Source organism: Thalassotalea marina (genome assembly GCF_014656435.1).
Classification (GTDB): Bacteria; Pseudomonadota; Gammaproteobacteria; order Enterobacterales; family Alteromonadaceae; genus Thalassotalea_C; species Thalassotalea_C marina.
In genome coordinates this window covers 230,687-281,680 of record NZ_BNCK01000008.1, presented here as the reverse complement: position 1 = coordinate 281,680, position 50,994 = coordinate 230,687, and the positions used below count along the sequence as shown (strand labels likewise).

The window sequence follows — 50,994 nt, the reverse complement described above, 5'->3', positions numbered from 1 at the left end:
ATTGAATTCTATATACGGCATGTGCCGAAAAGTTAACTTCCATCCCTATAGAATACAGGCAAAGGAGTCATTCATCCACGGGCATGCCCGTGGTGTTCTGGTTGCTACGCAACCCCTAAGATAAAAATGCCGCAAACGCGGCAAATTATGTGAGAATTATAATACTTTGTCTATTCTGACACTGCCATCAGCTAAATAGATCATACGAACCTGATCACCAGCCTTGAACAGCATTGAACGATCTTTTTGTTGAAGCACCATAAACTGTTCTCCGCTTTCAACCGTTAACATCAGTTCGATGAGCTCAATGGTCACTTCACGATAAGTTGGCTGTTTATCTCCAGCAATAGAAGCGCCAATGATTGCGCCTAAAATAGTGGCGATGTCTTGACCACTTCCTCCACCAAATTGATGACCTATAGCACCACCAATGATTGCACCACCAAATGTAGACCAACCAGATTGCCTATCTTCGATAAGCTCTCTTTCCGTAACATTTCTAACAGAATCAATTTTTCCAAAAAGTACTTTTTCCACAGGCACTGCTTTATTTCTATCATACTGAGATGAATGACTAGGAAAAACAAAAAGTACAAAGCAAATAAATACTAGGCTTAGGTGTTTCATTCTTGATCCTTAGTACGTTACCAACCAACAGATTGTTTAGTACGAGTTTTACGAATTTCAGTTTCATCTGCCCACTCAACTAGGCCACTTTTTAAGTCCATCAGCCTAATAGTAAACTTATAATAAACATCAGATTTATCTTTGTTGGACTTAACAATGCTTGAAAGGTTGCCATAAAGCATGTATTCAGCACCTACTTGCTGACCAAACTGCATCGCTTTACTTGGATCAACCATGCCGCTATCTTGCTGAAATTCAATTTGCGCTCGTGCTGCGTCAACACGTGTCATATCAACAAACCTAAACTTGCCAGAACGCAACAATCTAGTAGAAATTGAATCTGTAATCGACTCGGTATCAATATGTTCACTGGTCTTATTTTTAATGCGCTCAACAAATACAATAGGACGATTGTTGTTTGTCATCGTACCAACAACCGGAGACAGTAACAGTGAATCAGTCATTTCCGCTGCGACTTTTTGAAGATCGGTCGAGCCAAAGTTTATATCGGTTGTTTCCACTGCAGTTGCGTCACCGTACCTTACGACTGACTTTTGTGCGCAGCCTGCTGAAATGATCATTGTAAGTAGGCACGTTGCTAATATTTTTTTATTTTTCATAATAATTCCTTAATTAAAACTTATAAGCATTAGATGACATTGGACGAATGTAAACCTTAAAGGATTTTGCTCTGCTATTCGGCGCAACTGCTTGTAATGAAATTGACTGAAACCCATGTAACTCTAGTGGTTGCCAAGGCCTTTTTCCCGCTTCAACGGCGAAACCTTCTGGGTCAAACCATTGAAACTGGTATTGTAACTTTAACGACTTTTCATATTGACTAGATAACTCAGTGTTTACTTCAAGTAATCCGTTATTTAAGCGATTTTTCACATCACTAATGGTCAACAGTTCAGCCAATTCCGGATTATCAACTTTAAGGTAGGTTGCAGGGGGAATTTCATTAGTTAATGATTCCGCGCCAATTCCTGATGTGATTGGCGGTGGTGTTTGACACGCTTGCAAACTCAGTGCAACAACACTTGAAATAACAATAGCTTTAGCGATGGCGTTCATTAAATTCTCCTTATAAAACCACGTAGTGGCTTGTCATCTTATTGCCAATATTATTGACATAGACAATTAAAGTTTTATTTGCTTGCGCAGTAATTTGCATTGGTATCCTCTGATAGCCCGTATTAAATTCTAGTTGATGACTACCAGCAGGTAATGAAAATCTTGCCATGGTAATATCGTGTGGTAACGTTAACCATGAACGCGTATCAGCACGTTCTGAAGCTAAACTATATAGACCTGCTAATATATTACCGACATCACCCCCCTCTTTTTGCATTTTGCGGCGCATTTCTTCTTTTGCGACAATTCTTAACGCTTGTCTAGTGACCATTTCGGGTAATTGTTCTTTTAAACTTTGATTTGCAAGCGCTAATAAGTTAACAATTGATGCCGCTTGAAACTCTTGATTACCAACGCTGATATTGACCGAGGTTAGCATAGACGAACTTTGTTGATATGCTGGCAGTGCAAAACTGAAAAAGCGCATATCATTGTGTCGAGTGAAAATAGGTAAATTAACGGCCAACTCTTGCTTGGCGTTAACTAAACCTTGCTCAAAAAATACTACTACATCTGCCTGTTTGGCATTGCTGACTTGCTCCACAACACCAAACTTTTGTTCAAATTTTTCTTTCTCTTCGTTACGGCCTAACTGATTGGCCAGTCTGATCACATCTTTTTGCAAATAAAGGTTGTCAGGAAATATATCGATGGCGCGTTTGTAATCTATATATGCACTGTCTAGGTCGCCATTTGCTTCATAAAGCACACCAGATAAATAAAAGGTAAACGCATTTTGAAAACTATTTTTTATTTGACCAATAGTGTCGTCCATATTGGGGTACGAACTATATAACGATTGTAAATCTAGCCCTTTGGCCAATAACGATTCCTTGGCATCTAACAATTGTTTTTCGTACTGCTTTAATGCAGTTTCTTGCACTAAGTTTGCCCGCCTAACTTCAACCAAGGCACCTTCTAAATCACGTTGAAATAAATAGTTTAGTGCTTGATAGCTATGTAACATGGTTTGCTCATAGGCAGGAATACGATAACTAAGCGCCGAATCATTACTTACCACGGCAGATAAATTTTCAACACCACGACTTATCTGCAATTTTGCTTTTTGATTTTGTTGTTCAATCTCATTATATGCTTGAGCAAAAAGCTGCTGACTTTGTCGCCAATCTTCCATTAAGAAGGCTAAACGCCCCAACTCTAATAAGGACAAATTAAACGCATTGTGACCACTGTCAAATGCAGGCATTTGTAATTTGGCTTGTTCAAATTGGCCCATATTCACCTGAGTAACCACATCGTTCATTTGCACTGCATACCCCATAAAAAAGTCGTTAAATCGCATCGATGTGCAACCAACAGTTAAAAAGAGCAAAACAGCATTAACAATTATTTTTTTTAACGACATTCTATTGCGGTTCCCCTAACCTAGGGTGCATTGTAAATAAGGTAAAATTAACTAAAACTGAACATGGTATAACTGTCCATGAAATTCCTAAACATTATCGCAAAAACGTTTAGGAACAAGGCCATTAAAATAGAAAGCTTAGTCACTTATTGCAAGTAGTTAAGTGTAGTAAAATTGTAAATTTGGGCGAAAAAAAACTCCCTGTTGGGAGTTTTTAAAGAATAGCTTTATTTGTGTTCAACCGAAATAATTTCGTATTCCACAACACCAGCGGGGGTTTTGATTTCTACTTCAGAATCAACCGTTTTACCAATAAGGCCGCGAGCGATTGGCGAGCTTACTGAGATGCGATTGTTTTTAATATCAGCTTCGTCATCACCAACAATTTGATAAGTCACTTCTTCGTCTGTATCAATATTTAACAAAGTAACAGTAACACCAAAAATCACTTTACCTGTATTTGGAATTTTTGACACATCAATAATTTGTGCATTACCCAGTTTACCTTCAATATCTTGAATACGACCTTCACAAAAGCCTTGTTGCTCACGGGCAGCATGATACTCGGCATTTTCTTTCAGATCGCCATGTTCGCGGGCTTCAGCAATCGCTTCGATAATTTCTGGACGGCGAACACTTTTCAGATAATTCAATTCATCACGTAACGCATCGGCACCTTGCACCGTCATCGGATATTGATTCATTTTCACATTTTCCTAAAAGATAAAGGTGGTCGAAACCACCTTTATTTATTCACTTTTTGTTGTTTAATGACAATTAGCTTAACAGAACTGTCATCAATCGACAAAGTTTAGTTACGCTTTACATTGCGCATGCAATTCTTGGATTGAGCTAACCGTATTACGGTCGTCAGCGGCGTGGGCCTGACACGCAGCAAATGCTGCATTAAGCGTCGTTGTATAAGTAACTTTATATCTTAACGCACCGCCACGTAATACTTTTGAATCTTCAATCGCCTTGCGACCTTCAGTTGTATTAATGATGTAGCTATATTCACTGTTCTTAATTCTGTCAAGAATGTGAGGACGACCTTCGTGTACTTTGTTCACTAGTCGACAAGGAATATTAGCTTCACCCAAAACAACCGCTGTGCCATGAGTTGCATCAATGTCGTAACCTAATTCAACCATTTGTTTCGCCAATTCAACAACACGGTCTTTGTCACTGTTTCGAACTGAAATTAGCGCTCTACCTGATTTAGGGACAGAAACACCAGCACCTAGGTTAGCTTTTGCGTAGGCTTCTTCAAAAGTTTTACCTACACCCATTACTTCACCTGTTGAGCGCATTTCTGGGCCAACTAACGGATCACAACCGTGGAACTTGTTAAATGGAATGACCACTTCTTTCACTGAGAAATATGGTGGGATAGTTTCTTTAGTAATGCCAAGGTCAGCGAGTTTTTGACCCGCCATAACACGAGCACCGATTTTAGCTAAAGGAACCGAAGTTGCCTTTGATACAAAAGGAACTGTACGTGCAGCACGAGGGTTAACTTCGATTAAGTATACTTTACCGTCTTTAACCGCCATTTGCGTATTCATCAAGCCAACAACACCTAGCTCAAACGCTAAGTCTGTTACTTGTTTGCGCATTACGTCTTGTACTTCTTGGCTTAAGCTATATGCAGGTAGTGAACATGCTGAGTCACCTGAGTGAACACCTGCTTGTTCAATGTGTTGCATGATACCGCCTACAACAACGTTTTCGCCGTCACATAACACGTCAATGTCCACTTCGATTGCATCATCTAAGAAATGGTCAAGTAGCACTGGTGCTTCGTTAGAAACACTTACCGCTTCGTTCATGTATCGACGTAAATCTTCAATGTCGTAAACAATTTCCATTGCACGACCACCCAATACATAAGACGGGCGAACAACCAATGGGAAACCAATAGTTTCTGCTTTTACTAATGCTTCTTCTAACGATGTTACCGTTGCATTTTCAGGTTGTAATAAGCCAAGACGTTCAACCGCTTGTTGGAAGCGTTCACGGTCTTCTGCACGGTCAATCGCATCTGGTGACGTACCAATAATTGGCACACCAGCAGCTTCTAGTGCTCTTGCCAATTTAAGTGGAGTTTGACCACCGTATTGAACGATCACCCCTTTTGGCTTTTCAACACGTACAATTTCTAGTACATCTTCAAAAGTAATCGGTTCGAAATATAGGCGATCAGATGTGTCGTAATCAGTTGAAACCGTCTCAGGGTTACAGTTAACCATGATAGTTTCATAACCGTCTTCACGTAACGCTAATGCCGCGTGTACACAACAGTAGTCAAATTCAATACCTTGACCGATGCGGTTTGGACCACCACCTAAAATCATGATTTTGTCTTTGTCTGTTGGTGCAGCTTCACATTCTTCATCGTAACTTGAATACATGTATGCCGTATCAGAGCTAAACTCTGCCGCACAGGTATCTACACGCTTGTAAACTGGGAAAATTTCCGCGTTATGACGCTTTTTACGAATTTCAGCTTCGCTGACACCAATAATGTCTGCAAGTCTTGCATCGGCAAAACCTTTGCGCTTAAGGCGACGTAAGTATTCGTCGTTTAAGCCAGCCATGCCTACTTCGGCAACGTTCTTTTCTTCTAATACAATGTCTTCAATTTGTACTAGGAACCAACGATCAATTTTGGTTAAACGAAATACGTCATCTACTGTTAAACCCAGTCTAAATGCGTCGGCAACATACCAAATACGGTCAGCACCAGCTTCTTGAAGCTCATGCATGATTTTTGTTTTAGCACCTGGTTGTGTCACATCAACTTGTGGATCAAAACCAGTAGCACCAACTTCTAAGCCACGAAGTGCTTTTTGCATTGATTCTTGTTGGTTACGACCAATAGCCATCACCTCACCAACTGACTTCATTTGTGTGGTTAGACGATCTTCAGAGCCTGCAAACTTCTCAAAGTTAAAGCGTGGGATCTTAGTAACGACATAATCAATTGTTGGCTCAAATGAAGCCGGTGTAGCACCACCAGTAATGTCATTTGATAATTCGTCAAGGGTATAACCAACAGCTAACTTAGCTGCGATTTTCGCAATTGGGAAACCCGTTGCTTTTGAAGCAAGAGCAGAAGAACGAGATACACGTGGGTTCATTTCAATAATAACCACACGACCGTTATCTGGATTTACACCAAATTGTACGTTTGAACCACCAGTTTCAACACCGATTTCACGCAATACCGCCAAAGAAGCGTTACGCATGATTTGGTATTCTTTGTCCGTTAGCGTTTGAGCTGGTGCCACAGTAATTGAGTCACCCGTGTGTATGCCCATTGGGTCAAAGTTTTCGATTGAACAGACGATAATACAGTTGTCGTTTTTATCACGAACAACTTCCATTTCGTATTCTTTCCAACCAATTAGTGACTCATCAATTAACAATTCGTTTGTTGGTGACAAATCTAAACCACGAGTACAGATTTCAACAAATTCTTCACGGTTATAAGCGATACCGCCACCCGTGCCACCCATAGTAAATGAAGGGCGAATGATACAAGGGAAACCAATGCGCTCTGAAGTGGCTAATGCTTCATCTAATGTATGTGCAATTTCCGCTCTAGGTGTTTCAAGACCGATGTTTTTCATCGCTTTATCGAAACGGTTACGATCTTCTGCTTTATCGATAGCGTCAGCAGTTGCACCAATCATTTCAACATTAAACTCTTTGAGCACACCATGGCGTTCAAGGTCTAATGCACAGTTAAGTGCGGTTTGGCCACCCATTGTTGGTAAAACAGCGTCTGGGCGCTCTTTTTCAATAATGTTTCTTACTACTTCCCAGTGAATTGGCTCAATGTATGTTGCATCAGCCATTTCAGGGTCAGTCATGATAGTTGCCGGATTAGAGTTAACCAATATAACTCGGTAACCTTCTTCTCTAAGTGCTTTACAAGCTTGAGCACCTGAATAGTCAAACTCACAAGCCTGACCGATTACAATTGGACCAGCACCTAAGATTAAGATACTTTTTATGTCAGTACGTTTTGGCATAGTGTTTAAATCTCCTAATCCTGTTATTTACGTGCTTTGATTAAATCAATAAAGTGGTCAAACAATGGCGCTGCATCATGTGGACCTGGACTAGCTTCTGGATGGCCTTGGAAACTAAACGCTGGTTTGTCAGTACGATGGATACCCTGTAAAGAACCATCAAATAGCGACTTATGTGTCGTTTTTAAATTATCTGGCAGTGTATCTTCATCAACGGCAAAACCATGGTTTTGCGAGGTGATCATTACCACGTTACGGTCAAAATCTTTTACCGGATGGTTAGCACCATGATGACCAAATTTCATTTTGATTGTTTTTGCACCACTTGCTAAACCTAGTAATTGGTGTCCTAAACAAATACCAAAAATTGGAATATCTGTGTCTAAAAATGTTTTGATTGCTGTTATTGCATAATCACATGGTTCTGGGTCTCCAGGTCCATTTGATAGAAAAATACCGTCGGGATTTAGTGCTAACACTTCTTCCGCTGAGGTTTGAGCAGGCACAACCGTCAAGCGACAGCCACGATCAACTAACATACGCAAAATATTACGTTTGGCACCAAAATCATATGCAACTACGTGAAAATCTAACTTTTCTGGAGAAACATGACCTTCTCCTAATTGCCAACTTCCTTCGGTCCATTGATAACTTTCAGAGGTAGAAACAACTTTCGCTAAGTCCATACCTTTTAAACCAGGAAATTCTTTAGCGTTAGACAATGCAAGGGCTTCATCTAAATTATCGCCAGCGATAATACAACCATTTTGCGCACCTTTCTCACGTAAAACACGAGTTAATTTGCGCGTATCAATGTCGGCGATACCAACGATATTATTTTTGACCAAATAGTCAGAAAGTGACATTTCATTTCTGAAATTACTGGCTAGCAAAGGTAGGTCTCTTATTACCAAACCTTTAGCCCAAATTGTACCAGACTCTTCATCTTCCGAGTTTGTACCAGTATTGCCAATGTGAGGATATGTAAGGGTGATAATTTGTTCTGCATATGAGGGGTCTGTTAGTATTTCTTGGTAACCAGTCATTGAAGTATTAAAAACTACTTCACCGACGGCCGCCCCTTCTGCACCAATAGCGGTGCCCTTAAATATTGTGCCGTCTTCCAGCACTAAAATGGCAGATTTAGTCAATTTAACCTCCGAAAAGAAGAAATAAATCTTAATGTTAACCAAGCTCTACTTGGTGTAAATTAAGCGCGAAAGTTGTTCAATAATCCGTCGTAATGCCTGCAAATAGCAAATTTTAGACAAATTCCGCGCATTTTACGCTTATCTTATATAAACGTAAAGCCTAAATTTATAAAAATTAGACTTTAAAGTCGTTTTTCACGTTAAAGCCTCAAAAACAACAATTTTCTCAAAATTGTCATTATTTATTTTAAGCCTAAAACATCCTGCATATCATAAAAGCCAGGCTTTGCTTTACTTAACCAAGTTGCAGCTCGCATTGCCCCAACAGCAAAGGTCATGCGGGTTGACGCCTTATGTGTTATTTCAATTCTTTCACCCAAGTCAGCAAAGAACGCAGTGTGCTCACCGACGATATCGCCTGCTCTAACGGTTGCAAAACCTATGGTGTCTTTGGCACGCTCTTCAGTGATACCTTCTCGACCATATACAGCTACTTTATCTAAGTCGCGCCCTAATGTATCAGCAATCACCTGCCCCATTTTCATCGCAGTACCGGATGGGGCATCTTTCTTAAAGCGATGATGTGCTTCAAAAATTTCAATATCGGTATCATTACCAATCGCCTTGGCCGTCATCTCTAGTAACTTAAACATCAAATTAACACCAATACTGGTATTGGGAGCTAAAATTACTGGAATATCACTAGCAAAAGCTTGAATCCGCTCTATTTCTTCTGCATTAAAGCCAGTCGTTCCAATAACAATTGCTTTGTTATGCGCTTTACACCAGGCTAAATGCTCAAATGTTGATTCAATAGAAGTAAAGTCTATAAACACATCAGCGGCAAGTAAGGCATCTAATTCACTGGTGGCATGCAAGTTTATTTTACCAATCGCAGCAAGTTCACCTAAGTCAATTTGGTTAAATGAAGAGTTGGAGCGCACACTGCCTCCCACGAGGGAAATGCTGTCATGTTCATGCGCTGCTTGTATTAAATTTCTACCCATTCGGCCACTACAGCCCAAAATTGCAACTTTTATCGTCATGTTTATCGAATTCTCGTTTTTTATTTGTATAAATCTGTTATTTCAATTGTGTTAACAAAGGTTTTCAGTTGGTCATTTTCATGTGAAATCACATGCCTAAATGCAACTTTATCTTGTTTTATCTCAATGTGATAAAACGCACAGAAATCTGCAAAAATTTGCTTATCATGGTTTTTAAATTGCCAATGCGCGCAGGCAATGTATTGGTTTGTATTAAGCTGCTCGTAACTTAATGAGCAAATATCAATATTCTGTGTTTGTGATTGCTCGATCTGCTTCAATATTTCTGTAATAACCTCGTCAAGCTCCATTGACTGGCGAATAAACTTAACCTCAGTTGGTGTACTTAACGAACACGGCAAAAAGTAAGTATTACTTATGGCAGCTTTATCAGCTCGCTTAAATGCGGCGAGATAAGATGCAAACAAATTGGTGATAGCTTGATGATCAGTCATTTAATAATCCGTATAAAAAAGCCGGGGACAACCCGGCTTTTCAATGCTATTAGCTAATAATGTCCAACAGCTCAACGTCAAATACTAACGCTGCATATGGAGGAATTGCACCGTGAGAACCACGCTCTCCATAAGCTAAGTGATAAGGAATATGTAAACGCCATTTTGAACCGACAGGCATCAATTGAAGTGCTTCAGTCCAACCTTTGATTACACCGCCCACAGGAAACTCTGCAGGTTGACCACGATCATAAGAGCTATCAAAAACGTCACCATTAATGAATGTACCGTGGTAGTGTGTGCGAACAGTGCTTTGAGCAGTAGGCTTTTCACCGTCACCTTGAGTGATTACTTCGTATTGTAATCCAGACTCTAAAACAGTGATTTCTTCACGCTTAGCATTTTCTGCTAAATAAGCTTCACCTTCAGCTGATTTTTCTTTAGCAGCGGCTTGCTCTTGCTCTTGTAACTTTTTAGAAACTACTGAAAAAGCTTCGTTTAGATCTGCATCAGATACTTGGCTTTCAGCACCAGCTAATGCATCTGCTAGACCTGCTTGTACAGCAGTAACATCAAACTCTTTAAATGGGTTATTACGTAATTGATCACCTAGTTGACGACCTACACCGTAGCTTACACGCTGTTCAATTGTTTCGAATTGTTTTTCAGACATATCACTCACTTTACACTGAAATCTATTAATTAGATTATGCTATTTAAAATTGGCGCAAATCATAGCATAAGTAGGCGCTCGACTGTAGTGTCGATTCAATAGAATTTTACATATGCTATTCATTTTTATCTTTGCTTAAAATTTGCTCCTTAGTGTGAAGTGCTCTAAGTTAACGTGATATAATCGTGGACTTTTATTTAAAACGCTTTATTGTGAAACCTTTAGCGTAATCAACACAAAATTAAAACATGATAGACCAAAAAAACGCTACTCAACCTAAAGCCAACCTGTTGAGTTTATTGCCATTTGCCGTGTTTCTCGGCCTATTTTTAGGTACAGGTATTGTCCTAACATTGCAAGGTGTCGACTTTGCTTTTTATCAGTTGCCAGCCAGTATCGCCATCATTCCAGCCATAATATTTGCTATTTGGTTAGGAAAGAAATCGACTACTGAGCAGATTTCTCAATTCATCAATGGCGCTGGCCATCCCAATATTATCACCATGTGCATTATCTATTTGCTAGCAGGTGCTTTTGCCACAGTGGCCAAAGCAACAGGTAGTGTTGATGCAAGTGTACAATTAGGATTATCGCTATTTCCTGACTATTTGCTTTTACCTGGACTATTTTTAGTTGCCGCTTTTATTTCAACTGCTATGGGCACTTCCATGGGGACAATCGCGGCGATAGCACCTATTGCGCTCGGTTTTACAGAAAATACAGGGATTGATGCCAGTCTTATCGCTGGGGTCATTATTTCGGGTGCTATTTTTGGTGATAATTTATCAATTATTTCAGATACCACTATCGCATCTACCCGCTCTCAAGGGGCACATATGAAAGACAAGTTCAAAGTGAACTTTAAATTTGCTGTGCCTGCGGCTTTAGTCTGTGTCGTTATTTTTTCCAGCATGGGTGTCACTATGCCAGAAATATCAGCCGAAGAGCTTAACGTGATTGGTTTACTACCTTACATAGTTATCTTAGTGTTAGCTCTGAGTGGGTTAAATGTATTTTTGGTACTGTTAATAGGTATTATACTCGCTGCTGGTGTAGGTATGTGGCAACAGGCATATGATTTGTCCACTTGGGTAAAGGACGTAAATCAAGGCTTTGCTAATATGCAGGACCTGTTTATTTTGGCACTATTTATCGGTGGTTTGAGTGAGCTTATCAAACAGCAAGGAGGGTTATCTGCCCTGACTGCTTTTATTGAAAAATTCGCTAGAAAGCTTAACCCAAATAATCATAAAAGAGCAGCAGGACTGGGAATTGGTAGCTTGGCATTTTTATGTAACTTTTTTACAGCTAATAATACAGTCTCTATTATTGTCACGGGTGATACGGCTAAAGACCTGGCTAACGATGGAGATCTATCACCAGCACATTCTGCCAGCTTACTCGACATTTTTGCCTGTATTAATCAGGGTTTATTACCCTATGGTGCTCAAGCATTACTGTTAGGGACTACCTTAAAAATTTCCCCAATCGACGTTGTGAGTTACGCTTTTTATCCGATGATTCTTTTTGTTGTTGCAATAATTGCCTTTTGGCGAATTACCAAAAACTAAACGATTAAAAACAAAAATCCCCGTCAATTGACGGGGATTTTTTTATCTACATTTTATTTAGTTTAATTTTAACAACCCACAACCGTTATTTACAAAATTGTGCAAATTAAAACGTGGAGTTCTCACTAAATAAAGCTTTGTCAGCAGCTCTATAAACCTCTAAATGATAAACCTGGTTCAACTACTTCAAATATTGCATTTAGTACTTGTGACGATAGTGGGTTTCCGTCTTTATCTAAAATAGTGACAGAAGTTTGTTCATCACCTTCACCATGGCTTTGCAAGATAAATTGATATTTATCATCATCTAGCTCAATGACAGGAACTTCATCGCCCCAGAGCATATCCCAAAGCCCAATATTTGGTTTAACAAAGTCAACGTAATAAATTTTCTTCGACTCATTTAAATCAGAAACAGTGAACCCATGATCTTCAAAAAAGATAGGCATGTTTGACCAAAGTAAATCAATTTCCATTTCAACGATATAAGCTGGTTGATTGTCGGCATTCTCACCGATAGAAACTAATTTTTGATTAGCTCGCAATAAACGATTTTCTTTGGCTTGTTTACGATACTTGTAATCAACTTGAGAAACAATTTCATTAAGCATTGCAATTTCTGCTCGCTGCTTATCAATGAGATCGATATCAGATGACTTACCCTGTTCATCAGTTTTTATATAGTCAACCAATGACACCATTAAAGCGACACTGCGCCCGTGCGGTTTTGATTCAAATGTATAACGATATCTGTAGTTTTCTTGTGATGTTACATCTTTAAACAACCAACCCGATTCTTTGGTTACGTTATACCATTGAGATTCATAAATGCCATTTTCAGCATCAATCACGTCAAGAGTTACGCCATCACCTGCTAGCTGTTCTTCAAGCGCAGTCAACAAAAAGGATTTAAGTTCAACATCATCAAGGGCTTGATCAAACCATATTTTTGCTTCTGAATTTGTAGATTCAACACGAGTAGAAGCCGCTACTGGTAAAACCAGAGAAGGAGCACGAACGTCGACATTTTCTCCTACAGGCCCCTGATGATTAATATCGTTAGAAATAGCATAATCATCGTAGCGTTTAGGGGCTTTCATACCTTGCGGAATAGTTAGATTTTTTGCTTCTTGCTTTTCGGCATACTCAAAGTCACCAATAGCTTGTTTTTTATTTGTGTTACTACAGCCTGAAATAGCAATTGCTACCAGTGAAAAATAAAAAAACTTACGGTTCATTAATACTCCTGACTATTCACTTGAACATTACTTGATTTAATCAAGTGAATTCATAGATACCTTGCCTAAAACAAAGTTCATTTTATATTCTTATATTTGCGCTACATGGTACTGTGGCCTGTTTGCAAACTCAAGGAATAATATGCTTTTGAGCTAGCCTTTATCCCTAGATAAATAAAGTACAAGCTTTAATAGGCCACCGCCTAGCTTTCCATCAGCAAAGTCAGAGTATTTTTCTTGCGTGCAAACGTAAAGCACCAATAATTAACCTTAATTTTAATTCATGCACATTATGATAGGATGCAAGCAACTCAGAATTAAGCTACAATGTCGCCCCTTTTCTGTATATGTAGGATAAACATGTCGCAATACCTTGTGCTTACCGTAATGGGCCCAGATCGAACTGGTAGCGTTAGTAATTTAACTAAGCTGGCAACTGAATGTGGTTGTAACATTGTGGACAGCAGAATGGCAATATTTGGTTTAGAGTTTACCATGATCATGCTACTTCAAGGTTCAGCTAAATCCATCAATCAACTGGAGAGTAAACTCCCTGCTGTAGCCATCAAACGTGAGCTCATCACCATGATGAAACGTACGTCTGATTACAAAGTTCAAGACTTTAATGATCATTATCAAGTTGAATATGCAGGTATTGACCAACCGGGTGTCCTAAAGGCGGTTACGGCATTCTTTGCGACCCGCAACATTGACATTTCTTCTTTAAAATCAGAAATCAACCCTGAAAATAATCAAACAAGTGCCATGATTCATATTGCATTGAATGATGAAATGTCGATAGAAGAACTTGAAAAAGAATATTTCGCATTATGTGAACAGATCGATGTTCAAGGCCGTATAACAAAAGCAACAAAGACTTCATTATAAAAGGATAAATTCCCATGAATACACTATCAGTTGGAGATGCAGCTCCGCAATTTACCTTATTGGATGAAAACGAAAACGCCGTTAACCTAGCAGACTACATTGGTAAAAAATTAGTGTTAGTTTATTTCTATCCAAAAGCAATGACGCCGGGTTGTACTGTTCAAGCACAAGGCTTACGCGATAGTAAATCAGCACTAGACAACGAAAACGTTGTGGTTTTTGGTATCAGCCCTGATGCGCCTAAGCGTTTAAAAAAGTTTTGTGAACGTGATGAATTAAACTTTACTCTATTGTCTGATGAAGATCACAAGGTTGCTGATGACTTTGGTGTTTGGGGCCTTAAAAAGTTTATGGGTAAAGAATACGACGGTATCCATCGCTTAAGTTTTTTAATTGGTTTAGACGGAAAAATTATCCATGTATTTGATAAGTTTAAAACCAAAAATCATCATGACGTTGTTTTAGAAGTGTTAAAAGAGCTTAACTCTTAAAATTTAAATGATAAAAAAAGCAGCGATAAGCTGCTTTTTTTTATCATAACTTTCGGCTACTTGCTTTGTAGTTCTTCTAAATGCTCTACGCTGGGCCACGCATTTAACACGGCTTTAACTAGTGTAGCTAAAGGTATTGCAAAAAACACACCCCAAAATCCCCATAAGCCGCCAAACAAAATAACCGCGATGATAATTGTCACTGGGTGTAAGTTAACCGCTTCAGAAAACAATAATGGTACAAGTAGATTGCCATCTAGTGCTTGAATAATGCCGTAAGCAAGCATCACATAACCAAATTCAGGTCCTATGCCCCATTGAAATAACGCAACTAACATTACAGGAAGAGTCACTAAGGTTGCACCGACATAAGGGACTAATACCGATAAACCAACCAAAACCCCTAAAAGAACAGCGTAATTAAGATCTAAAAATATAAAGGTAACGGTTGAAACCGCCCCTATGATAATAATCTCAATCACCTTTCCACGAATATAGTTCATTATTTGTTGATTCATTTCATCACCAACTTGAGCGGCCATTTTGCGTTCTTTTGGTAAATATGACGCTAGGCTAGATATTAGCTCCTTTTTATCTTTTAAAAAGAAAAACATCATGATTGGTACAAGGATCAAGTATATCAATAAAGCAACTAAATCAGAGATTGAGTTTAATGAAGCTTGAACAACGACTTGGCCCCATTCAATAAATTTGTCACTGACAACACTAATTAATGATTGAATTTGCTCTTTTTGTATTAACTCTGGATACTTTTCCGGTAACGTCATCAGATAAGTTTGCCCTTGGGCAAACCAAGTAGGCGCTTCCTGGACTAAATTACTCGTCTGTTGCCAAATGGTTGGCAAAAGGCCCAACATAGCAAACAGCGACAAACCGACAAACATAGTTACTACAATCACTGTTGCCCATGTTCGCCCCAGTCCTAAATTCGATAAACGGTTAACTGGCAAGTCAAGCAAAAAAGCCAAAGTAATCGCGACAAACACAGGCATTAACAAGCTACTAAGAAAATAAACGCTCAAAAATGCAATTAATAGAATAATTGCAAGCGTTACGGCTTGTGGATCTGAAAATTTTTGTTTGTACCACTGAGAAATAAACGAAACCATACGTCACTTACCTATTGTTATATGAAGTTCAACACAACCGTCGTCATGTGATGTGGAAGTAAAATAATAACCTTTCTCTGTTAAATATTTTGGAATATCCCTTGTTGAGCCAGAGTCTTTTAAAATAACAATACAACTGTCTGTTTTGTCCATTTTTTTCAATAATAAGCGCGTTTGCACTAATGGAACAGGACATCTATCACTAGCGCCATCATACCGATAAATCATTAGGAAAATACATAACTTTACTTTCGTTTGATTATCTAATTTGCGACAATTGATTACAATAACCGAGAAGATATTATTTATTCTAAGGAAGTAGTTAAATGGTAGATACTTCACTAGCATCAGACTTAAAACAAATTGGAGCGTTAAAAAAGAAAATTACTTGGGGCGAAGTCCCTGCGATTTTCCAGATGTCTTATTATGCGCTAAGTGAGCTAGACGGCATTCTAAAGCACGGATTTGAAAGTGCATTTCGAACTGTTCTAAATGTGAACCATTGGAATCTAAAGTTATTGGGAGCATATCAAGACAGTAAAGGGAATTTACAAGTTAAAGTTAAACCGCAAATAACTTTAAAACACGTATACAATGAAGAGTCGTACGAGCTTCATTGCTTTCCGATGGTTAATGGAGAGCGGGTACATTATGCTCTGCATGAATCTCCTGATTGTCCATTTATTCATTGGACACCAGAAACAATGCAAATGTTGTTTAGAGTAAAAAATTTAGTAAATTTCATTAGTTATGCCTTTAGAAATGCCGATGAAGCAGATCTTGCATTGATTAAATTTGCCCATGTTAAAATTAATGAATTAATTGGTCGTTTGGGTGAATCATTTGAGATTGTTGACGTCATAGGATATAACGTTGCACAGTTTTGCAAAGAATTAAACGCTAGAAAAAATAGCGGGAATTACCAAGAACTGTTTACTAATTAAGATATTATTTACGGATACTACATTGTTTAAATCCAAACCATGGATAACAGCATTTACACTTTCGATTGCTTTACATATTCCTCTTTTAAGTGCGAGTCAAAGCACCGATAGAAATAAACTACCCACCATTGGCGCGGCGGGTGCAAGTGTGTTGTCTATCGAAAAAGAGCGACAAATTGGCGATGCCATGATGCGACAAATCATGGCAACTCAACCTGTTGTTAATGATCCTGTGTTAGAAGAATACATTAACGACCTAGGTAATCGTATGGTACGAAATGCCGATAACGTTCACTACAAATTTAACTTTTTCCTTGTTAATAATAGAGAGTTAAATGCCTTTGCTTTTTTTGGTGGAAATATTGGCATACATACTGGTTTGTTAACAACAGCATCCACGGAAAGTGAATTAGCGTCAGTTGTTGCTCACGAAATTTCACACGTAACTCAGCGACATCTCGCAAGAAGAATAGAAGCACAAAGTCAATCTCAGTCACTTACCATGGCTGGGCTAATTTCAGGCGTATTGCTAACAATTGTTAATCCTACTGTAGGTATGGCTGCACTTAGTACAAGTATGGCAGCTAGCCAACAGGCCAGTATAAATTACACAAGAGGTAATGAAAAAGAAGCTGATCGTGTTGGTATAAGATTACTAGCTGACAGCGGTTTTGACCCAATGGGGGCTCCGCAGTTTTTTGGAAAAATGGCAGAGAAATATCGCTATGTTAGTAAGCCGCCAGCCATGTTATTGACCCACCCATTACCAGAAGCTCGGATAACTGATGTTAGGGCTAGAGCACAAATTTATCCACAAAAACAAGTTGCACCTAATCTCCCCTTCCATTTGGCAAAAGCGAGAATAGAAGCACGTTACCAAGGCGACGCCAAAGAAAATATAAAACATTTTCAGTATCGAATAGAGAAAAACCACTATACATTTATCGAAGCCGCAGAATATGCTCTAGCGGTTGCTTATTTTGAAAACAAAGATTATAGGAAATCTGAAGATATTTTGTTACGCCTGCAAAAGTCTGCTCCAAATAATTTATTTTATGCCGACGTTTTGACAGATATCTATATCAACACAGAACAGTTTGATAAAGCTTTAACTATGTTAAGTCGCTTGAACAAGCTTATGCCAAATAACAAGGTAGTTGCTTTAAACTATGCCAATGCCCTTTATAAATCAGGGTCATACGAGCTAGCAGCAACAGTATTACAAGATTTTATCATTTTAAATCCTCAATATTTGTTGGCGCATGACTTATTGACTGATATTTATCGCAAACAAGGTAAGGTGGCACTGATGCATATTACCCAAGCAGAGGTATACGCACTACTTGGTGGCTTTACACGCGCAGTTGACGAGCTGCAAACTGGGTATAACTTTGCCGATGACCAACCACTGATCAAAAAGCGTATTAAAGCCCGAATAATTCAATTTCAAGAACAAGATGAAAAACTTAAACGTTTAGCAAACTAGGAAAACTATGTTAACTATTTATCACAACCCAAGATGTTCAAAAAGCAGACAAACACTTCAACTATTAGAAGAAAATGGCCAACAAGTTGAGGTTATCGAATATCTTAAAACGCCTCTAACTCGTGGACAAATTGAAGCGTTGTTAAAAGCTTTATCTGTCGAGCCAATTGAAATGATGCGTATAAAAGAAGATGAGTTTAAGGAGCAAAACTTGAAAGGCGCCGATAACGATACATTAATCGATGCAATGGTTAACACGCCCAAATTGATTGAACGTCCTATCGTAGTCAAAGGCGACAAAGCTGTTATTGGACGCCCTCCAGAGAACGTACTAAGCCTTATTTAAGATACAGATGAAGAGAACATTTTCTACTCAAACACATAAAAAAATAGCCTTAGCTGGCTATTTTTCATTGTTAGTTTATATGCCACTATGGTTAATCGTGATTAATCCGTCAGACGGTTTGTCACCCATTACTAATTTAATTTTCTTCACCTTACCTTTGCTTTTTCCACTAAAAGGCTTAGTGAAAGGAAACCCTTACACCTTCGCTTGGTCGAATTTTATAGTTATGTGGTATTTTTTACATGGCCTAACCACAGTCTGGGTGTCTGAATCAGATATTCTATGGGCAAGTTTAGAATTGCTCTTTGCCACCATGATGTTTGTATCGGGTACCTATTATGCTAAGTACCGAGGCCAAGAGCTTGGCTTAAGCATTAGAAAAAAGAAGAAAAGCTAAAAAACACACATGACTGTTAACAACTGGTTAACAGTCATGTTAATATCACAGTACTTTAATTCAACTGGTACAATATGTGATGAAAAAAACAATAATTACTATGTCGCTAGCACTAGCGTTGTCAGCATGTGGCGGCGGAGGCAGTTCATCTTCTGCAAAGCCAACTCCTACTACACCTACCCCGACCACTCCTGCAAAAGCAGAACCAAGCATCTTACAAACTGAAAGTTCGATATCAATTGGTCAGGCGACAGAGTTAGTATTATTCTCTCCCGATTATGAAGTAAACAACGTTCAATGGACACAAACATCCGGTCCAGAATTGGAATTTTACGCCGCCAATAGTAAGGTTGTTGGTTTTACACCTGAACAAGCAGGAAGTTATAGTTTTGATGTTAAATTTTCTCAATCTGGCGCAGGCAAGACACTGTCGATAAGTTTTGATGTTCAAGATACCGCTCATCGCTTAGTCGCAAGACTTGGTCACGCTGTCGTTGAAGGAAATGGTGTATCACTAATCGCTTTTGCTAACAAAAAAATTGAAGATAATAGTGTTACATTATCTTCTCTAACTTGGCAGCAAACAGGTGGCCCTTCAGTAACTTTAACCGACAGTGATACGAATGGTAAATCTGCCATCTTTTTTGATGCACCTTCTGTAGATAAAGATACTATTGTAAAGTTTAAAGTGTCAGGGAAAGCCAATGGTGAAGATGTTTCAGATGAAGTTACGGTATTAATCGAACAGAGTAGTAAGAATGTCCCTTCCGACAGAACTCGCTACCCATTTACGGATCGTGTTACCAATGTATTTTTATATAACGCTGACTCACCAGCGGGTCAAAAGCTAATAGACTGTGTTTACTCTAACGCCGCTAGTTATGCTAATTCTTGTAACTTTAATCAAACACCACTGATTGCACACGAAGTAGACGGTACACCTACTGTTGATCAAATTATGGATCGCGTTGTGGTATCACATAAATGGATGGGTGATCAGTTTAAAAAATTCCTTGAAACTTATGATAATGAACATCATGATTTTAAAAATTTATTAAGAGCAACCACTGCTATTGTATTGTCATACGATGTCAGACCTTCCTTCTACCATCCATATACGGGTGCAATTTACTTAGATCCAAGTGATTTATGGGTAACACCTGCACAGCGAGATACCATTAACCAAGCACCAGATTATCGCGCTGGCTTTGGTAGTTCACTGCAATTTGAAATCCCTTCACGCTATGTAAAAGATAATGACTACGCTAGTTACTACTTTCCAATTAGTGAACGACTAGATCGTGAACTTTCAGATTCGCTGTATGATTTCGCTTCACTACTTTACCATGAGCTTGCGCATGCGAATGACTATTTCCCATCAACAGCTTGGAATGCAACAGAAAATTCGAATACAACTTTCTTAAGTCATGTAAACGCTTTGTTTAATAACAAAGCTATTCAATCTGATGACTTACAACGTTTTACCCCCTTAGACCCTAATTGGGATTCTGAAGACGCAAACGATAAGAGTGAAATGACTAAACTAGGTCAAGTACGCTTCCAGGGGGTTACGGCTAATGAAACTCAAAAAGCCTATACAATGAGCGATGTCGCGAATATGTTTAAAGTAGAGGGTGCCACTGCTTTTTACAACTACAGTTCAACACGTGAAGACTATGCCATGCTGTTTGACGGCTTTATGATGAAAGTACGTTATAACATCGACCGAGATGTTGCAGTAAGTGACCAAGAGTATCATCAAATCGCTTGGGGTCAACGCGGTAGATTTGGTGAGAATTGGATAAGACCACGTGTTGAGTTTGTCTCGAATCGCATTTTGCCAGAATTCACTGATGCGACCGGCATCATTGCTAATTTACCGCAACCTACATTGTTAGATGCAAACAAAACATGGCGTAACAGTATTCAAGTTGCATCACAAAGCCCAGCTAAGAATACAAGTGTGGCGAAAAAACTTTTAAAACAAGCTAAAGCAACAAACAGTAAGTTAATTCCTGTTGATGGCAGAACCCCACATACTGCACGTAAGTTTATCTATTAATCTTGATTGGTTAATAAAACTTCTTTAATAAAGGGAATAGTGATGCGTCGCTGTTCCCTTATTGATTCTTTATCTAGTAAATCGAGCGCTTTAATCAAACTTGTCATGTCTCTATCAAGTCGAGCCATCATAAAGCGAGCAACGTCATCACCAATCAATAATCCACGTTGCTGTGCTCGGTATTGAATAGCGATAAGTTTTTCTTCATCAGATAACGGTTTTAGCTGGGCAACATAGCCCCAACTCAACCTTGAAGCGAGGTCAGGTAAAGATACAGACAATTCAACAACTGCCCTGTCACCAGACAAAATTAAACGCTTATTTTGCTCAATAATGCGATTATACAAATCAAATATTGCTCGTTGCCATTGAGCATCGTGCAGAACTAAGTGAATATCATCTAGGCAAACAACATCGATAGCTTCTAAGCCATCTAACATATCAACAGATAAATTTTCATACTCGCTAAATGATAAACATACTGCTGTCATATTTAACTGATTGGCATAAACACAACTAGCGTGTAATAAGTGGGACTTACCAACACCTCGGCCACCAAATAAATAAAAACCGTGAATGACTGAAGTCAGCAATTGCTGCTGTGCGATGAAACCACTTAATAACCTCAATTCCGCATCATTAGTATCAGATTGATAACTATCAAATGTTTCATCATCAGGTAATTGTATAGATAAAGTTAATTGTGAAGTCTGCGTCACTTGGGTTCCCAATAGAACAACGGCACGCCTTGTTTAGACGCTGGATCTAACGGATCATAAAATCGTCGTAAAGCTTTATGAAGTTTTAATGAGTCCAAAAATGCTTGTTCTGTTCCTAACAAAGATAAACTAAAACGGCGGTTTTGCCCCTTAGCATTAACTAATTTAACCGCCTGAACAGAAGAAAGTTCAGCTAAAAACTTGCTGATTTGCGCATATTTGGCCATAGAGTCTACATTGCCAATATCTACCAAATATTCTCTATTAACATTGGCTTGCAACGCATATTGTTGCGCTAACATATCGGCTATGTCGCCCAAAGCCTTATTTATTAACCCTTCTTTGGAGTCGCCATAGTAAGTTTCGCTAAACTCTTGAATACTCTCATAAGAAGTCATTGAAACAAAACTCCAATCTAGCGCAAATTGGGGAGCACAAACGTCAAAACATTGTTCTTGCGCAGTGAGTTGTTCAGCTGATAACAAACTATTATCAGAAACACGAACAGTAACGATTGCCTCTGGAGAGTAGCGCATTGAAGCGTATCGTATTGGAGATGTAAAACGCCCCCAAACATCTGCCGTTTGAATTTGCTGATTATCTTCCAAATCCATCAGCGGCATTACAATAGGCAAACCTCTATTTTTGTTAACTTGTTTAATTTCGTCCACCATAGCTGATTGCTCATTAGCACCAACAATGATTCTTTGTAACCCCTGCTCTTCAATTAACCAGAGCACCAATTGAGGTCTTAAACTCCCCCATATAGGCAAACCAGCTTCAACGAGTGAATTGTTTATCTTATTTTCATTGAAGGTGATCACTAATTTGATCTGTTGTTGCTTGCGCTCGTATCGAAAATTATCAATATAAGCAGAATATTTACGTCGCTCATCTTTGAGGTAACTATTTTGCAACGCATTTTGCTGACCAGAAACTTTAACAAACACAAGATCTAGCGCTTCTTTAGCCGCGGATTCACGGTGTTCTGCACGTTGTGACGGGACGTTTACACTTGCTGTATAAAGGTCGACAACTTCAACGGCAAATGCATTATTTGCCGCGAATAAACCCAGTAAGCTCAATAAATAAATATACCAATTGCGCATTGTCAAAAATGAAGAGATTATTTTCATAACCATTATCTTACCATAAGTCATAAAAGTGCGGCATGCCTAAATCAAGCGAGCTAAAAAAAATTTTGCGAAAAGATTCTCAGCAAGCTTTTGCACTGGTAGAATACGCACACTTTTCGCGCCGTGTTTAAACGGCCACTAAATTAACGGTACATATGAGGTTTCGCCCGTGAGTGAGCAAAAACAATCACTAAGTTATAAAGATGCAGGTGTTGATATTGATGCAGGTAATGCACTTGTTGAAAACATTAAAGGTGCGGTAAAACGTACAACACGCCCAGAAGTAATGGGTGGCTTAGGTGGTTTTGGCTCTGTGTGTCAACTACCAACAGGTTACAAAGAACCTGTATTAGTAGCAGGTACTGACGGCGTTGGTACAAAACTTCGCTTAGCTATTGATTTAAATAAACACGATACCGTTGGTATTGATTTAGTGGCAATGTGTGTAAACGATCTTATTGTGCAAGGTGCTGAGCCATTATTCTTCTTAGATTACTACGCAACAGCTAAATTAGATGTTGCCGTGGCTTCTTCAGTCGTAGAAGGTATCGCTGAAGGTTGTGTTCAATCAAACTGTGCACTAGTTGGTGGCGAAACGGCTGAAATGCCCGGTATGTACCACGCAGGCGATTATGACATTGCTGGTTTCTGTGTTGGTGTTGCCGAAAAGTCACGCATTTTAGATGGCAGCAAAGTAGCTGCTGGCGACCAGTTAATCGCTTTAGGTTCTTCAGGCGCACATTCAAATGGTTACTCTTTAATTCGTAAAGTTCTTGAAGTAAACAACACTGATACCAATGAACTTTTAGATGATAAATCAATTGGTGATCACTTATTAGAACCAACGAAAATCTATGTTAAGTCTGTATTGGAGCTTCTAAAACAAGTTGATGTTCACGCGTTATCTCATATTACTGGCGGTGGTTTCTGGGAAAATATTCCACGTGTTTTACCTGAAAGTGCACAAGCTGTAATTAAAGGTAACTCTTGGCAATGGCCGGTTATTTTTAACTGGTTACAGGAAAACGGTAATATCACAACACATGAAATGTACAGAACATTTAACTGTGGTGTTGGCATGATCATCGTAGTACCAGCTGATCAAGTTGAACAAAGTTTAGCTATCTTAAAAGATAACGGCGAAAACGCTTGGCACATCGGCGAAATCGCTGAACGCAATGATGGCGCTGATCAAGTAATCATTAACGAGGAATAAAACCTAAATGGGTGCTCGAATCCTCGTTTTAATATCGGGCAGTGGCTCTAACTTGCAGGCAATTATTGACGCAAGCCAAGAGTCACAATATCCCGGTGACGTTATTGGCGTTATCTCCAATAAAGCCGATGCTTATGGACTTGTTCGCGCTGAAAATGCTGCAATTCCACATAGCGTTTTATCACATAAATCGTTTGCATCACGTGAAGAATACGACAATGCATTAATAGAGATGATTAATGGTTATCAACCAGACTTGATTGTCCTTGCTGGATTTATGCGAATCTTGACTGAAAACTTTGTTAACACTTTTTCAGGAAAATTATTGAACATTCACCCATCTTTGTTGCCAAAGTATCAAGGGCTGAACACACACCAGCGTGCGATTGACGCTGGCGATGATACCCATGGTGTCAGTGTTCATTTTGTTACAGAAGAGCTTGATGGCGGTCCCGTTATTTTGCAAGCTAAAGTGCCTGTTTTTCCAGAAGACACTGCCGAGCTATTGGCTCAGCGTGTGCACGAGCAAGAGCATAGAATCTATCCACTGGTAGTGAGCTGGTTTTGCTCTGGTCGTTTAAAAATGGAAAATGACAAGGCCTGGCTTGATAATACGGTGTTACCTGTCTCAGGTTATGCAAGTGAAGAATAACAACAATTTGGTGGAATTATGATCAAAACTCTATGTTACTGTACTGGTATTTATTTACTCTCTATACCTGCTTTTGCGCAAGAACAAGCAGTGAAAGAAACTACAAAAAGCATAGAGTTACCATCTTTTAAAGCAGAGTATACTATTTTACACAAATCCTCACCTGTCGGAACAGGTGTTAGAGAGTTAAAGTATTTACCAGATGGCTCTGCCCATTACAGCTATACAACAGATATAGAATGGTTAATTTTTTCAGATAAACGCCATGAAGAATCATTTATTCAATTAAATAATGGCCAAGCGACGCCTAGCCGTTACATATACACTCGTGAAGGCACGGGGAAGGATAAATCAAACGAATGGCGTTATGATATTGAAAAGAATACTGCAACGGATGTAGAAAAAAACAAATCTATTTCAATAAAATTTCCAAAGAATATCCAAGACAAATTAAGCTACCATTTACAAAATCGATTAGACCTTATTGCTAACCCTAATCAAAAGCACTTTGTTTATCCTGTAATTTCTACATCTGGTAGCGTGAAAAATTATGTTTATCAGTATGACGGCGAAGAAGATATTATGCTGCCATACGGATTAGTAAAAACGATTAGATTAAAGCGTGAAGTTTTAGAGAAAAAACGTGTTACCTACGCTTGGTTTGCACCAGAGCTAAACTTTTTATTGGTAAAACTCTATCAAGCAAAAAGTGGCAACGAGCAATTTGAAGCTCAGCTAAACAAAGTATCATTTAACCAAGCTACTCCAGAAAACAACTAACCTTCTAGAAAGTTTGAGCAGGAGGGATACGCTCTTCTGCTTCTGTTTGCCCGCAAGCTATTGACACGCCCAACTTAAACAAGTGCCACTGACCGCAAGACATTTTGTGCCAAGATTCATCGTTAGTTAACGGGCGTGTTGCAATTACAGTCACTATGTCGTTAGCAGTCGTCACTTGTTGAAAATCTACACACATTTCTGCGTCAATCAAACTCGCTTCACCAAAAGGTGCTTTACGCGTAATCCAATGAAGGTTGTTTGAACAATATGCAAATAGATGATCACCGTCGCTTAAAATCAAATTAAACACACCAAGTTGATTAATACGTTCACATAATTTGGCAACGTAACTAAATAACACCTTTTCATCAGGCTCTTTTTCAGCAAACTCAATATGAAGTTGATCTAAAATCCAGCAAAATGCGTGTTCACTATCTGTTGTGCCAATGGGAATATGATATTTAATTTTAAGTTGTGTTAAGTGATCAGCTAACTGACCATTATGTGCGTAGGTCCAGTTCTTTCCCCACATTTGTCTGACAAACGGGTGAGTATTTTCCAAACAAACAGCACCTGAGTTAGCTTGCCTAATATGACAAACGACCGCTTCACTTTTTATTGGATAATTAGTCACCAACTCAGCAATTGGCGAATGTGCGCTAGGCAAAGGATCTTTAAAACTACGACACCCTTTCCCTTCATAAAAAGTAATACCCCAGCCGTCTTTGTGCGGGCCCGTATTGCCCCCACGTTGCATTAAACCAGAAAAACTAAAACAAATATCTGTTGGCACGTTGGCGCTCATCGCCAGTAATTCACACATATAAAGTACATTGAATAGGCAAAATCTATAGTAATTGTAACATGTTATTGGCAATATTAAGCAATGCCTATCGACTTAAAATCTGAAGCAATAACTAACAAAAATAATCTTGCAAATCCTAAAATTCGGAATTAAGCTTAAGGCAGTGGTCAGACCTCTTAAACTTAAAATAGGTGAACTGTGGAAGTATTAACTTGGATAATTGGTGCCATCGCCCTGTCGGGTTTCATGGCGTATAACCGGGCATCGCTATCAACCTTTACCCTCTCATTTGCCGCGCTAATGGCTATTGGCACGGTATTTTCTATTGTTTCTTTTTGGGCATGGCTATTATTTGCCATAATTGCTATCCCATTGAATATTGCAGACTTACGCAAAAAACATATCAGTAAGCCATTGCTTGCTATTTTTCAAAAGATTATGCCTGAAATGTCAGACACTGAAAAAGAAGCTATTGACGCAGGCACTACATGGTTTGAAGCCGATTTATTTCGCGGCAGTCCCGATTGGCAAAAATTACACCGTTTTCCTAAACCAAGGTTAAGCGCTGAAGAGCAAGCATTTCTTGATGGTCCAGTTGAAACTGTTTGTAAAATGGTGGACGACTGGCATACCACGCACGAACGTGCAGATATGTCTCCTGAAGTTTGGCAATACCTCAAAGACAACAAATTCTTCGCCATGATTATTAAAAAGCAATACGGCGGTTTAGAATTTAGTGCATATGCGCAATCGCGTGTATTACAAAAATTATCTGGCGCCAGTACAGTGCTTGCCAGTACTGTTGGTGTGCCAAATTCTCTAGGTCCAGGGGAATTACTACAACACTACGGCACTAAAGAACAACAAGATTATTACCTACCACGTTTGGTAAATGGTGACGAAATTCCTTGTTTTGCTTTAACAAGCCCAGAAGCTGGCTCTGATGCCGGTGCGATACCAGATTTTGGCGTTGTTTGTGAAGGCGAATTTAACGGTGAAAAAGTATTGGGTATGCGTTTAACTTGGAATAAACGTTATATTACACTTGCCCCAATAGCAACGGTGCTTGGCTTAGCATTTAAACTACGTGACCCTGATGGTCTATTAGGCGAGCAAGAAGAGCTAGGCATCACATGTGCGCTTATTCCTACAGATATTGATGGGGTTAAAACTGGAAGACGTCACTTCCCGTTAAATGTGCCATTTCACAATGGCCCTACTCAAGGAAAAGACGTATTTGTTCCACTAGACTTCATTATTGGCGGTCCAAAAATGGCCGGTCAAGGCTGGAGAATGTTAGTAGAGTGCTTATCAGTAGGTCGTGCTATTACATTACCTTCTAACAGTGCTGGTGGTATCAAGTCAATTGCGTTGGCAACAGGTGCTTATTCAAGGATCCGTCGTCAGTTTAAATTACCAATTGGCAAGATGGAAGGTATTGAAGAAGCGCTTGCTCGCTTGGGTGGTAATGCCTACTTAATGGATGCTGTTACAACCATGTCTACTGGCGCTATCGATCTAGGTGAAAAGCCTTCTGTTATTTCTGCCATTTCAAAATACCACCTGACAGAAAAAATGCGTTCATGTATCAACGATGCAATGGACATTCACGGTGGTAAAGGCATTTGTATGGGGCCAAATAACTATCTAGCCAGAGGTTATCAGGGTGCTCCTGTCGCCATCACCGTTGAAGGTGCTAACATTCTAACTCGTAGTATGATCATTTATGGTCAAGGTGCTATTCGATGCCACCCTTATGTGCTAGCGGAATTAGAAGCAGCAAACCAATCTGACAATCAACAGGCATTAGAAGACTTTGATCATGCGCTATTTGGGCATATCGGTTTTGCCATCAGTAATATCGTTAGAACTAAGTGGTTGGCCTTAACAGGTGCAAGATTTACTGGCGCCCCATTTAATGATGAAACTAGACGTTACTACCAACTAATGTCGCGTTATAGTGCGAACCTTGCCATGTTATCTGACATTGCGATGTTAACTTTGGGTGGCGATCTTAAGCGCAGAGAACGTATTTCTGCTCGATTGGGCGACATCTTAAGTTACCTTTATTTAGCTAGTGCAAGTTTAAAACGATTTGACGACCAAGGCCGTCAGCACTCAGATTTACCATTATTGAAATGGGCTGTAGAAGATAGTCTTTATCGCACAGAACAAGCGATTGATGAACTTATTGCAAACTTCCCAAATAAAGTCGTTGCCACTTGTTTAAGAATCATGATTTTCCCATTTGGCACTTGGCTTAAAAAGCCGTCAGATAAACTTGATCACCAAGTTTCTCGCATCTTGCAAACCCCAGGAGAAGCGAGAAGTCGCTTGGGTGAAGGTCAATATCTTACTGATGATGGCGCAAACAACTTTGGTGCCCTTGAAACGGCGTTAAATGAGTTATTAGCTTGTGAACCTATTCACGAGAAAATATGCCAAACAATGGGCAAAAAGCTACCTTTTGTCTTTTTAGATCAATTGGCACAACAAGGTTTAGCTGAAAATGCCATTACTGAGGATGAAGCTAATAAACTTATAAACGCAGAACGTTTAAGGCTACAAGTCATTAATGTCGATGATTTCGATCCACAAGACTTAGTTTCTGCAAAGTTTGCAAATGATGAGTTAGCTCAGGATACATTATCGAAATCCGCTTAATTTTTCTTTTAGGCAGTTATTAAAGGCAAGTAGATACTTGCCTTTTTTATTACCCAAGTGTCGCTCAATTAATTGTTCAACATTTATAAACAATAAAGCATTACACAAAACATTCAAAAATCAGTAAAATACTCAGATACTAAAAATTAATGAGCTTTAAACCCCTAGATGTTTTCGTTTTTGCCCTCTTTTATCGCAATGCCAATCACCTTTACTTTGTTTTGTTTAAATTTGGCATTTTGCGGTTCGATCGTTTTCCTTGGTGGCCTACTAAAGTTTTTACTGCCGTTTAAAAAGTTTCACCAAGTGCTTTTTTATCCAATGCATGCAACCTATCGACTATGGGCACTAGTCAACTATTTAATCTTGATTAGTTTTAACCAAGTAAACATTACCATTAAAGGTGATACCGATTTAAATACTAAAAGCTGGTATCTGCTAATTGCCAACCACCAAAGCTGGTTAGATATCTTTGTACTATCTTACTTTGCTTATAATAGGATCCCAGCGCCTAAGTACTTTTTGAAGGACTCATTAAAACGTGTGCCTTTTGTTGGTATGGCTTGCTGGGCTCTAGATATGCCGTTTATGAGAAGATACAGTCGCTCATATCTCAAGAAAAATCCGCACTTGATTGGCAAAGATATAGAAACCACCAAAAAGTCATGTGAGAAGTTTAAAAATACGCCAACTACCATCATCAATTTTGTTGAAGGTACACGTTTTACAGACGAAAAACACCGCAGACAAAACAATAACTTTAAACATTTATTAACGCCAAAAGCCAGCGGTATTGCTTTTACCATGGAAACCATGGGCGAGCAGTTCGATAAAGTATTAAATGTTACGTTGCTATATCCTCAAAACCCAGGACATGTAATGAAGGATATGCTCAAAGGTAAATTAAAAGAGATCATCATTGATGTTGAGCAAATTACCGATGTAGACAAACTACGAGGGCATTACAGTAAAGATGTCGAATTCAAAAAAGAGTTTCATCGTTGGCTTACACAACTTTGGCATAAAAAAGACGAAAAAATTACTAACTATTTATCAAAGTAAGCGCTTCCAACTTCTTGATGCAATTGTAATTAATAGCTAAAAAGTTTAATTTGACCCAAAAGGAATTTACTTGGGTTAATTATGACGATCTACCAGAGATCAAACATTTCAGGTCAACTTTCAAAAGGCCAAAAAACCAAACAACAAATACTCAATGCAGCCATCGATGTGTTAGCCCATCAAGGAATAAAAGGAGCTACACATCGTTCAATTGCTAAACACGCTAATTTACAACTGTCACTTACCACCTATTACTTTAAAGATATTAGACAACTCATCAATGAAGCCTTTTTAATGAGTTCAAACCGCACAATCGCCAGAGCTAAAACCACTTGGCTTAAGGTTTTTGCGTTGTGCGATAGCTTAGGTAAAACCAAACTGAAAAAATTAGTGATACGAAAAGAGTTGGCGTTGACACTGACTGACCTAGCTGCCGATTATTTAATGGAAAAAGTGACTAACCATGGCAATGATCTTATGGTAGAACAAATGCTTTACACAGAAATGCAATCAACAGAGGCGTTAAGAAGTTTAGCGTATAATCACCGGCAGGCACTTATTACGCCATTCATTAAACTGTGCAGTTATTTTAATACAGACACAGCACAAATTGATGGTGACATTTTACTTACCGTATTCACCCAACTGGAATACCGAAACCTTACCGTACCTGTTGAAAACATTGATAGGGACTATATTTATCAAACTCTTCATCGACTCATTCATTGGATCTTGAAAGTTAAGAAGCCAGCAGTAGATGAATAAAGTTAATAACTATAGACAGACGTTATCACACTAAAAGTGCTGACTGACAATAAAGTTAAAGCAATTTATCAGCTTATCTTTTGTAATGTTCACCAAAATTGAGGTATGGTTGACGGGTATTTTATTCAATCTATACAGGCTTGTTGTGGATTTCCAACTATTAATAGAACAACATCGAAATTGCTTTAACACCAATAAAACTCTGAATTATGCATGGCGAATAGAACAACTTCTTCAGATCAAAAAACTAGTACAGGAAAACGATACGCTGCTTTATCAAGCACTATCACAAGATTTGGGGAAACCAACCGTTGAATCTTGGCTAACAGAAGTATCCTATGTTGCAGGTGAAGTTGATTATGCCGTTAAACGATTAAAGCGATGGATGAAACCTAAGCGTGTTAAAACGCCAATTGTTGCTCAACCTGGCCGCTCTTTTGTCCAAGCAGAGCCTCTTGGTGTTGTGTTAATTATAGGTGCTTGGAACTACCCTGTTCAGTTGATATTAGCCCCCTTGGTTGCTGCCATTTCTGCTGGCAACTGTGCGATATTAAAACCATCAGAATTATCACCAGCCGTTTCTAAAGTCTTAGCTGACCTTGTACCTAAATATTTAGACCCCCAAGCAATCTCAGTTGTTGAAGGCGCGGTAGAAGAAACCACGGCGCTATTACAATTACAATTTGATCATATTATGTATACTGGCAATGGCGCAGTAGCTCGCATTATTATGGCTGCGGCAGCAAAACACTTAACGCCAGTAACGTTAGAACTAGGCGGTAAAAGCCCCGTTTATGTTGATGAAACAGCAGATATAGAAATAACAGCTCAACGCATAGCTTGGGGTAAATGGCTCAATGCAGGACAAACTTGTATTGCACCTGATTACATTTTAACTAACCAACAGACAGGGCAACTCTTAATAGAAGCACTTAAAAAGCAAATCATTAAGATGTTTGGCTCTGAGCCCAAACTAAGTGACTCTTATGGTCGCATTGTTAATGAGCGCCATTGCCAACGCCTTATCGACTACTTAACCGACTTAGATCCTATTATAGGCGGAGAGCACGACTTAGAAAGTAAGTACATAGCCCCCACGGTAGTGCTAAATCCACCATTAGATAGCAAATTGATGACAGAAGAAATATTTGGTGCCATTTTACCAATTCTAATCGTCAACAACTTTAATGAAGCTAAGAGTTTTATTCGAAAGCGAGATAAACCTTTGTCAGCTTACCTTTTTTCTAAAGACGAGCATCAACAACAATCGTGGGTTAATGAAATTAGTGCGGGAAGCCAATGTTTAAACGATGTGATTATGTTCAACGCAGTACCTGAATTACCTTTTGGCGGTGTTGGCCCTAGCGGGTTTGGTCAATATAGTGGCAAAGCAGGATTTGATAATTTTAGCCATCAAAAATCAGTGCTAAAACGACCATTTATAAAAGACTTACCCATAAGATTTGCACCTTACACAAAATTAAAACTTCTTGTATTAAAAATGGTAAGGCACTTGTAATTACATCACGTGATATATGCCCCCTTACTCAGGGGGCATATAGGTAGACACGGCTTAAAGGAAAGACAATAACTCTTGATCCAATTGCATCAATGATTTTGGATCTGCCATCATAGTTGCACTTAGCGATTTAATCCGCGGGAAAATACGCTCAAAGTAAAATTCTGCAGTTTTAATTTTTGCGCGATAAAAATCTCTGTTTTCTACCTCGCCTGCGAGTTTTTCATAAGACGCTTGTGCCATTTGCGCCCAAAAATAACCCATCACTACATACCCTGAATACATCAGATAATCTACTGAAGCTGAACCAACATAATCTCTGTTTTTCTTAGCTTTCATCGCTAATCGAACTGAGCATTGCTGCCAATTTGCCACCGCTTTACTCAGCGGCCAAATAAACTTATTCATTTGGCGTTTATGCGGATTACTCGAGATCATGCTTTTATCTTTGCAAAACCCTAGCACTTCCATCGAGAAGCTTTTAAGTGACTTACCACGGCTCAATAGTATTTTACGACCCAACAAGTCGAGCGCTTGAATACCGGTTGTTCCTTCATATAAGGTCGAAATCCTGACATCACGAACAATTTGTTCCATGCCCCACTCTTTGATATAGCCATGACCACCAAATACCTGCACACCTAGGTTGGCACTTTCAACACCTACTTCTGTTAAAAATGCTTTTAAGATCGGGGTAATGAAACCTAAACGATAGTCAGCGCGCTTTTTGGCTTTTTCATCTTTAGAATGTTCAATTGTATCTGCAAGTTTTGCCGCATAATAAATCATCGCCCTGCCACCTTCGGCAAAGGCTTTTTGCGTCAACAACATTTTACGTACGTCGGGATGACAAATTATAGGATCGGCAACTTTATCTGGCTCTTTAGTACCCGATAAAGCGCGCATTGATAATCTTTCTTTGGCATATTCTAAGGCATTTTGATAGGACAACTCTGTGGCACAAATACCCTGTAATGCGGTTCCAATTCGCGCAGTGTTCATAAAGGTAAACATGCACTCAAGGCCTTTATTTTCAGGGCCAATTAGCTCACCAATAGCATTATCAAAATTAAGCACCGCAGTTGCACTTCCCTTTATGCCCATTTTATCTTCTATAGAGCCACAAACTACGCCATTTCGATCGGTGATATTACCTTGTTCATCACTGTGCATTTTAGGCACGATAAATAATGAAATCCCTCTCGTCCCCTCAGGTGCATCGGGCAACCTAGCCAACACAATATGAATAATGTTGTCGGTTAAATCATGTTCACCTGCAGAGATAAAAATTTTTGTCCCTGTAATTGAGTAGGTACCATCACCATTTGGAATGGCTTTGGTTTTCACTTGGCCAAGGTCGGTACCACATTGTGGCTCTGTTAAACACATGGTGCCTGTCCAGGTACCTTCAGTTAGTTTGGTTAAATATTTTTCTTTTTGCTTGGTTGAACCGTGTAAATCAATGGTGTTCATCGCACCGTGACTTAAGCCTGGATACATGGCCCAAGACCAGTTTGCTGTGCCCATCATTTCTGATTTAATCAAGCCTAATGATGGTGGTAAACCTTGTCCACCATACTCCAAGCCATGTGATAAAGACTGCCAACCACCGGCAACGTATTGTTCATAAGCTGCTTTAAAGCCTTTTGGCGTTTTGACTTCACCATTTTCAAAATGACAACCTTCTTTATCTGCCGACTGATTCAGTGGCAAAAGCTCATTTTCACAGAACTTGGCACACTCTTGAAATATTGCGTCAATTAAATCAGGCGTTGCTTCTTCAAATTCAGGAAACTTTTCGAAATGGGGATAGAAATCTAATACATCTTCCATCAAGAACTTAATATCATTTAACGGTGCTTTATAACTCAGCATTAAGGCTCTCCATAGTGGTACGACCTGTTGTTTTTGACCATACTAGATCACCGTAGGTACAAAAGCAACTGGTCTTACCAGATTAAATACAAAGTTTATTGGTAAAAGAAAGCATACACCTGAATTGGCTTGATTGCTTAATTGAAGTATTAGAGATTATCGAATGGATTAATCACTTTAATTTACGACGTTAAAATCGTGTCTATGATGCAGTGAATATTTAAAATAGGAAATTGAGATTTGATTGGCGTATAGCCAAGTAAAGTGGCGGAGTGGACGGGACTCGAACCCGCGACCCCCGGCGTGACAGGCCGGTATTCTAACCAACTGAACTACCACTCCGCATCAGGGGAATCGTGTTTTACAAGGCGACCCTTCAAATTGTTGGCGGAGTGGACGGGACTCGAACCCGCGACCCCCGGCGTGACAGGCCGGTATTCTAACCAACTGAACTACCACTCCGCACAGGATTTCGTATTTATTAAGGCGACCCTTATGAAACATTGGCGGAGTGGACGGGACTCGAACCCGCGACCCCCGGCGTGACAGGCCGGTATTCTAACCAACTGAACTACCACTCCGCAGCGTTTCTATTTGCATCAATGTGTTAATTGTTGTTCTCTTGGCGGAGTGGACGGGACTCGAACCCGCGACCCCCGGCGTGACAGGCCGGTATTCTAACCAACTGAACTACCACTCCTCAGGAGAACTACACAGAAAATTTGGCGGAGTGGACGGGACTCGAACCCGCGACCCCCGGCGTGACAGGCCGGTATTCTAACCAACTGAACTACCACTCCGCGTATATTCTGCGTTTCAACAACAACTCGTTGAATGCGGGCGGAATAATACGGATATCATTGCGGTGCGTCAACCACTTTTTTACATAAATATGACTGTATGCACATTTGCTAAGCAATAAGCCGAATTTAACAGCAGATTAGCGTTTTTTTCGTCGAATTAATACGAAACCAATGATGGCTGCACCGATAATGACAACATTTGCACTAATCACAATAATTAAGTTTGTCATCGCTTGTTCTTCGGCAGCAAGTCGTTTTGCTTCCATTTCCTCTTCTAATGCTTTAGCTCTTGCTGCTTTCTCTTGAGCAAGCTGTTCAGCTATTTGTGCAGCTATGTCTTCGGCAGACTCTTCTCCCTCGTCCTGATCATTCAAATTAGGTATTAACGGATTATCATCTCTATCAACATTGAAGGTAAAATCAGGAACGACTAACCTAAATTCACGGTTATCTTTTGTATGGCCAAATACATTTAAAGTTACCCGATGAACACCAGGTTCTGTATAGCCGATTTCTTTTATTCGGCTTATACCTTTGCCTTCCATAATGGCAAAGGGTTCAGTTTGTCTATCAGGGTAGGTAATTTTACCTTGAAACAACAAGCTATCAGGGTCGACATATTCATCATTAATATTAATAGCAAGCTTGTGAGACGAAAGTGGGTCTTTAGTTGTCTCGACACTTAAAGATACTGGATTTTTTTGAATAATAATCGGCTGCTGTCTTAATTCTCTTTCAGCCATAGGCATTTTTATATAATAAACAGGTATCCATTCACCAGCTGAAAAGTTTAAAACAAACTCCCCTGTATATAAGCCATCCTTAGCGAATTCGTCTAGATCATAACCATCATCACGAAACGAGCCTATCTCAACGTTTTCAGCACCAAAGTTATCATAGGCAGTATTATTAGTACTGTAAAAATCGATATCGAGATTAATTACCGCATTAAATAGTGGGTCATCTATTACCTTTTCTCGGTTATAAACTTTTGCAGTAACCTTTATTGTTTCTCCAGAAAGTAAAATCTCAGGTAATGGCTCAACTTCTAAGTTAACCTCCGACACAACCATAATTTTACTTTCAGGCATAATATCGCCAATAGCTTGCCAAGGGCCAGGCATAGGTTTGACAATGCGAATCATGTCAAAGGTAGCATCATCAAACCATTGGACTCTATCTTTGGGAAAACTAGAAACTTTAAGTTTACTGCCATCTGGTCTGACTAAGATAACTGGTGGGGAGCCATTTTTTCTATAAAACAGTAAAGTAATTTCTTCAAGTTGTGCGTCAAGGCGAAAACGGTTATCAAAGACGGGAATGCGATTAGTGACATCATCATTGTCATAATACTTAATTTCTGTTTGAGCTTCTTGCGCCCAACTATTAATGGTTAACGCAGCACAAAATGTTAATGTCGCGCATTTAAACCATTGTGTTATTGCCATATTGGCTCACTCCCTTTTTCTGCAATAATCGCTAATCTTTTTTTATGTGCTTCTAGTTCATCGGCAGAAGCAGCGATTACCTTTAGCATTTCTCGATCTACAGGTAGCCGTCTTATGGCATTACTGTCTTCGTCACCTGAAGAATCCCCCATGGATAAATTCAAAGCAGATTGCTTTCGCGTCATTTCGATGTAAACAAAAGCAAGCAACTGGGCATCGATTAAAGCCCCGTGATAAGTACGATCAATAAGCCCGTCGACACGATAAAACTTTGCTAAATAATCTAGCGTTTTAGGTGAGCCAAACTCGTCTTTGGATACGTGCAGAGTATCAGTAATCGTACAGATGTCTTCGGTCATTGGTAAACCGCGGTTAACCATTTTAAATTCGTGATCCATAAAGCCGACGTCGAACTTAGCATTATGTATGACCAACTCAGCGCCTTTAATAAAATCAATAAAGTCTTGAGCGACATCTGCAAATAACGGTTTGTCACGTAAAAACTCATTCGTTAATCCGTGAACGTCGATGACCTCTTGCTCCATTTGAAATTGTGGGTTGATATAAGCGTGGTATGTTCGGCCAGTTAACTGACGATTGATCATTTCAACACAGCCAACTTCAACAATACGATGCCCTTCTCTTGGATTAATACCTGTAGTTTCAGTATCGAGAATAACGAGGCGTTCATCTTTTTTTATATTTGTCACTTATATACCTTTACTTTTCTGGAAGCGTTTCAGGAAATTCTTCAACATTGATTTTAACGCGTTCACTCTTGAATAAAAACCAACTAGCCAAACAAACAATGGCGGTATTCACCACTAACCACATTACACTTTGCATATCCCACCAATAATAAGCCGCGAGATTAACGATTAAATCAAAGATTAATGCCACCACTAAAATTTGGCGAAGGTATTTACAGCTCCATTTCACCCAACCAGCTGCATCAGGTCTTCGCATAATTAAAACAAACGCTACAAATAAACCGATAGCACCAGACGCTAAGCTTAAATAAAAAAGCTTAGGGTTTGGATAAAAGAAAGCAATGGTACTAGTACGATCTTGCATATTAGTCACCGATACAATCCAAGTGACATAACCCCGCAATATAAATAGCAAGGTTACAAATATACCTTTGGACAGTTTGACACAATCGTAGCGATCAAAATCCTTGGGTGTTAAATTAGAGTACAACTATATCTCCCCTTACTTGCTATAACGACTTGCTCTTTCAGTTTTTAAGATTTCTTGCCCTGCGGTGATTGCCCGAACAGCCTTAGAACGAAATTCTCGTATATATAAAGTGTAAACAACTAATACGCTCGCAAGCATCAGTAATAAAGGATGGAAAAACCAACAGATTGCCGCCATTGAAAAATAATATGAACGCAAGCCATAGTTATATGAATGGGCAGCTTGATCTTGCACAATAGCCATTTGTTTAGCATAAGCTAAAAGGTTTTCATTTTGGCTAGTTTTATCAGTAGGTGACGCCCCCACCATAACGTTTAAGAAACCGTATTGTCTCATCGACCAAGTAAATTGGAAAAAAGCCATCACAAAAATAAATGCTAATAACCCTAGTTTCATTTGGATTAATGTGTGATCAGGATATGCGGCAAATGGAATTGAATGAATTACCTTTTCCAACTTTTCTACTTGAGCAAATAAGGTAAGAACACCCGCTAAAACCAGTAACGTAGAAGAGGCAAAAAAAGCAATATTACGTTCCAAGTTGGCCAGTAGTGCGGCTTCTCCTACTTTGATATCTCGGGTGATAACCTCGTACATCCAATGAATACGGTGTTGGTGTAAACATCTGGCGATACAGTTTGTCGTTTTTGCTTTTTTGCGAGCAAATTCGGTGTAGCCAATCCAACAAGTAAAAAAAGACGCTATTGCTAAAATATTTAAAAAGGTAATCGACATAATACAGTAGGTACAGTCACATTTAATTAAAGTGGCATTATGCAGCAGTTAACTAAAAGATTCGACCTTTAAAACAGTCGCTTTGCAATCTAACCACGCCAACGTGCAAGTTGTCGTAAAACTTTTGACAGCTCAAATCTCACTCCTAAAATACCGCCAGAAAAAATATAAACGATAAAAAGAAGAACATTAATGTTTGTTGTAAAAAAACAATTTTTCTTGGCAAGTAGTCTTTTACTCACTTCTCTTGTTGTCGCACCACTAACTGTAGCTTCTCCTAAAGCAAAACAACATTTTGACGTAGCACGTATATCCGGCGACATCACCATTGATGCAACCCTTAATGAGCCTCAATGGAAAAATGCAACTGAAGTTGAATTAGATATTGTCACACGTCCTTATGACAATACACCTAGCCCTATTAAAACAAAGGCATTGCTAATGGAAGATGGAGAGGTCTTCTATTTAGCATTTAAAGCTTATGATCCAAATCCAGAAAAAATTCGCGCATTTTTACGAGATCGCGACAAATCCTGGGGTGATGATACCGTCGGTATTAAAATTGATACCTACAATGACCAACGCTCAGCTTACCGATTTTTAGTCAATCCGATGGGCTCACAAATCGACGGTATTGAAAACGAAGTCACCCAGCAAGAAAGTGATTCTTGGGATGGTATTTGGGACAGCGCAGGGCAAATTACTGATGAAGGTTACATTGTCGAAATGGCCCTCCCTCTTCGTATGCTTAACTTTAACGAAAGTAAAAATATCCAAGATTGGGGGATCGAGCTCATGCGTTTTTATCCGCGTGAAGAGAACCTCAGAATTTCAAATATATATATGGATCGAAACAATAGCTGTGAGCTTTGTCAGCTTCACACAGCTAGTGGCTTTGAAGGCGCAAAGCAAGGTGATAATTTAATCATCGCGCCGTCATTGGTCACAGGTAAACACCAACAAAGAAATGAAAATGACGAATGGGACAGTTCCAGTAACACCGACGCTAGTTTAGATCTCCGTTGGGGAATTACACCGGATATTCTTTTGAATGCGACCATTAACCCTGACTTCTCTACGGTTGAAACCGATAGCGCACAGTTAAATATTAATAATAATTTTGCGTTATTTTTCCCCGAAAAAAGACCCTTTTTCTTAGACAATGCCGATTACTTCAACTCTAACTACAACCTCGTTTATACCCGTAATATAAACGCACCAAACTATGGTGCAAAAATCACTGGACGTAAAGATAACCACGCGCTGGGTGTTTTTGTTACTGATGATGACACCACCAACATATTAATTCCTGGTAATAGATCGTCTTCTGTAGCTAGCATTGACGATAAATCTCAAGCTGCCGTGCTGCGCTATCGTTATAACTATGGTTCCGATACGACACTAGGTTACATTTCCACCATGCGTGCGTCGGAAGACTATTCAAATGCGGTTCACGGTGTTGACGGTCGCTTTAGACTTTCTACTTACGATACGTTTAAATTTCAGTATCTTTATTCTGATACAGAATACCCTGAAGACATGTTTAAGCAATTTTGTGGCGACAGCAGTGATACCGGCTGTACGTCGCCTGAGCAAGCAGAGTGTGAATTTGCTAACTGTGATTACAATGAAAAAGTGCTAAGAACTTTAAAAGATGATGCCTTTAGTGGTAATGCGTTTAAAGCCAGTTATGTCCACAATGACGAGCACTGGCATTATAAAGTTACTTACGACAAGCAAAATAAAGGATTTAGGGGAGATTTAGGATTCATTTCTCTTATAGATCACAACAAACTTGTTATTGGCGGTCATCGCAAATGGTATGCAGAACCTGGCCAATGGTGGACAAGTGCAAGACTATACTCTGATTGGGACATTACCCATAACGATAAAGGCGAACTCATCGAAAAAGAATTAGATGTGAATGCATCTATCAACGGTATTTATAGCTCTTATTTAAGCTTTTCTTATAGTAACCGTGATCTAGTGGGAAGTCGTATCGATAAGTCATCATTAGCTATTGATGGCAATACAACTCTATTTAATGAAGAACAATATACCTTGTCGGGTGAAATTAAACCTATTTTGGGGTTAAAGCTTTACGCTAACTTACATTATGGAGATGCTATCGATTACACCAATAACCGCTTGGGATTAAAAAAACAATTTAATACAACGGTTAATTGGAATGTAAATAAGCATTTTGAAATGCGAGTGAAGCAAGTTTTTCAGCAGCTAAATGCTGATCAAGCCAACGTGTTTACTGCTCGCCTAACCGACATGAGAGCTACTTATCAATTTGATGTAAGAAGTTTTGTCCGTCTAACCTTGGTATACAACAATACCAATCGCAACCCTAATAATTACTTATATATAAACCCAGAAGATATAAAATCACACAGTAAAAATCTATCAACTGAGTTGTTATATGCCTATAAGATAAATCCGCAGACAGTATTTTATTTGGGTTACTCTGACTACCACAATGCAGAACAAAACTTCTCAGATTTAAAACAAAACGAACGAAGTATGTTTATGAAATTCAGTTATGCTTGGATAAAATAAGCATAAAGGCCGCAATCGCGGCCTTTTTTGTATTTTCTTTTTAATCAACATTGTACTGATTGCACAAATTTGTAACAATTCGCCCCTGATGGACATGCCGCATCCATGCGGTCACATATAACAATAACAATTGGAGCAACAATGCGATTTATTAATCGTTGCTGCAGCTATATTTCTCTTATTTTCATAAGCTTAATAATTGGAAATTTGGCTCATGCTAGTGCACAAGAAAGCCACTACACTATTCCTCATAGTAGTCAATCAGCTAAGATTGATGGCGATTTAACCGATCCAATCTGGCAAAACGCTAGGAAAATTGAGTTAAATTTAGTAAACAGCCCCTGGAACAATGAACCCAGCCCAGTAAAAACAGAAGCTCGTATCATTGAAAACGGCGAAATGATTTTTATATCATTTGTCGCTTATGATCCCGAGCCTGAAAAGATTAAAGCATTCTTAGGCGATCGAGATTCTCGCTGGAATGACGACATTGTTGGTATTAAATTAGATACTTTTAATACTCGACGATTAAATTATGAGTTTTTTGTCAATCCATTTGGTGTCCAGCATGACGGCATAAACAATGAAATGACTGGTGATGTTAACCGTGCTTGGAATGGCATTTGGGATTCTTATGGAAAATTAACAGAACAAGGCTTTCAAGTTGAAATTGCTATTCCCTATAACATTTTAAATTTTGAGAATTCAAATGACATAAAGACATGGGCATTTGAATTGGTCAGACTTTACCCTAGAGATTCAAGATTGCGTATTTCTCATACTCCTCTTGATCGAAATAACAACTGCTGGTTATGTCAAGCGCCTGAATTATCTGGCTTTAAACAAGCTAAAGGCGGCAAAAACCTCATGTTCACTCCATCACTGGTTGCAGCAAAAAACCAATCAAAGGATATCTTTACTCCCGGTTCAGATTGGCAAAGTGATAGTGATAGCGAGCTTGGGTTAGACATACGTTGGAACATCAACACCAACAATTTGCTTAACGCGACAATCAACCCTGACTTTTCAACGGTTGAGGCTGATGCAGGACAGCTTAATATTAACAAAACGTACTCTTTGTACTACGACGAAAGAAGACCTTTTTTCTTAGATAATGCCGACTACTTCACTTCTAATTTAGCCCTTGTTTACACAAGAAATATTGCTGATCCAGACTTCGGCGCTAAATTGACGGGAACACAAGGTGATCATAGTTATGGACTGTTTGTCACCAGAGACAAAGAAACTAACTTTGTTATTCCAGGCAATACGGGCTCTGAAGTTGCTTCTCTTGATGACGAAAGTAACTCAGCGGCATTTCGCTATCGATATGATCTAGACGAATATATTTCTTTTGGTGCATTAAGTACTTTAAGAAAGTCAGATAACTATCATAATTACCTAGCCGGTTTAGACACTAAATATAAGCTTGATGACTCTAATACAATCAAAGCACAGTGGCTAGCCTCTAACACTGAATACCCTGAAGATCTCTACCAATCATTTTGTTATGGTGATAGCGATGAGAGCTGTGACAATGCAACTTTGGTTGAGTGCAGCATAGGTCAATGTGCTTACACAGAACAGGTGCATCGCACTCGAAAATCGGGTGAATTCAACGATAATGCTTTAGTTGCAAGCTTTGTACATGAATCAGAGTATTGGGAAATTGAAGCAGAGCATCAATCGATTGGTCAGGACTTTAGAGCAGACTTAGGTTTTATTACATCGGCAGACATAAAATCAAACCGACTAGCTGTTGATCGTTATTTTTACGGTGACACTGACAGCCCCTGGCAAGAGCTGGAGCTAGAAGCACAATGGCAGATTAAACATAATGAAAAAGGCGAGCTATTAGAAAAATCTTGGCAGGCCGGGTTTAATATTGATGGACCGATGCAGTCATATTTTGAATTAACTTTCAATTATGATGATAAAATTGGCCTGCGTCATGACGAAAGTTTATTGGCAATTGACGGCAACACCTCTCGATTTACTGAGAAAATGGCAAATATGTACGCCAAAATACAACCAGTCGCCCAATTGGAAATAGATGGCGAGCTTAAACTAGGTAAAAAAATTGATTATCGCAATAATCGTTTAGGCGATTATCGAGAGTATTACGCTGGCATTGATTTCAACATCACACAAAAATTACTGACTAAGCTTTATTACACTAACGCTAATATGCAATATGACGATCAAGACGTGTACACGGTACAGCTTACTGAGCTTAGAGTGTCTTATCAATTTGATGTGCAAAGTTATTTAAAACTAAGTGTTATCTATAACGACGTTGACCAAAATCCAGACAATAACCCATTAAAAACGGTAAATAAAAGAAGTAATTCTATGTCGACACAACTTATTTACGCGTATAAGTTAAATCCACAAACAGTGTTCTATCTTGGGTATTCCGATAGCAGCTATCAAAATGACTATCTAGCTAACTTAGAACGCGAACAACGTACCTTTTTTACAAAAATCAGCTACGCTTGGATGCAATAGTAAAAAGTAATTGAATTAAATGTTTATTTAATGGATTAACAAATTTAAAAAAAGCTTCGACCAGCATTGCTCATCGAAGCTTTTTTATTTTAGAAGGCTTTTTTATTTTAAAAGGCTTAGTTATTTAAAAATAACTTTCCTGTCACTTTTTGTGTAGACTCGTTGCTCAGGCTCTGTCCATTTACCATTTTTTAAATATGAAGTGGACACCAATAACTTATCCTCTTGCAGATCTGACGTAGACTTAACTTTAGTAATGCCGCTGTCATTGCCTGACACATCTTCATAGGCAACAAATTGTGTTTCATTAATCACTTCTATGGTGCCAGAAGTATAAAATCCCGCCGTAGTAAAATAATAAAAAACTAGACTATCTTTTTCTTTGTCGAAAAATATCAGAGATTCTCCACCATATTCCCCATTGTTAATGGAATGAAGAGTTCGTACAGCCTTACCATTAAGCGCCCTTTCCCACATAGACACATCAGTTACTGATGGCTTTCCAGGTGCAACTGTAAAATTTGACTGCCAGGTTCCCAAATAATCGGCAAACATTGCCAATTTAGCATCAAGTTGTTTATCACTAGCTTGAGCAAACAATGTTATTCCCATTAACATGAAGGTAACTAGCTTCGTTATCGTTTTTTTCATTAAGATATTTCCTCGTTACTTTTAATCCTAATCCCAGCGTGTCGTCCACTATGTTGTGCTGCTTTAGCTAGCTTTACGTCTATTACAATAGTAGAAGAAATTTTATCATGTATGGCTTGACGATTAGGATCCCAATAAATTTGTAAAAAGCCTAATAAGCCTGTTGCTAAGCCAGCGCCATACCCACCATATCGACCAAAACTGTCCCACACAGATAATGGTGTGCCATCTAGCTGTACAATGCGAATACCTAATAACTTTTTGCCGAGCGTTTGACCATTCCAAATTGAAGTTATCACCGAAAAATAAAATGCAGCCCAGCCAAAGCTTAGCCCAAGATCGTCAATAAAGCCTTTTGCCCATGCCACGCCTTTATAAACAATTTCTTGCCCTTGGGCTGCTTGTTTGTCTTGCATTATTTGTGGTTTTGTTTCGCTGTCTTGCTTTAATTCAGTATTTGGATTTACCATAGGTTCATCGTCAAGCGTCACCGAAATATTGCTATTAGACTGCCAAAAACTGCCATCAATGATTTTAGGTACATTATCTAACAGCACCAACAAAATAATGAAACAACCTAGCCACTTTAAGAAGCGTTTTCTAAGACTTCGCTGTTGGCCAAACTGTTCAGCACGTTTTCTGCTCCCAATTTTGACCAAAGTGATCGCAACTAAAAGCGCTAATAAATCTCCCGACATGTGTGCCAACATAGCAACAACGGTAAAATCTATTAAAAGTGCTATACCCCGTCGCCAAGGAGTGGCTAGCGGCAAACCAAAGAGGCTTTTATCAATTTCAAATGCAAAAGGGGTGAGGATTTTTCTTGTTTCTTCTGGTGTTAAGCTACTAACTTGAGCAGCTTCAGCACTTATGCTGTTACTTTGATTATTATTGTTGTTTGTCATTAGTTGGGCATCTTTTAAGTGAATACTCGGCAAGCTAAGTCGCAGTATTTTCATTACCAAATAAAATAAGTATAGCTAATTCATGTTTAGTACAGCGAAGACGTTTACCTTATAAACATCAACTCACCAGTACAACATGCTCTAATTAACGCTCCGTTTATTACTTTTTAGAATATAAGATATAACGAAACGGCACTTCTTTTTCTTTAGAGAATGTCTAATATTAATAGTTAATTAAAAATAATAACAATGTAAAAGTTTATCTACGTCTGCTTACATTTAAAAGAGCACATGTAATCTAAAGGATCCGCATCATGACTAATATTTTTAAAGATAACTCAACAGCTATTGGTAACACACCTTTAGTTAAATTAAACCGAGTAACTACAGGTAATGTATTTGCTAAGGTTGAATCGCGCAACCCTAGTTTTAGCGTAAAATGTCGAATCGGCGCTAACATGATTTGGGACGCTGAAAAGCGTGGTGAATTAACTGAAGGTAAAGAAATTATCGAACCAACAAGTGGTAACACGGGCATCGCACTAGCTTTTGTTGCTGCCGCACGTGGATACGCGATCACGCTAACAATGCCGGCAACAATGAGTTTAGAACGTCGTAAGTTACTTGCTGCACTTGGTGCAAAATTAGAATTAACTGATGGCGCTAAAGGCATGGGTGGCGCTATTGCTAAAGCACAGGAAATTAAAGATTCAAATCCTGAAAAATACGTTTTACTTGGTCAGTTTGACAATCCTGCCAACCCTGAGATTCATGAAAAAACGACTGGACCAGAAATTTGGCAGGACACCGATGGTAACATTGATATTTTTGTTGCTGGTGTAGGTACTGGTGGCACAATTTCAGGTGTAACTCGCTATATTAAAAAGACACAAGGCAAAGCGATTCAATCAATTGCTGTTGAGCCAACAGATTCACCGGTAATTAGTCAAAAATTAGCAGGCGAAGAGTTAAAGCCGGGACCTCATAAAATACAAGGTATTGGCGCTGGCTTTATTCCTAAAAACTTAGATCTAGAATTAATTGATGGCGTTGAACAAGTATCAAACGAAGATGCAATGGCGATGGCACATCAATTAATGAAAGAAGAAGGTATTTTAGCAGGTATATCTTCTGGTGCAGCTGTTGTTGCAGCTAAGCGCATTGCAGAAAGACCAGAAAATGAAGGTAAGAATATCGTTGTCATCTTACCAAGCTCTGCAGAGCGCTATTTATCTAGCGCATTATTTACTGACACTTTCTCAGAGAAAGAATTAGTTCAGTAAAATCTTATTTCACGATCCAAAAAGGCGCTTCAAGCGCCTTTTTTATTAACTAAATTCATGTATCATAAAAACAGTTATGAATTAAATGCTTAAACCTTATGAATAAAATTTTTAGCCTGTTGTGTTTGCCCCTTTTTGTTTTACTAGTTGGTTGTCAACCAAAAGAAAAGCCGATAAGTGAAATTGATAACCCAGAAAAAGTTGCAGTTGCATTTTTTCATGCACTATACAATGAGCGAGATGTAGAAAAAGCAGCCTCTGTTTGTGCTCCTCAATTGGCGCGTATTATTTTGCATTATAAGTCGCCTAGTGCTGTTGCTCGTCACATGTTCAATATGTCATTTGATGAAGTCATTATTAAACCAGACGATAGCGGCGTGAAAGTCAGGGAACAGTTTAAAGAAAAAGCTGTAATTACTATTTATTTTGATGGGACATACCAAAATAGTAATTTCAAAGATGTTAAAAGAATATCTATGGTCCAACTAAATGACAAATGGGTCATCGATAAAATACTAAAAGACCCGTTTTAACGGGTCTTTTTCATTCAATTGTGCAAAGTTATTCTCCCATAACTTTGCCTTCCCTTCTGGGATCTGCCCCACCAACTAAACTAAATTTTTTCACTTGAATCGCTTGAATGCCACTATTTAAATCTCTTATCGAAACCTTATGTCCTTTCGCCTCTAAACCAGATTTAAGATTAGCAATCGAAGTGCCTTTTTCTAAAGTAGTGACATTATTTCTATTGGTCACTTTAGGCATATTAATCGCTTGTTGAGGATCCATACCCCAATCTAGTACGCCTAATATCGTTTGCGCCACATAATTTATTATACGACTGCCACCAGGCGAACCAACCACAAGTTTTACTGACTCACCTGTTTTATCCAATACAATCGTTGGTGCCATTGAGCTTCTTGGGCGCTTATTAGGCTCCAAACGGTTCGCTACAAGCTTTCCATCGATTTGGGGTGCTAGCGAAAAATCAGTTAATTGATTGTTCAAAATAAAGCCCTCAACCATCACCGCAGAGCCAAATGCCATTTCAATACTAGTAGTCATCGAAACTGCATTTCCATATTGATCCACGATAGAAATATGACTTGTCGAAGGTAACTCCATGGCAACATCATCCGCTCTATTAGCAAAATCTTTGATATTACCCGCTGCAGCTTTGCCCATGTCTTGGTGAATGTTAATGGTATTACTTCGATTGGCGAGATATTGCTCATCAATAAGCGCGTTGACTGGAACGTCAACAAAATCGTTATCTGCCAAATATCGCTCTCTGTCAGCAAACGCTAAACGTGAACTTTGTGTATATAAGTGAACAGATTGCACGTCTTCAAAAGGACGTTTAGCAATATTAAACGGTTCTAACTGTTTCAAAATTTGAATAACAGCTACCCCTCCTGAACTAGGAGGTGCCATACCGCAGACTTGATATTGGCGATAACCAGCACAAACAGGAGCAACTTCTTTTGCTTGGTATGCTTTTAAATCTTCAACCGACAGTTTACCTGGAGCTATTGGAGATTTTTGCACAGCATCTACCATTTTTTTAGCTATCCAGCCTTGATAAAACGGCGCTATACCCTCTTCAGCGATACTTCGATATGCATTAGCCAACTTTTCATTGCGAAGTTTATCTCCAGCCTGAATTGCTCTGCCCTGCGGGAAAAAGTAACTTCGTATTGCTGGCAGCTCCGTAATACCAGGGTTGTATTGCATTGCAACGAGTTTCTCTAGCCTAGGAGACACTCTAAACCCTCTATCAGCTAACTTAATCGCGTCAACAAAAAGCTCTTTCCATTCAAGTTTTCCGTATTTGTCATGTGCCAACTTTAACGAAGCTAATACACCTGGCACACCGACAGAGCGTCCACCAACTACCGCTTGAATCCAAGGAATTGCATTTCCATTTTTATCGAGAAATAGTTCAGACGTTGCCGCTTGTGGCGCCGTTTCTCGACCATCAAAGCTCGTTAGTTGTTTGTTTTTTTGGTCCCAGTGCAAAATGAAAGAGCCGCCACCTATTCCAGATGACTGTGGCTCTACTAGCGTAAGTGCTAATTGAACCGCAATAGCGGCGTCAATGGCAGTGCCACCTTTTTGTAAAATGTTATAGCCTATACGAGTAGCATATGGATTTGCCGTTGCGACCATAAACTTCTTTGTTGTAACAGCTTCCTTTTTATACAACCCTGTTGCAGCTTCTGGCTCACGATCTTCTATCTGTTGTGCAAAAGCATTACTAAAAAAACAAACCCCAGTAATAAAGGTTAATACAATCGATTTACTATGAGCGATCACTGATCACATGCTCCTTTTATAACTAACGAAACGCTAACTGCATTTCATTAAATTCAACAAAATTCTTCAATAATTTTTGATACTTATTATCATCGCCTTCAAGACAAGCTAAAGCATGACAACACGCCTCTAGCGTCGACAACCCGCCGACTTTATTTGTTTTGCGCACAGCGTAAAGACTTTCAACATTATTAGCTAACTTAACATGAGTGAGCTGATGTAAAAACGGGTTCAATTGAAATAATTTGTACGCCTTTTTCCACGTACCATCTAAAACGATTAAAGTAGATAGTGGTTTATTTGACCGACCGAGCACATAATTGCTTCCTGTTAACTCTTCTGCATCTTCACTTGGGTATAGCAAGGCTAGATCATCAGCATATAATTTAATTAAAGTTTGCAACTGCTGATGTCCTGTAAAGTCTTCACCAACAAACACCGTACAATTTGATAATGAATGTTTAAGTAGCGCTACACTGCCCTTCGTTTGTTTAACTTCAGAGGGGTGTTGCAATACGATAATATTCACCTTGTTCGCCGTTTGCGTAAAATAGCAACAAATACAAGTTATTATAGGTCTTTCACAGTGATTGCATATCGCTCTTGTCATAGATAAAATCTCTCGGTCACCTTAAATTTGTTACGATTTTTTAGTTATCCAAACGAATATCGGCGCGACAGTATCAAAATAACATAAAAAGGACAAATACGTTTGGTTAACTTTAAACTTCGAGTGACATGGTATTCTCTATTTAAGTCTGCATGCTTGTTTTGGCCTTTTCTATTTTTCGGGCTTATGGTTGTTTTACTGCATTTCCTACCTGCGCTAACACCTGTACTTGAATACAATAAAATTGAGGTTCAACAAGGACAATATTGGCGTATATTTACCGGCCACTTACTGCATACCAACAGTTATCACTTATGGTTAAATTTGGCCGCTTTGGTACTGTTAGCTTTGTTGCATAACAAATTTTATTCACCTTTATTATTATTGGCCTTCTATATTTTTACCGCCGCTGCAGTAAGCCTAGGTATTTTTCTTTTTACACCTAATATGCTTTTTTATGTTGGCCTTTCTGGTGTTTTACACGGGCTTTTTGTACTTGGTGCTTTATTTGATATCAAGCACAACGATAAAACCGGTTACCTGCTCTTTATTGGCGTGATATTGAAAGTGTTACACGAGCAAACATACGGTGCTACTGATTCTCTCAAGCAGTTAATTGAGGCAGATGTTGCGATCAACGCGCATTTGTTTGGCATGTGTGCTGGCATTGTTTATTTCTTTTTACATACACTTTATCGCATTTACTTAGCAAAACTTCACAAATAGATATAACCTTTAGTTTAAACACTGTTATTAACTCACAAAGAGATGTTCCTCACTTATTGAGCAAAGAAACAAAGATGTTTAAGGAAAAGGATCTTGATCAAAAAGAATAATTTTTATCCCCTCTTTGTTTATTTGTGTTTAATCTATTCTGGTGCTTGTCACGCGAAAGCATCTTTATCAAATAATGTCATTTTTGTCACTGAACACCTTCCTCCTTTTCAAATAGCTCAACAAGGACAAGTATCAGGCTTTGCAACTGAACTATTAAAGGCAGCAGTATCAGAAACTGACATAAATGCCAGTTATATCGTATATCCATGGAGTCGTGCCTACAATCTGGCGCAAGAACGTCCCAATACTTGCATTTATTCCATTGCACGCACGCCTCAGCGTGAACAGCTGTTTCATTGGGTTGATGTGTTAACTCAAACCAACAGCCATTTTATTGGTTTAAAAAGTCGAACTGATATCGATATTAAAAGTGTCGAAGACGCCAAGCGTTATAAAGTCGCGGTGCTAAAAGATGACGTGACACATCAATTATTGTTAGCTAAAGGCTTCAAAGAGTTTAAAAATTTATACGTCGTGAACAATACGCAATCTCTATTAAAACTGTTAGTATTGAGAACAAACATTGACTTGATCCTTGCAGACAATTTAACGGTTACCTACAGAGCACTGTACAACGATATTGCACCATCACAATTCGCCGTATATTTAAAGGTAAACCAATCACCACTTGATTTTTATTTGGCGTGTAACTTAGAAACAAGCAAAGAAACCATACAAGCGATAAAAAGTGGCTTTGCTGCGATTAGAAAGTCAGGTCAATATCAAAAAATATCACATGAGTGGAAACAACTAGTCCCCGATGGCAAGGACATTATTCAATGAGTTATAGCCTATTTTTATTAAGCAGTATGTTATTGGCTAACCAACAAGTTCCAACAACAGTACAAAGGCCGATTCATATCGTGACAGAATCCCTTCCGCCCTATCAGGTATA

At 38.9% G+C, this 50,994-nt stretch carries 47 protein-coding genes and 5 tRNA genes (1 of these 52 running past the window's edge); 22 read left to right on the top strand and 30 right to left on the bottom strand.

Features of this window, described 5'->3' with window-relative positions; genetic code table 11:
* Positions 1-156: 156 nt before the first annotated feature.
* The 10 genes from IE199_RS17315 to bamJ all read right to left on the bottom strand — a co-directional run bounded on the left by IE199_RS17315 (position 157) and on the right by bamJ (position 10,492).
* On the bottom strand, positions 157-627 hold the full coding sequence (locus tag IE199_RS17315) for an outer membrane lipoprotein (protein WP_189773080.1): 471 nt from the start codon (positions 625-627) through the stop codon (positions 157-159).
* A gap of 17 nt (positions 628-644) precedes the next feature.
* Positions 645-1,247 (bottom strand): penicillin-binding protein activator LpoB, encoded by a 603-nt coding sequence (gene lpoB, locus IE199_RS17310; RefSeq protein WP_189773078.1) that lies wholly within the window; start codon positions 1,245-1,247, stop codon positions 645-647.
* A gap of 13 nt (positions 1,248-1,260) precedes the next feature.
* A complete protein-coding gene (locus tag IE199_RS17305; protein ID WP_189773076.1) occupies positions 1,261-1,704 on the bottom strand; it encodes a YcfL family putative periplasmic lipoprotein in 444 nt (147 codons plus the stop codon).
* A 10-nt stretch (positions 1,705-1,714) separates the two neighbouring features.
* Entirely contained in the window at positions 1,715-3,130 is a 1,416-nt protein-coding gene (locus IE199_RS17300) for a COG3014 family protein (protein ID WP_189773074.1), read from the bottom strand.
* A 227-nt stretch (positions 3,131-3,357) separates the two neighbouring features.
* Positions 3,358-3,834, bottom strand: a complete 477-nt coding sequence (gene greA, locus IE199_RS17295) for a transcription elongation factor GreA (protein ID WP_189773071.1) — start codon at positions 3,832-3,834, stop codon at positions 3,358-3,360.
* A gap of 111 nt (positions 3,835-3,945) precedes the next feature.
* Positions 3,946-7,167, bottom strand: a complete 3,222-nt coding sequence (carB, locus tag IE199_RS17290) for a carbamoyl-phosphate synthase large subunit (RefSeq protein WP_189773069.1) — start codon at positions 7,165-7,167, stop codon at positions 3,946-3,948.
* Positions 7,168-7,190: 23 nt separating this feature from the next.
* Positions 7,191-8,318 carry a glutamine-hydrolyzing carbamoyl-phosphate synthase small subunit gene (gene carA, locus IE199_RS17285; protein ID WP_189773061.1) on the bottom strand — a complete coding sequence of 376 codons (1,128 nt, stop codon included), beginning with the start codon at positions 8,316-8,318 and terminating at the stop codon, positions 7,191-7,193.
* 242 nt (positions 8,319-8,560) lie between these two features.
* Positions 8,561-9,364: a 4-hydroxy-tetrahydrodipicolinate reductase gene (gene dapB / locus IE199_RS17280; RefSeq protein WP_189773053.1), complete on the bottom strand. Its 804-nt coding sequence runs from the start codon at positions 9,362-9,364 to the stop codon at positions 8,561-8,563.
* A 20-nt stretch (positions 9,365-9,384) separates the two neighbouring features.
* Positions 9,385-9,819, bottom strand: coding sequence for a DUF6841 family protein (locus tag IE199_RS17275; RefSeq protein WP_189773051.1), 435 nt, complete (start codon positions 9,817-9,819; stop codon positions 9,385-9,387).
* A gap of 49 nt (positions 9,820-9,868) precedes the next feature.
* Entirely contained in the window at positions 9,869-10,492 is a 624-nt protein-coding gene (bamJ, locus tag IE199_RS17270; RefSeq protein ID WP_189773050.1) for a BamJ family beta-barrel-assembly machinery protein, read from the bottom strand.
* Between the two features lie 248 nt (positions 10,493-10,740).
* On the opposite strand from bamJ, the gene IE199_RS17265 reads away from it, so the two are divergent.
* On the top strand, positions 10,741-12,063 hold the full coding sequence (locus IE199_RS17265) for a Na+/H+ antiporter NhaC family protein (RefSeq protein ID WP_229854801.1): 1,323 nt from the start codon (positions 10,741-10,743) through the stop codon (positions 12,061-12,063).
* 149 nt (positions 12,064-12,212) lie between these two features.
* Here IE199_RS17265 and bamC read toward each other — a convergent pair whose 3' ends face one another.
* Complete coding sequence (gene bamC, locus IE199_RS17260; protein WP_189773048.1) at positions 12,213-13,301, bottom strand: NlpB/DapX family lipoprotein; 1,089 nt, start codon at positions 13,299-13,301, stop codon at positions 12,213-12,215.
* A gap of 360 nt (positions 13,302-13,661) precedes the next feature.
* Between bamC and IE199_RS17255 the strand changes: the two genes are divergently transcribed.
* Positions 13,662-14,189, top strand: coding sequence for a glycine cleavage system transcriptional repressor (locus tag IE199_RS17255; protein WP_189773046.1), 528 nt, complete (start codon positions 13,662-13,664; stop codon positions 14,187-14,189).
* 14 nt (positions 14,190-14,203) lie between these two features.
* On the top strand, positions 14,204-14,680 hold the full coding sequence (bcp, locus tag IE199_RS17250; RefSeq protein ID WP_189773044.1) for a thioredoxin-dependent thiol peroxidase: 477 nt from the start codon (positions 14,204-14,206) through the stop codon (positions 14,678-14,680).
* A gap of 56 nt (positions 14,681-14,736) precedes the next feature.
* On the opposite strand, the gene IE199_RS17245 is transcribed toward bcp, so the two are convergent.
* Both IE199_RS17245 and IE199_RS17240 read right to left on the bottom strand, forming a co-directional pair.
* On the bottom strand, positions 14,737-15,810 hold the full coding sequence (locus IE199_RS17245; RefSeq protein ID WP_189773042.1) for an AI-2E family transporter: 1,074 nt from the start codon (positions 15,808-15,810) through the stop codon (positions 14,737-14,739).
* A 3-nt stretch (positions 15,811-15,813) separates the two neighbouring features.
* Positions 15,814-16,038, bottom strand: coding sequence for a sulfurtransferase TusA family protein (locus IE199_RS17240; RefSeq protein WP_189773040.1), 225 nt, complete (start codon positions 16,036-16,038; stop codon positions 15,814-15,816).
* Positions 16,039-16,136: 98 nt separating this feature from the next.
* Between IE199_RS17240 and IE199_RS17235 the strand changes: the two genes are divergently transcribed.
* The 5 genes from IE199_RS17235 (at position 16,137) to IE199_RS17215 (ending at position 21,045) form a co-directional block, all read left to right on the top strand.
* On the top strand, positions 16,137-16,754 hold the full coding sequence (locus IE199_RS17235) for a hypothetical protein (RefSeq protein WP_189773038.1): 618 nt from the start codon (positions 16,137-16,139) through the stop codon (positions 16,752-16,754).
* A gap of 22 nt (positions 16,755-16,776) precedes the next feature.
* Positions 16,777-18,240, top strand: a complete 1,464-nt coding sequence (bepA, locus tag IE199_RS17230) for a beta-barrel assembly-enhancing protease (RefSeq protein ID WP_229854800.1) — start codon at positions 16,777-16,779, stop codon at positions 18,238-18,240.
* A gap of 7 nt (positions 18,241-18,247) precedes the next feature.
* Positions 18,248-18,586 carry an arsenate reductase (glutaredoxin) gene (arsC, locus tag IE199_RS17225; protein ID WP_189773036.1) on the top strand — a complete coding sequence of 113 codons (339 nt, stop codon included), beginning with the start codon at positions 18,248-18,250 and terminating at the stop codon, positions 18,584-18,586.
* A gap of 7 nt (positions 18,587-18,593) precedes the next feature.
* Positions 18,594-18,983, top strand: a complete 390-nt coding sequence (locus tag IE199_RS17220; RefSeq protein ID WP_189773034.1) for a DUF2069 domain-containing protein — start codon at positions 18,594-18,596, stop codon at positions 18,981-18,983.
* Positions 18,984-19,062: 79 nt separating this feature from the next.
* The gene (locus IE199_RS17215; RefSeq protein WP_189773032.1) at positions 19,063-21,045 is read left to right on the top strand and encodes a hypothetical protein; all 1,983 of its coding nucleotides are present in this window, start codon (positions 19,063-19,065) and stop codon (positions 21,043-21,045) included.
* Here the strand turns inward: IE199_RS17215 and hda are convergent.
* Together hda and IE199_RS17205 are read right to left on the bottom strand one after the other, a co-directional pair.
* Positions 21,042-21,764, bottom strand: coding sequence for a DnaA regulatory inactivator Hda (gene hda / locus IE199_RS17210; protein WP_189773030.1), 723 nt, complete (start codon positions 21,762-21,764; stop codon positions 21,042-21,044). The two genes, IE199_RS17215 and hda, sit on opposite strands and share 4 nt — an antisense overlap.
* On the bottom strand, positions 21,761-22,900 hold the full coding sequence (locus tag IE199_RS17205; protein WP_189773028.1) for a DUF2066 domain-containing protein: 1,140 nt from the start codon (positions 22,898-22,900) through the stop codon (positions 21,761-21,763). The genes hda and IE199_RS17205 overlap by 4 nt, the downstream gene beginning before the upstream one ends.
* A gap of 169 nt (positions 22,901-23,069) precedes the next feature.
* On the opposite strand from IE199_RS17205, the gene purM reads away from it, so the two are divergent.
* The 3 genes from purM to IE199_RS17190 are packed head-to-tail and all read left to right on the top strand — an operon-like array spanning position 23,070 to position 25,548.
* The gene (gene purM, locus IE199_RS17200) at positions 23,070-24,116 is read left to right on the top strand and encodes a phosphoribosylformylglycinamidine cyclo-ligase (protein WP_189773026.1); all 1,047 of its coding nucleotides are present in this window, start codon (positions 23,070-23,072) and stop codon (positions 24,114-24,116) included.
* 7 nt (positions 24,117-24,123) lie between these two features.
* Positions 24,124-24,768 carry a phosphoribosylglycinamide formyltransferase gene (gene purN / locus IE199_RS17195; RefSeq protein ID WP_189773024.1) on the top strand — a complete coding sequence of 215 codons (645 nt, stop codon included), beginning with the start codon at positions 24,124-24,126 and terminating at the stop codon, positions 24,766-24,768.
* A gap of 18 nt (positions 24,769-24,786) precedes the next feature.
* Entirely contained in the window at positions 24,787-25,548 is a 762-nt protein-coding gene (locus tag IE199_RS17190; protein ID WP_189773022.1) for a DUF3108 domain-containing protein, read from the top strand.
* A 4-nt stretch (positions 25,549-25,552) separates the two neighbouring features.
* On the opposite strand, the gene IE199_RS17185 is transcribed toward IE199_RS17190, so the two are convergent.
* On the bottom strand, positions 25,553-26,371 hold the full coding sequence (locus IE199_RS17185) for a class II glutamine amidotransferase (protein WP_189773020.1): 819 nt from the start codon (positions 26,369-26,371) through the stop codon (positions 25,553-25,555).
* A gap of 180 nt (positions 26,372-26,551) precedes the next feature.
* Here IE199_RS17185 and fadE point away from each other — a divergent pair, with 180 nt between their 5' ends.
* The 4 genes from fadE (at position 26,552) to IE199_RS17165 (ending at position 32,363) form a co-directional block, all read left to right on the top strand.
* Positions 26,552-29,017: an acyl-CoA dehydrogenase FadE gene (fadE, locus tag IE199_RS17180; protein WP_189773018.1), complete on the top strand. Its 2,466-nt coding sequence runs from the start codon at positions 26,552-26,554 to the stop codon at positions 29,015-29,017.
* 168 nt (positions 29,018-29,185) lie between these two features.
* Positions 29,186-30,079, top strand: a complete 894-nt coding sequence (gene yihG / locus IE199_RS17175) for a 1-acylglycerol-3-phosphate O-acyltransferase, YihG family (protein WP_189773015.1) — start codon at positions 29,186-29,188, stop codon at positions 30,077-30,079.
* Positions 30,080-30,160: 81 nt separating this feature from the next.
* Positions 30,161-30,844 carry a TetR/AcrR family transcriptional regulator gene (locus IE199_RS17170; protein WP_189773013.1) on the top strand — a complete coding sequence of 228 codons (684 nt, stop codon included), beginning with the start codon at positions 30,161-30,163 and terminating at the stop codon, positions 30,842-30,844.
* A 145-nt stretch (positions 30,845-30,989) separates the two neighbouring features.
* Positions 30,990-32,363, top strand: a complete 1,374-nt coding sequence (locus IE199_RS17165) for an aldehyde dehydrogenase family protein (protein WP_229854798.1) — start codon at positions 30,990-30,992, stop codon at positions 32,361-32,363.
* A 54-nt stretch (positions 32,364-32,417) separates the two neighbouring features.
* On the opposite strand, the gene IE199_RS17160 is transcribed toward IE199_RS17165, so the two are convergent.
* The 10 genes from IE199_RS17160 to IE199_RS17115 all read right to left on the bottom strand — a co-directional run bounded on the left by IE199_RS17160 (position 32,418) and on the right by IE199_RS17115 (position 38,424).
* Positions 32,418-34,238, bottom strand: coding sequence for an acyl-CoA dehydrogenase C-terminal domain-containing protein (locus IE199_RS17160; RefSeq protein ID WP_189773009.1), 1,821 nt, complete (start codon positions 34,236-34,238; stop codon positions 32,418-32,420).
* Positions 34,239-34,503: 265 nt separating this feature from the next.
* A tRNA-Asp gene (locus IE199_RS17155) sits at positions 34,504-34,580 on the bottom strand.
* Positions 34,581-34,623: 43 nt separating this feature from the next.
* A tRNA-Asp gene (locus IE199_RS17150) sits at positions 34,624-34,700 on the bottom strand.
* Positions 34,701-34,742: 42 nt separating this feature from the next.
* Positions 34,743-34,819: transfer RNA gene (locus tag IE199_RS17145), tRNA-Asp, on the bottom strand.
* A gap of 42 nt (positions 34,820-34,861) precedes the next feature.
* Positions 34,862-34,938, bottom strand: a tRNA-Asp gene (locus tag IE199_RS17140).
* A 23-nt stretch (positions 34,939-34,961) separates the two neighbouring features.
* Positions 34,962-35,038: transfer RNA gene (locus tag IE199_RS17135), tRNA-Asp, on the bottom strand.
* Positions 35,039-35,178: 140 nt separating this feature from the next.
* Positions 35,179-36,489: a TIGR03503 family protein gene (locus IE199_RS17130; RefSeq protein ID WP_189773007.1), complete on the bottom strand. Its 1,311-nt coding sequence runs from the start codon at positions 36,487-36,489 to the stop codon at positions 35,179-35,181.
* Complete coding sequence (gene dnaQ, locus IE199_RS17125; protein WP_229854796.1) at positions 36,480-37,199, bottom strand: DNA polymerase III subunit epsilon; 720 nt, start codon at positions 37,197-37,199, stop codon at positions 36,480-36,482. Before dnaQ ends, IE199_RS17130 begins: the two co-directional genes overlap by 10 nt.
* Positions 37,200-37,209: 10 nt before the next feature.
* Positions 37,210-37,689: a DUF2919 family protein gene (locus IE199_RS17120; protein ID WP_189773005.1), complete on the bottom strand. Its 480-nt coding sequence runs from the start codon at positions 37,687-37,689 to the stop codon at positions 37,210-37,212.
* A 12-nt stretch (positions 37,690-37,701) separates the two neighbouring features.
* Positions 37,702-38,424: a DUF599 domain-containing protein gene (locus IE199_RS17115; protein WP_189773003.1), complete on the bottom strand. Its 723-nt coding sequence runs from the start codon at positions 38,422-38,424 to the stop codon at positions 37,702-37,704.
* Between the two features lie 192 nt (positions 38,425-38,616).
* On the opposite strand from IE199_RS17115, the gene IE199_RS17110 reads away from it, so the two are divergent.
* Positions 38,617-40,989 (top strand): carbohydrate binding family 9 domain-containing protein, encoded by a 2,373-nt coding sequence (locus IE199_RS17110; protein WP_189773001.1) that lies wholly within the window; start codon positions 38,617-38,619, stop codon positions 40,987-40,989.
* A 141-nt stretch (positions 40,990-41,130) separates the two neighbouring features.
* Positions 41,131-43,497: a carbohydrate binding family 9 domain-containing protein gene (locus tag IE199_RS17105; RefSeq protein WP_189772999.1), complete on the top strand. Its 2,367-nt coding sequence runs from the start codon at positions 41,131-41,133 to the stop codon at positions 43,495-43,497.
* A gap of 120 nt (positions 43,498-43,617) precedes the next feature.
* Here IE199_RS17105 and IE199_RS17100 read toward each other — a convergent pair whose 3' ends face one another.
* The gene (locus IE199_RS17100; RefSeq protein ID WP_373304823.1) at positions 43,618-44,148 is read right to left on the bottom strand and encodes a hypothetical protein; all 531 of its coding nucleotides are present in this window, start codon (positions 44,146-44,148) and stop codon (positions 43,618-43,620) included.
* The gene (locus IE199_RS17095) at positions 44,148-45,053 is read right to left on the bottom strand and encodes an RDD family protein (protein ID WP_189772998.1); all 906 of its coding nucleotides are present in this window, start codon (positions 45,051-45,053) and stop codon (positions 44,148-44,150) included. Before IE199_RS17095 ends, IE199_RS17100 begins: the two co-directional genes overlap by 1 nt.
* 314 nt (positions 45,054-45,367) lie before the next feature.
* On the opposite strand from IE199_RS17095, the gene cysK reads away from it, so the two are divergent.
* On the top strand, positions 45,368-46,336 hold the full coding sequence (cysK, locus tag IE199_RS17090) for a cysteine synthase A (RefSeq protein ID WP_189772996.1): 969 nt from the start codon (positions 45,368-45,370) through the stop codon (positions 46,334-46,336).
* A 98-nt stretch (positions 46,337-46,434) separates the two neighbouring features.
* Positions 46,435-46,869: a hypothetical protein gene (locus IE199_RS17085; RefSeq protein ID WP_189772994.1), complete on the top strand. Its 435-nt coding sequence runs from the start codon at positions 46,435-46,437 to the stop codon at positions 46,867-46,869.
* 28 nt (positions 46,870-46,897) lie between these two features.
* On the opposite strand, the gene ggt is transcribed toward IE199_RS17085, so the two are convergent.
* Both ggt and IE199_RS17075 read right to left on the bottom strand, forming a co-directional pair.
* The gene (ggt, locus tag IE199_RS17080) at positions 46,898-48,652 is read right to left on the bottom strand and encodes a gamma-glutamyltransferase (protein ID WP_229854795.1); all 1,755 of its coding nucleotides are present in this window, start codon (positions 48,650-48,652) and stop codon (positions 46,898-46,900) included.
* Between the two features lie 22 nt (positions 48,653-48,674).
* Positions 48,675-49,262 carry a tRNA-uridine aminocarboxypropyltransferase gene (locus tag IE199_RS17075; protein ID WP_189772992.1) on the bottom strand — a complete coding sequence of 196 codons (588 nt, stop codon included), beginning with the start codon at positions 49,260-49,262 and terminating at the stop codon, positions 48,675-48,677.
* 102 nt (positions 49,263-49,364) lie between these two features.
* Between IE199_RS17075 and rrtA the strand changes: the two genes are divergently transcribed.
* The 3 genes from rrtA to IE199_RS17060 form a co-directional block, all read left to right on the top strand.
* Positions 49,365-49,988, top strand: coding sequence for a rhombosortase (gene rrtA / locus IE199_RS17070; RefSeq protein ID WP_189772990.1), 624 nt, complete (start codon positions 49,365-49,367; stop codon positions 49,986-49,988).
* A 93-nt stretch (positions 49,989-50,081) separates the two neighbouring features.
* Positions 50,082-50,882 carry a substrate-binding periplasmic protein gene (locus IE199_RS17065; RefSeq protein WP_189772988.1) on the top strand — a complete coding sequence of 267 codons (801 nt, stop codon included), beginning with the start codon at positions 50,082-50,084 and terminating at the stop codon, positions 50,880-50,882.
* On the top strand, positions 50,879-50,994 hold the 5' portion of the coding sequence (locus tag IE199_RS17060) for a substrate-binding periplasmic protein (RefSeq protein WP_189772986.1). It continues 664 nt past the right edge of the window; only the first 116 of its 780 coding nucleotides appear in the window; the start codon lies at positions 50,879-50,881; its stop codon lies off the right edge, out of view. Before IE199_RS17065 ends, IE199_RS17060 begins: the two co-directional genes overlap by 4 nt.

What these genes read in the sequence shown, in the direction of transcription:
- IE199_RS17315 (WP_189773080.1), bottom strand. Translation starts at nt 627, where the DNA reads ATGAAACACCTAAGCCTAGTATTTATTTGCTTTGTACTTTTTGTTTTT.
- lpoB (WP_189773078.1), bottom strand. Translation starts at nt 1,247, where the DNA reads ATGAAAAATAAAAAAATATTAGCAACGTGCCTACTTACAATGATCATT.
- IE199_RS17305 (WP_189773076.1), bottom strand. Translation starts at nt 1,704, where the DNA reads ATGAACGCCATCGCTAAAGCTATTGTTATTTCAAGTGTTGTTGCACTG.
- IE199_RS17300 (WP_189773074.1), bottom strand. Translation starts at nt 3,130, where the DNA reads ATGTCGTTAAAAAAAATAATTGTTAATGCTGTTTTGCTCTTTTTAACT.
- greA (WP_189773071.1), bottom strand. Translation starts at nt 3,834, where the DNA reads ATGAATCAATATCCGATGACGGTGCAAGGTGCCGATGCGTTACGTGAT.
- carB (WP_189773069.1), bottom strand. Translation starts at nt 7,167, where the DNA reads ATGCCAAAACGTACTGACATAAAAAGTATCTTAATCTTAGGTGCTGGT.
- dapB (WP_189773053.1), bottom strand. Translation starts at nt 9,364, where the DNA reads ATGACGATAAAAGTTGCAATTTTGGGCTGTAGTGGCCGAATGGGTAGA.
- IE199_RS17275 (WP_189773051.1), bottom strand. Translation starts at nt 9,819, where the DNA reads ATGACTGATCATCAAGCTATCACCAATTTGTTTGCATCTTATCTCGCC.
- bamJ (WP_189773050.1), bottom strand. Translation starts at nt 10,492, where the DNA reads ATGTCTGAAAAACAATTCGAAACAATTGAACAGCGTGTAAGCTACGGT.
- IE199_RS17265 (WP_229854801.1), top strand. Translation starts at nt 10,741, where the DNA reads ATGATAGACCAAAAAAACGCTACTCAACCTAAAGCCAACCTGTTGAGT.
- bamC (WP_189773048.1), bottom strand. Translation starts at nt 13,301, where the DNA reads ATGAACCGTAAGTTTTTTTATTTTTCACTGGTAGCAATTGCTATTTCA.
- IE199_RS17255 (WP_189773046.1), top strand. Translation starts at nt 13,662, where the DNA reads ATGTCGCAATACCTTGTGCTTACCGTAATGGGCCCAGATCGAACTGGT.
- bcp (WP_189773044.1), top strand. Translation starts at nt 14,204, where the DNA reads ATGAATACACTATCAGTTGGAGATGCAGCTCCGCAATTTACCTTATTG.
- IE199_RS17245 (WP_189773042.1), bottom strand. Translation starts at nt 15,810, where the DNA reads ATGGTTTCGTTTATTTCTCAGTGGTACAAACAAAAATTTTCAGATCCA.
- IE199_RS17240 (WP_189773040.1), bottom strand. Translation starts at nt 16,038, where the DNA reads ATGATTTATCGGTATGATGGCGCTAGTGATAGATGTCCTGTTCCATTA.
- IE199_RS17235 (WP_189773038.1), top strand. Translation starts at nt 16,137, where the DNA reads ATGGTAGATACTTCACTAGCATCAGACTTAAAACAAATTGGAGCGTTA.
- arsC (WP_189773036.1), top strand. Translation starts at nt 18,248, where the DNA reads ATGTTAACTATTTATCACAACCCAAGATGTTCAAAAAGCAGACAAACA.
- IE199_RS17220 (WP_189773034.1), top strand. Translation starts at nt 18,594, where the DNA reads ATGAAGAGAACATTTTCTACTCAAACACATAAAAAAATAGCCTTAGCT.
- IE199_RS17215 (WP_189773032.1), top strand. Translation starts at nt 19,063, where the DNA reads ATGAAAAAAACAATAATTACTATGTCGCTAGCACTAGCGTTGTCAGCA.
- IE199_RS17205 (WP_189773028.1), bottom strand. Translation starts at nt 22,900, where the DNA reads ATGAAAATAATCTCTTCATTTTTGACAATGCGCAATTGGTATATTTAT.
- purN (WP_189773024.1), top strand. Translation starts at nt 24,124, where the DNA reads ATGGGTGCTCGAATCCTCGTTTTAATATCGGGCAGTGGCTCTAACTTG.
- IE199_RS17190 (WP_189773022.1), top strand. Translation starts at nt 24,787, where the DNA reads ATGATCAAAACTCTATGTTACTGTACTGGTATTTATTTACTCTCTATA.
- IE199_RS17185 (WP_189773020.1), bottom strand. Translation starts at nt 26,371, where the DNA reads ATGTGTGAATTACTGGCGATGAGCGCCAACGTGCCAACAGATATTTGT.
- yihG (WP_189773015.1), top strand. Translation starts at nt 29,186, where the DNA reads ATGTTTTCGTTTTTGCCCTCTTTTATCGCAATGCCAATCACCTTTACT.
- IE199_RS17170 (WP_189773013.1), top strand. Translation starts at nt 30,161, where the DNA reads ATGACGATCTACCAGAGATCAAACATTTCAGGTCAACTTTCAAAAGGC.
- IE199_RS17160 (WP_189773009.1), bottom strand. Translation starts at nt 34,238, where the DNA reads ATGCTGAGTTATAAAGCACCGTTAAATGATATTAAGTTCTTGATGGAA.
- IE199_RS17130 (WP_189773007.1), bottom strand. Translation starts at nt 36,489, where the DNA reads ATGGCAATAACACAATGGTTTAAATGCGCGACATTAACATTTTGTGCT.
- IE199_RS17115 (WP_189773003.1), bottom strand. Translation starts at nt 38,424, where the DNA reads ATGTCGATTACCTTTTTAAATATTTTAGCAATAGCGTCTTTTTTTACT.
- IE199_RS17110 (WP_189773001.1), top strand. Translation starts at nt 38,617, where the DNA reads ATGTTTGTTGTAAAAAAACAATTTTTCTTGGCAAGTAGTCTTTTACTC.
- IE199_RS17105 (WP_189772999.1), top strand. Translation starts at nt 41,131, where the DNA reads ATGCGATTTATTAATCGTTGCTGCAGCTATATTTCTCTTATTTTCATA.
- IE199_RS17100 (WP_373304823.1), bottom strand. Translation starts at nt 44,148, where the DNA reads ATGAAAAAAACGATAACGAAGCTAGTTACCTTCATGTTAATGGGAATA.
- IE199_RS17095 (WP_189772998.1), bottom strand. Translation starts at nt 45,053, where the DNA reads ATGACAAACAACAATAATAATCAAAGTAACAGCATAAGTGCTGAAGCT.
- cysK (WP_189772996.1), top strand. Translation starts at nt 45,368, where the DNA reads ATGACTAATATTTTTAAAGATAACTCAACAGCTATTGGTAACACACCT.
- IE199_RS17085 (WP_189772994.1), top strand. Translation starts at nt 46,435, where the DNA reads ATGAATAAAATTTTTAGCCTGTTGTGTTTGCCCCTTTTTGTTTTACTA.
- IE199_RS17075 (WP_189772992.1), bottom strand. Translation starts at nt 49,262, where the DNA reads ATGACAAGAGCGATATGCAATCACTGTGAAAGACCTATAATAACTTGT.